At 71.7% G+C, this 55,574-nt stretch carries 54 protein-coding genes (2 of these 54 only partly in view); 32 read left to right on the plus strand and 22 right to left on the minus strand.

The window, feature by feature from the left end; translation table 11 throughout:
* The 4 genes in view from ACYVLT_RS22315 to ACYVLT_RS22330 are tightly spaced (at most 60 nt apart) and all read left to right on the plus strand, a layout consistent with a single transcriptional unit that may run on beyond the window.
* Positions 1–172: the final stretch of a hypothetical protein gene (locus ACYVLT_RS22315; RefSeq protein WP_461122102.1), read on the plus strand. Its footprint begins 1,448 nt before the window's first position; only the last 172 of its 1,620 coding nucleotides appear in the window; its start codon lies beyond the left edge, outside the window; it ends in the stop codon at positions 170–172.
* Between the two features lie 9 nt (positions 173–181).
* Positions 182–1,990, plus strand: a complete 1,809-nt coding sequence (gene recQ / locus ACYVLT_RS22320) for a DNA helicase RecQ (RefSeq protein WP_461122103.1) — start codon at positions 182–184, stop codon at positions 1,988–1,990.
* Complete coding sequence (locus ACYVLT_RS22325) at positions 1,987–2,784, plus strand: pentapeptide repeat-containing protein (protein WP_461122104.1); 798 nt, start codon at positions 1,987–1,989, stop codon at positions 2,782–2,784. Before recQ ends, ACYVLT_RS22325 begins: the two co-directional genes overlap by 4 nt.
* A 60-nt stretch (positions 2,785–2,844) precedes the next feature.
* Positions 2,845–3,285, plus strand: a complete 441-nt coding sequence (locus ACYVLT_RS22330) for a hypothetical protein (protein WP_461122105.1) — start codon at positions 2,845–2,847, stop codon at positions 3,283–3,285.
* Here the strand turns inward: ACYVLT_RS22330 and ACYVLT_RS22335 are convergent.
* Complete coding sequence (locus ACYVLT_RS22335; RefSeq protein WP_461122106.1) at positions 3,254–5,254, minus strand: NACHT domain-containing protein; 2,001 nt, start codon at positions 5,252–5,254, stop codon at positions 3,254–3,256. The genes ACYVLT_RS22330 and ACYVLT_RS22335 overlap by 32 nt on opposite strands.
* Positions 5,255–5,445: 191 nt before the next feature.
* Complete coding sequence (locus ACYVLT_RS22340) at positions 5,446–6,246, minus strand: alpha/beta fold hydrolase (protein WP_461122107.1); 801 nt, start codon at positions 6,244–6,246, stop codon at positions 5,446–5,448.
* A gap of 92 nt (positions 6,247–6,338) precedes the next feature.
* Between ACYVLT_RS22340 and ACYVLT_RS22345 the strand changes: the two genes are divergently transcribed.
* Complete coding sequence (locus ACYVLT_RS22345) at positions 6,339–6,722, plus strand: RidA family protein (protein WP_461122108.1); 384 nt, start codon at positions 6,339–6,341, stop codon at positions 6,720–6,722.
* 19 nt (positions 6,723–6,741) lie between these two features.
* Here ACYVLT_RS22345 and ACYVLT_RS22350 read toward each other — a convergent pair whose 3' ends face one another.
* From ACYVLT_RS22350 to ACYVLT_RS22370, 5 genes are all read right to left on the minus strand, one after another.
* Positions 6,742–7,161 (minus strand): CoA-binding protein, encoded by a 420-nt coding sequence (locus tag ACYVLT_RS22350; protein ID WP_461122109.1) that lies wholly within the window; start codon positions 7,159–7,161, stop codon positions 6,742–6,744.
* Positions 7,158–8,033, minus strand: a complete 876-nt coding sequence (locus ACYVLT_RS22355) for a S1 family peptidase (RefSeq protein WP_461122110.1) — start codon at positions 8,031–8,033, stop codon at positions 7,158–7,160. The genes ACYVLT_RS22350 and ACYVLT_RS22355 overlap by 4 nt, the downstream gene beginning before the upstream one ends.
* 183 nt (positions 8,034–8,216) lie before the next feature.
* On the minus strand, positions 8,217–9,716 hold the full coding sequence (locus tag ACYVLT_RS22360; protein ID WP_461122111.1) for an aldehyde dehydrogenase family protein: 1,500 nt from the start codon (positions 9,714–9,716) through the stop codon (positions 8,217–8,219).
* A 113-nt stretch (positions 9,717–9,829) separates the two neighbouring features.
* Complete coding sequence (locus tag ACYVLT_RS22365) at positions 9,830–10,348, minus strand: DinB family protein (RefSeq protein ID WP_461122112.1); 519 nt, start codon at positions 10,346–10,348, stop codon at positions 9,830–9,832.
* Between the two features lies 1 nt (position 10,349).
* Entirely contained in the window at positions 10,350–11,942 is a 1,593-nt protein-coding gene (locus tag ACYVLT_RS22370) for a thiamine pyrophosphate-binding protein (RefSeq protein ID WP_461122113.1), read from the minus strand.
* 313 nt (positions 11,943–12,255) lie between these two features.
* On the opposite strand from ACYVLT_RS22370, the gene ACYVLT_RS22375 reads away from it, so the two are divergent.
* From ACYVLT_RS22375 to ACYVLT_RS22405, 7 genes are all read left to right on the plus strand, one after another.
* The gene (locus ACYVLT_RS22375; protein ID WP_461122114.1) at positions 12,256–13,218 is read left to right on the plus strand and encodes a hypothetical protein; all 963 of its coding nucleotides are present in this window, start codon (positions 12,256–12,258) and stop codon (positions 13,216–13,218) included.
* Between the two features lie 252 nt (positions 13,219–13,470).
* Positions 13,471–14,076, plus strand: coding sequence for an ANTAR domain-containing response regulator (locus ACYVLT_RS22380; RefSeq protein ID WP_053718528.1), 606 nt, complete (start codon positions 13,471–13,473; stop codon positions 14,074–14,076).
* A 278-nt stretch (positions 14,077–14,354) separates the two neighbouring features.
* Entirely contained in the window at positions 14,355–15,530 is a 1,176-nt protein-coding gene (locus ACYVLT_RS22385) for a branched-chain amino acid ABC transporter substrate-binding protein (protein ID WP_461122115.1), read from the plus strand.
* A 126-nt stretch (positions 15,531–15,656) separates the two neighbouring features.
* Positions 15,657–16,619 carry a branched-chain amino acid ABC transporter permease gene (locus tag ACYVLT_RS22390; protein WP_461122116.1) on the plus strand — a complete coding sequence of 321 codons (963 nt, stop codon included), beginning with the start codon at positions 15,657–15,659 and terminating at the stop codon, positions 16,617–16,619.
* Positions 16,616–17,782 carry a branched-chain amino acid ABC transporter permease gene (locus ACYVLT_RS22395; RefSeq protein ID WP_461122117.1) on the plus strand — a complete coding sequence of 389 codons (1,167 nt, stop codon included), beginning with the start codon at positions 16,616–16,618 and terminating at the stop codon, positions 17,780–17,782. Before ACYVLT_RS22390 ends, ACYVLT_RS22395 begins: the two co-directional genes overlap by 4 nt.
* Positions 17,783–17,814: 32 nt before the next feature.
* Positions 17,815–18,555 carry an ABC transporter ATP-binding protein gene (locus ACYVLT_RS22400; RefSeq protein WP_461122270.1) on the plus strand — a complete coding sequence of 247 codons (741 nt, stop codon included), beginning with the start codon at positions 17,815–17,817 and terminating at the stop codon, positions 18,553–18,555.
* The gene (locus ACYVLT_RS22405; RefSeq protein WP_360457282.1) at positions 18,545–19,249 is read left to right on the plus strand and encodes an ABC transporter ATP-binding protein; all 705 of its coding nucleotides are present in this window, start codon (positions 18,545–18,547) and stop codon (positions 19,247–19,249) included. The genes ACYVLT_RS22400 and ACYVLT_RS22405 overlap by 11 nt, the downstream gene beginning before the upstream one ends.
* A 28-nt stretch (positions 19,250–19,277) precedes the next feature.
* Here ACYVLT_RS22405 and ACYVLT_RS22410 read toward each other — a convergent pair whose 3' ends face one another.
* Positions 19,278–19,832 (minus strand): DUF4352 domain-containing protein, encoded by a 555-nt coding sequence (locus ACYVLT_RS22410; RefSeq protein WP_461122118.1) that lies wholly within the window; start codon positions 19,830–19,832, stop codon positions 19,278–19,280.
* 76 nt (positions 19,833–19,908) lie between these two features.
* Positions 19,909–20,373 carry a hotdog fold thioesterase gene (locus ACYVLT_RS22415; RefSeq protein ID WP_461122119.1) on the minus strand — a complete coding sequence of 155 codons (465 nt, stop codon included), beginning with the start codon at positions 20,371–20,373 and terminating at the stop codon, positions 19,909–19,911.
* A 51-nt stretch (positions 20,374–20,424) separates the two neighbouring features.
* Between ACYVLT_RS22415 and polA the strand changes: the two genes are divergently transcribed.
* The gene (gene polA, locus ACYVLT_RS22420; protein WP_461122120.1) at positions 20,425–23,100 is read left to right on the plus strand and encodes a DNA polymerase I; all 2,676 of its coding nucleotides are present in this window, start codon (positions 20,425–20,427) and stop codon (positions 23,098–23,100) included.
* A 15-nt stretch (positions 23,101–23,115) separates the two neighbouring features.
* Here the strand turns inward: polA and ACYVLT_RS22425 are convergent, their stop codons facing one another.
* Positions 23,116–23,478, minus strand: coding sequence for a hypothetical protein (locus tag ACYVLT_RS22425; RefSeq protein ID WP_461122121.1), 363 nt, complete (start codon positions 23,476–23,478; stop codon positions 23,116–23,118).
* 280 nt (positions 23,479–23,758) lie between these two features.
* On the opposite strand from ACYVLT_RS22425, the gene ACYVLT_RS22430 reads away from it, so the two are divergent.
* Entirely contained in the window at positions 23,759–24,226 is a 468-nt protein-coding gene (locus ACYVLT_RS22430) for a hypothetical protein (protein WP_461122122.1), read from the plus strand.
* On the opposite strand, the gene ACYVLT_RS22435 is transcribed toward ACYVLT_RS22430, so the two are convergent.
* Entirely contained in the window at positions 24,215–24,670 is a 456-nt protein-coding gene (locus ACYVLT_RS22435) for a winged helix-turn-helix transcriptional regulator (protein ID WP_461122123.1), read from the minus strand. The genes ACYVLT_RS22430 and ACYVLT_RS22435 overlap by 12 nt on opposite strands.
* A 77-nt stretch (positions 24,671–24,747) precedes the next feature.
* On the opposite strand from ACYVLT_RS22435, the gene ACYVLT_RS22440 reads away from it, so the two are divergent.
* The 7 genes from ACYVLT_RS22440 (at position 24,748) to ACYVLT_RS22470 (ending at position 31,052) form a co-directional block, all read left to right on the plus strand.
* A complete protein-coding gene (locus tag ACYVLT_RS22440) occupies positions 24,748–25,251 on the plus strand; it encodes a GNAT family N-acetyltransferase (RefSeq protein ID WP_461122124.1) in 504 nt (167 codons plus the stop codon).
* Positions 25,252–25,265: 14 nt separating this feature from the next.
* Positions 25,266–26,558, plus strand: a complete 1,293-nt coding sequence (locus tag ACYVLT_RS22445) for a hypothetical protein (RefSeq protein ID WP_461122125.1) — start codon at positions 25,266–25,268, stop codon at positions 26,556–26,558.
* 114 nt (positions 26,559–26,672) lie between these two features.
* Positions 26,673–27,965, plus strand: a complete 1,293-nt coding sequence (locus ACYVLT_RS22450; RefSeq protein ID WP_461122126.1) for a Gfo/Idh/MocA family protein — start codon at positions 26,673–26,675, stop codon at positions 27,963–27,965.
* 9 nt (positions 27,966–27,974) lie between these two features.
* The gene (locus ACYVLT_RS22455; protein WP_461122127.1) at positions 27,975–28,571 is read left to right on the plus strand and encodes a P-loop NTPase family protein; all 597 of its coding nucleotides are present in this window, start codon (positions 27,975–27,977) and stop codon (positions 28,569–28,571) included.
* Positions 28,568–29,161: a Rossmann-fold NAD(P)-binding domain-containing protein gene (locus tag ACYVLT_RS22460; RefSeq protein WP_461122128.1), complete on the plus strand. Its 594-nt coding sequence runs from the start codon at positions 28,568–28,570 to the stop codon at positions 29,159–29,161. Before ACYVLT_RS22455 ends, ACYVLT_RS22460 begins: the two co-directional genes overlap by 4 nt.
* 89 nt (positions 29,162–29,250) lie before the next feature.
* Positions 29,251–30,243, plus strand: coding sequence for a hypothetical protein (locus ACYVLT_RS22465; protein WP_461122129.1), 993 nt, complete (start codon positions 29,251–29,253; stop codon positions 30,241–30,243).
* Complete coding sequence (locus tag ACYVLT_RS22470; RefSeq protein WP_461122130.1) at positions 30,240–31,052, plus strand: hypothetical protein; 813 nt, start codon at positions 30,240–30,242, stop codon at positions 31,050–31,052. The genes ACYVLT_RS22465 and ACYVLT_RS22470 overlap by 4 nt, the downstream gene beginning before the upstream one ends.
* 3 nt (positions 31,053–31,055) lie before the next feature.
* Here ACYVLT_RS22470 and ACYVLT_RS22475 read toward each other — a convergent pair whose 3' ends face one another.
* The 5 genes from ACYVLT_RS22475 to ACYVLT_RS22495 form a co-directional block, all read right to left on the minus strand.
* Entirely contained in the window at positions 31,056–31,649 is a 594-nt protein-coding gene (locus ACYVLT_RS22475; protein WP_461122131.1) for a TetR/AcrR family transcriptional regulator, read from the minus strand.
* A complete protein-coding gene (locus tag ACYVLT_RS22480) occupies positions 31,646–33,541 on the minus strand; it encodes a YhgE/Pip family protein (protein WP_461122132.1) in 1,896 nt (631 codons plus the stop codon). Before ACYVLT_RS22480 ends, ACYVLT_RS22475 begins: the two co-directional genes overlap by 4 nt.
* A complete protein-coding gene (locus tag ACYVLT_RS22485) occupies positions 33,538–34,155 on the minus strand; it encodes a P-loop NTPase family protein (RefSeq protein ID WP_461122133.1) in 618 nt (205 codons plus the stop codon). Before ACYVLT_RS22485 ends, ACYVLT_RS22480 begins: the two co-directional genes overlap by 4 nt.
* An 82-nt stretch (positions 34,156–34,237) precedes the next feature.
* Positions 34,238–35,161, minus strand: coding sequence for a GNAT family N-acetyltransferase (locus ACYVLT_RS22490; protein ID WP_461122134.1), 924 nt, complete (start codon positions 35,159–35,161; stop codon positions 34,238–34,240).
* 121 nt (positions 35,162–35,282) lie between these two features.
* Positions 35,283–36,122 (minus strand): class I SAM-dependent methyltransferase, encoded by an 840-nt coding sequence (locus tag ACYVLT_RS22495; RefSeq protein WP_461122135.1) that lies wholly within the window; start codon positions 36,120–36,122, stop codon positions 35,283–35,285.
* Positions 36,123–36,314: 192 nt separating this feature from the next.
* Here ACYVLT_RS22495 and rpsA point away from each other — a divergent pair, with 192 nt between their 5' ends.
* From rpsA to coaE, 3 genes are all read left to right on the plus strand, one after another.
* A complete protein-coding gene (gene rpsA / locus ACYVLT_RS22500; protein WP_360457325.1) occupies positions 36,315–37,814 on the plus strand; it encodes a 30S ribosomal protein S1 in 1,500 nt (499 codons plus the stop codon).
* Positions 37,815–37,953: 139 nt separating this feature from the next.
* Complete coding sequence (locus tag ACYVLT_RS22505; protein WP_461122136.1) at positions 37,954–38,562, plus strand: hypothetical protein; 609 nt, start codon at positions 37,954–37,956, stop codon at positions 38,560–38,562.
* 28 nt (positions 38,563–38,590) lie between these two features.
* Positions 38,591–39,766 carry a dephospho-CoA kinase gene (gene coaE, locus ACYVLT_RS22510; protein WP_461122137.1) on the plus strand — a complete coding sequence of 392 codons (1,176 nt, stop codon included), beginning with the start codon at positions 38,591–38,593 and terminating at the stop codon, positions 39,764–39,766.
* On the opposite strand, the gene ACYVLT_RS22515 is transcribed toward coaE, so the two are convergent.
* Together ACYVLT_RS22515 and ACYVLT_RS22520 are read right to left on the minus strand one after the other, a co-directional pair.
* Entirely contained in the window at positions 39,742–40,260 is a 519-nt protein-coding gene (locus ACYVLT_RS22515) for a ribonuclease FAU-1 family protein (protein ID WP_461122138.1), read from the minus strand. The genes coaE and ACYVLT_RS22515 overlap by 25 nt on opposite strands.
* 137 nt (positions 40,261–40,397) lie before the next feature.
* The gene (locus tag ACYVLT_RS22520) at positions 40,398–40,910 is read right to left on the minus strand and encodes a ribonuclease FAU-1 family protein (RefSeq protein ID WP_461122271.1); all 513 of its coding nucleotides are present in this window, start codon (positions 40,908–40,910) and stop codon (positions 40,398–40,400) included.
* Positions 40,911–41,018: 108 nt separating this feature from the next.
* Between ACYVLT_RS22520 and ACYVLT_RS22525 the strand changes: the two genes are divergently transcribed.
* Both ACYVLT_RS22525 and uvrB read left to right on the plus strand, forming a co-directional pair.
* Positions 41,019–42,293 carry a DUF5685 family protein gene (locus tag ACYVLT_RS22525; protein WP_461122139.1) on the plus strand — a complete coding sequence of 425 codons (1,275 nt, stop codon included), beginning with the start codon at positions 41,019–41,021 and terminating at the stop codon, positions 42,291–42,293.
* Between the two features lie 69 nt (positions 42,294–42,362).
* Positions 42,363–44,519, plus strand: a complete 2,157-nt coding sequence (uvrB, locus tag ACYVLT_RS22530; protein ID WP_461122140.1) for an excinuclease ABC subunit UvrB — start codon at positions 42,363–42,365, stop codon at positions 44,517–44,519.
* Positions 44,520–44,870: 351 nt separating this feature from the next.
* On the opposite strand, the gene ACYVLT_RS22535 is transcribed toward uvrB, so the two are convergent.
* The gene (locus tag ACYVLT_RS22535) at positions 44,871–45,263 is read right to left on the minus strand and encodes a tellurite resistance TerB family protein (protein ID WP_461122141.1); all 393 of its coding nucleotides are present in this window, start codon (positions 45,261–45,263) and stop codon (positions 44,871–44,873) included.
* Between the two features lie 45 nt (positions 45,264–45,308).
* Between ACYVLT_RS22535 and ACYVLT_RS22540 the strand changes: the two genes are divergently transcribed.
* Complete coding sequence (locus tag ACYVLT_RS22540; RefSeq protein WP_461122142.1) at positions 45,309–45,689, plus strand: MmcQ/YjbR family DNA-binding protein; 381 nt, start codon at positions 45,309–45,311, stop codon at positions 45,687–45,689.
* 96 nt (positions 45,690–45,785) lie between these two features.
* On the opposite strand, the gene ACYVLT_RS22545 is transcribed toward ACYVLT_RS22540, so the two are convergent.
* Both ACYVLT_RS22545 and ACYVLT_RS22550 read right to left on the minus strand, forming a co-directional pair.
* Entirely contained in the window at positions 45,786–46,712 is a 927-nt protein-coding gene (locus ACYVLT_RS22545; RefSeq protein ID WP_461122143.1) for an ABC transporter permease, read from the minus strand.
* The gene (locus ACYVLT_RS22550) at positions 46,712–49,606 is read right to left on the minus strand and encodes an alpha/beta fold hydrolase (protein WP_461122144.1); all 2,895 of its coding nucleotides are present in this window, start codon (positions 49,604–49,606) and stop codon (positions 46,712–46,714) included. Before ACYVLT_RS22550 ends, ACYVLT_RS22545 begins: the two co-directional genes overlap by 1 nt.
* A 340-nt stretch (positions 49,607–49,946) precedes the next feature.
* Between ACYVLT_RS22550 and ACYVLT_RS22555 the strand changes: the two genes are divergently transcribed.
* From ACYVLT_RS22555 to ACYVLT_RS22575, 5 genes are all read left to right on the plus strand, one after another.
* Positions 49,947–50,966, plus strand: a complete 1,020-nt coding sequence (locus ACYVLT_RS22555; protein WP_461122145.1) for a TerC family protein — start codon at positions 49,947–49,949, stop codon at positions 50,964–50,966.
* A gap of 53 nt (positions 50,967–51,019) precedes the next feature.
* The gene (locus tag ACYVLT_RS22560; protein WP_461122146.1) at positions 51,020–52,930 is read left to right on the plus strand and encodes a S9 family peptidase; all 1,911 of its coding nucleotides are present in this window, start codon (positions 51,020–51,022) and stop codon (positions 52,928–52,930) included.
* A 74-nt stretch (positions 52,931–53,004) separates the two neighbouring features.
* Positions 53,005–53,688, plus strand: a complete 684-nt coding sequence (locus tag ACYVLT_RS22565; RefSeq protein ID WP_461122147.1) for a Crp/Fnr family transcriptional regulator — start codon at positions 53,005–53,007, stop codon at positions 53,686–53,688.
* Positions 53,689–53,748: 60 nt separating this feature from the next.
* Positions 53,749–54,342 carry a hypothetical protein gene (locus ACYVLT_RS22570; RefSeq protein ID WP_461122148.1) on the plus strand — a complete coding sequence of 198 codons (594 nt, stop codon included), beginning with the start codon at positions 53,749–53,751 and terminating at the stop codon, positions 54,340–54,342.
* A gap of 57 nt (positions 54,343–54,399) precedes the next feature.
* Positions 54,400–54,963, plus strand: coding sequence for a GNAT family N-acetyltransferase (locus ACYVLT_RS22575; protein ID WP_461122149.1), 564 nt, complete (start codon positions 54,400–54,402; stop codon positions 54,961–54,963).
* On the opposite strand, the gene ACYVLT_RS22580 is transcribed toward ACYVLT_RS22575, so the two are convergent.
* Positions 54,945–55,574 carry the 3' portion of an RES family NAD+ phosphorylase gene (locus ACYVLT_RS22580; protein WP_461122150.1) on the minus strand. It continues 27 nt past the right edge of the window, so only the last 630 of its 657 coding nucleotides appear in the window; the start codon falls outside the window, past its right edge; it ends in the stop codon at positions 54,945–54,947. The genes ACYVLT_RS22575 and ACYVLT_RS22580 overlap by 19 nt on opposite strands.

Raw genomic sequence — 55,574 nt, forward strand, 5'->3', positions numbered from 1 at the left:
GGACGGCACGGTGGTCACCGCTGATGGTGGTGGGCTGCTCGGGCCGCACCTAGCGCGGTTGCGGGGGCGGGTGGTGGAGGTGTTCCACGAGCGGTCGGCGGGATACTTCCGGTGGCATCGGCGCAACGTGTTCAAGGGTCGGACCGACGGGGGTGTCGGAGGGGTCGGTTAGGATTGCGCGATGGCTTCGCAAGAGGTGCTGCGAAGGGTCTTCGGGTACGAGTCCTTTCGCGGGGAGCAGCAGGACATCGTCGACCACGTCGTCTCCGGCGGCGATGCGTTGGTGCTCATGCCGACCGGCGGCGGGAAGTCGTTGTGCTACCAGATCCCGTCGCTGGTGCGCGAGGGCACCGGTGTCGTCGTCTCGCCGTTGATCGCGTTGATGCAGGACCAGGTGGACGCGCTGCGCGACCTCGGCGTCCGCGCCGGCTTCCTCAACTCCAGCCAGTTCCCCGACGAGCGCGCCATGGTCGAGGCCGAGTTCCTGGCCGGCGACCTGGACCTGCTCTACCTCGCCCCGGAACGCCTGCGCACCGAGCAGACCACCCGGCTGCTGGAGCGCGGCAAGATCGCCCTGTTCGCCATCGACGAGGCGCACTGCGTCTCCCAGTGGGGCCACGACTTCCGGCCCGAGTACCTGGCGCTGTCGCACCTGCACGAGCGGTGGCCGCAGGTGCCGCGCATCGCGCTCACCGCGACCGCCACCCCGGCCACGCACGCCGAGATCGCCGAGCGGCTCAACCTCGGTGACGCCAAGCACTTCGTCGCCAGCTTCGACCGCCCGAACATCCAGTACCGCATCGTGCCCAAGAACGAGCCGAAGAAGCAGCTGCTGGAACTGCTGCGCACCGAGCACAAGGGCGACGCGGGCATCGTCTACTGCCTGTCGCGCAACTCGGTGGACAAGACCGCCGAGTTCCTCACCCAGAACGGCATCCCCGCCCTGCCCTACCACGCGGGCCTGGACGGGGGCACCCGCGCGCGCAACCAGTCCCGGTTCCTGCGCGAGGACGGCCTGGTGATGGTCGCCACCATCGCGTTCGGCATGGGCATCGACAAGCCGGACGTCCGGTTCGTCGCGCACCTGGACCTGCCGAAGTCCGTCGAGGGCTACTACCAGGAGACGGGCCGCGCGGGCCGCGACGGGTTGCCGTCCACCGCGTGGCTGGCCTACGGCCTGCAGGACGTCGTCCAGCAGCGCAAGATGATCGACGACTCCGAGGGCGACCAGCAGCACCGCCGCAAGCTCATGGCGCACCTCGACGCGATGCTGGCGCTGTGCGAGACGGTCGAGTGCCGCCGCGTGCGCCTGCTCGACTACTTCGGCCAGTCCGGCACGCCGTGCGGCAACTGCGACACGTGCCTCGCCCCGCCGGAGACGTGGGACGGCACGGTGGCCGCGCAGAAGGCGCTGTCCACCGTCGTGCGGCTGCGCAACGAGCGGCGGCAGAAGTTCGGCGCGGGCCAGACGATCGACATCCTGCTCGGCCGCAAGACCGCGAAGGTCATCCAGCACGACCACGACCAGCTGAAGGTCTTCGGCATCGGCACGGAGCTCAACGAGAGCGGCTGGCGCGGCGTGATCCGGCAGCTGCTGGCCCAGGGCCTGCTCGCGGTGGAGGGCGAGTACTCCACGCTGGTCACCACGCCCGGCAGCGACGAGGTGCTGTTCCAGGGCCGCAAGGTGGCGATGCGGCGCGAGCCGGAGCGCCTGGCCAAGGTCAAGACCGCCAAGCCGGCCAAGGGCGCGGCGGCGCAGGTGGAGCTGACCGCCGAGGCCGTGCCGGTGTTCGAGAAGCTGCGGACGTGGCGGACCGCGCAGGCCAGGGAGCAGGGCGTGCCGCCCTACATCATCTTCAACGACGCCACGCTGCGGCAGATCGCCACGTCCACGCCGACGACGTTGGACGAGCTGAGCGCGATCAGCGGCGTCGGCGAGAACAAGCTGGCCAAGTACGGTCAGGAGATCCTGGACACGTTGAGCGCATGAACGAGCTCCGCGCCGACTGCACGCGCTGCTTCGCCCTGTGCTGCGTGGTGCCGGCGTTCGCCAAGTCGGTCGACTTCGCCCTCGACAAGCCCGCCCGCACACCGTGCCCGAACCTGCGCGAGGACTTCCGCTGCGGCGTCCACGCGGAGCTGCGGGACACCGGTTTCACCGGCTGCACGGTGTACGACTGCTTCGGCGCGGGCCAGCAGGTGGCGCAGGTGACGTTCGGCGGCACGAGCTGGCGGGCCGACCCGGCGTCGGCCGCGACCATGTTCGACGTCTTCCCGGTGATGCGGCAGCTGCACGAGCTGCTCTGGTACCTGACCGAGGCGCTGGACCTGGAGCCCGCCCGCGCCCTGCACCCGGCGGCACGGGAGCTGAGCGCGGAGATCGAGGAGCTCACCGCGGGCACACCCGAAGAGCTGGTCGAGCTGGACGTGGGCCCGTACTGGGAGCGGGCGAACGCCCTGCTGCTGCGGGCCAGCGAGCTGACCCGCGGCAAGGGCCGGAACCGGCGCGGCGCGGACCTGATCGGCAAGGACCTCAAGGGCGCGAACCTGCGCGCGTCCACCCTGCGCGGCGCGTACCTGATCGGCGCCGACCTGACGGACGCCGACCTGCGGCTGGTCGACTTCATCGGCGCGGACCTGCGCGGCGCCGAGCTGTCCGGCGCGGACCTGACCGGCAGCCTGTTCCTCACCCAGGCCCAGGTGGACGCGGCCAGGGGCGACGGCCGCACCGTGCTGCCGAAGTCCCTGACCCGCCCGGCGCACTGGGTACGTCGGCAGGCGTAGGCGCGCGAGCCGCCGCCGGGCCGACGCGGTGACGAGGTCGTCCCGGCCACGCTGTGGGCCATGAAGCCGAGAGCACGCAAGTCGTGGCTGTTGCTGCACGTCATCTCGTCCGTCGGCTGGCTCGGCGTCACGATCGGGATGCTCGTGCTGGCGATCGCGGCGTTCGACGCGCCGCAGCTCTACCAGGCGATGTCGCTGCTGGGCGACCTCGTCGTGCTACCGCTGGCGTTGGGTGCGCTGGTCACCGGCTTGGTGCTGTCGCTCGGCACGAAGTGGGGCCTGGTGAAGCACCGGTGGGTGCTGGTGAAGTTCGTGCTGACCGTCATCGCCGTGGTGGCCACGACGTTCTCGCTGCGCTCGGGCCTGCACGAGGCGGCGGACGGCGTCGTGGGCACGGCGGGCGGTGACGTCCTGGCGGCGTCGTGCGTGTCGTTGGCGTTCTACACGGTCAACACGGTGCTGTCGGTGTTCAAGCCCTGGGGTCGGACCCGGTGGGGCTGAGCTCGGCGCGCCTGCGCTCGACGGTCGCGGCCAGCTCCGCCGGGTCGCACTCGGCGAGGTGGTCGCGGACCAGGTCGTGCGGGAACCGGTGGGCGTCCACCAGCAGCACCCGGTCCCGCGCGGACTGCAGGATCGCCTTGCGGCGCAACGGGAACTCGTCCAGCGCGAGCGGTCGGGCGAGCAGCTCGGCCAGCGGGTGCCACGGCCGGTTCGTGATCGGCGTGACGGCGAGGCCGACCAGCAGGCCGGTCACCGCGCCCCACGCCGACGGGCGGACGTCCGCGCCCGCGAGCGCCGCGAGACCCACCCCGACCGCGCCCGCGGCGGGCAACCAGCGCAGGCCGGCGGCGGGCCGGACCCGCACCCCCGACCACACCTCGCGCAGACCACCGATGAACGCGCCGACGAGCGCGCCCGACCCGAGCCCGATGCCCACCGCGGCCACCAGGTCCGGCGAGGGCCCGGTCAGCACCATCACCCCGGCGGGCACGAGCGCGCACACCACCGCCCAGTACCGGTCGTGGGTGTTGCCGTACGCGACGACCAACGTGACCACGACGACCAGCCCGTAGGCGACCGCCGCGGGCCACCGCGCGGCCTGCGTCCCGAGCACCCCGCCGAGCGCGGCCAGCCCGCCGACCGCGAGCGCGCCGGCGACGAAACCCGTTGCCGCCCAGAGGTTCCCGCGCCGCGGATCACCACGCGTCACGCGGAAGGCGCTGTGCGGCACGGCGACCGTGATGACGGCGGCGACCACGCCCGTCACCAGACCGAGCCGCACGCCGATCACGAAGCACATCGCCGTCGCCGCGCCCGCCAACGCGCCCGGCGCGGCCCGCCGGAACATCCGCCACACCACCGCCGAGCCGACGAAGTCCAGCCACACGTGCCGCGCGGGCAGCCGGGACCGCGCCACGAGGTCGCGCTTGCGCCGGGCGATGCGGGCCAGGAACCGCAACGCCCGCACCGTCCGCTCCGGACGGTGCGGGCCACGTGCCGCCGACTCGACCACGTAGGTGTCCAGCACACCCCGGTACTCCGCGCGCCCGGCCCGGTAGGCCAGCGCCAGCAGGGCGAACGCGAGCGGCGTGCGCACGTCGTCCCACAGGTCGGGGTTCTTCTCCAGCTCGTCGTGCAGGCCGTCCAGGCGCGGCGCGCACGCGGCGATCAGCTCCAGCACCGCGTTGCGCGACAACGGTTCCACCTGGACGACGTCGTAGCGCGGCAGGTGCTCGTGCTCGTCGCCCGCGGTGCACAGCACCACCTGCGACACGTTCAACGCGGTGATCCAGGCCAGGCACTCGACCCGGTCGGCCGGCGCCAGCTCGTCCAGCCCGTCGAACAGCAGCACGAGGTTGCGCTCCCGCAGCCACGCGCGGCCGACCCGCGGCGCGATCCGGTAGCGGTCGGCGAGCACGCGCAGCAGCCACTCGCCGAAGTCGTCGTCGCGCCGCCACCCGCCCAGGTCCACGACCACCGGTATCGGCTGGATCGGGTCGTGCACGGCCCGCGTGAGCAGCGCTTGGGCCAGCTCCAGCAGCAACGTCGTCTTGCCCGCGCCCGGCTCGCCCACCACGACCAGCGGGTGGCGGACCCGCGTCGGCAGGCGCGGCCCGACCTCGGGCACGACACCGAGCTTGAGCCGCAACTGCTCCGTCAACGACCCGTCCACCCGCGCCCGCACGAACCGCTCCACCCGGTCCAGCGCCGCCCGCCGGTTGGTCGGGTGCGCGGGACGCCGTCGCCGCAGCAGCGCGCCCAGCGGTTCCCAGGCCGCGAGGAAGGCGGTGACGGCGGACAGCGCGCCCAGCGCCGGCCACAGCCACTGCGCGTACGGGCCGAGCACCCGCGGCGCGGACCCGCCGGTGGCGGCGTTGATCGCGACGGGGACGAGCACGAGGAACGTCACCCCGCCGACCGCGATCAGGGCGACCAGGCGGGTGGTGCGGCCGAGCCGTCGCACGTCCATGTGTCCCTCCCACCAGGTCGCGATCGACGGTAACGGCGTTCGCGGCGCGGTGGTAGGAGAGTCTCCGTGGTCGATCGGTCACCGTCGGTGGTCACGTGAACGACAACGGCGCCCGCGCGTGGGTGGTTCAGTCCCGGACGCGGCTCAGGGGTTCGGTCGTGGGGCCGGTCCCCGGGGGTCGGCCCCGGGGTTCAGCCCCGGAGGAAGTCGACCAGCAGCCGGTTCACCGCGGCCGGCTGTTCGAGGAAGCCGAAGTGGCCCGCGTCGGCCACCTCCTCGTACCGCGCGCCCGGGATGGCCGCGGCCACCTCGCGGGCCAGGTGGGCGGGCAGCACCCGGTCGTCGGCGAAGCCCACCACCATGCACGGCACGGTGATGGCGCGGTAGGCGTCGAGCCGGTCGTCGAACTCGTTCATCTCCATCTGGGCCCGCACGCCCTTGCTCACCGCCGACCCGGTGTACTCGAACACGTCCAGCCAGTCCCGCACACCCACCGGGTCGCGCAGCGTCGCGGGGGAGAGGTTCAGCACCGCGTTCACCGCCGCGAAGTACCGCGCGGGCAGGGTGATCCCCTGGTCGTGCAGCTCCCGCTCGCCCCGCGACAACGCGGTCTGCACGGCGTCGTTGCGGCCCGCCGTCGCCAGCAGCACCGCCTTCGACACCAGGTCCGGTCGGGCCAGCGCGAGTTCCTGCGTCACCCGCGCGCCCATGGAGGTGCCGACCACGTGGGCCCGCCCGCCCAGCGACTCGACCAACGCCGCGACGTCGCCGACCAGGTCCTCGATCACCATCCCGGACGCGCACTCGTCGGTCGGCGGGATGCCCCGGTTGTCGACCGTCGCCACCCGGAACCCGGCCGCCCGCAGCGCGGGCACCTGGTGCGCGTGCCACACCCGGCCCGGGCTGCCGGTGCCCATCACCATGACGACGAGGTCGCCCTCGCCCTCCACCTGGTAGCTGAGGTTGATCCCGTTGAGCGCGACGACCGGCATGGCGGGCAGGTTACCCACCGCCTCCATACGCCTGCTATCGCCGCGCGGAAACCGCTGCGAGGTCGGCGCGCGCGGCACTTAGGGTGCACCCCATGAGACGAGCCATCCTGTCCGGTTCCACCTTCGAAGAGCAGATCGGCTACGCGCGGGCCGTCGTCGACGGCGACTGGGTGCACGTCTCGGGCACGACCGGTTTCGACTACGCCGCGATGACCATCTCCGACGACGTGGTGGCGCAGGCCGAGCAGTGCCTGGCCAACATCGGTGCGGCGCTGGCCGAGGCGGGGTCCGGCTTCGCCGACGTGGTGCGCGTGACCTACTACCTGCCCGACGCCGCGGACTTCGAGCCGTGCTGGCCCGTGCTGCGGGCGGTGTTCGGCGACGTGCGCCCGGCCGCCACGATGCTGGAGTGCGGCCTGGCCGACCCGAGGATGCGCATCGAGATCGAGGTCACCGCCCGGCGCCAGGCCGGCTGAGCGGGCGGTGCGGCGGCGATCAGCGCGGTCCGTGCGCGGGCCACTCGATGGCGGGGCACCGGTCCATGACCACGTCCAGCCCGGCCGCCGTGGCCCGCTCGTACGCGGCCTCGTCGAGCACGTCGAGCTGGAACCACACCGCCTTCGCGCCGATCTCCACCGCCTCGTCGGCGAATTGGCCCGCGGCCTCGGACCTGCGGAACACGTCGACCACGTCGACCGGGAACGGGATGTCGGCCAGCGTCGCGTAGCCCTGCTCGCCGTGCACGGTCGGCGCGTCCGGGTGCACGGGCACGATCCGCTTGCCGCGCTGCTGGAGGAACCTGGCCACGCCGTAGGCGGCGCGGTTCGGGTGGTCGGCCAGCCCGACGACGGCCCACGTCTTGCCGTCGGCAAGGACGCGGCGGATCTTGTCGGTGTCACCCCACGGTTCGGTCATGGCTCCAGGGTAGAACGGGCCGGCCCGCGGACGTCCGGCGAGCGGTGCCAGCCCGCCTGCGGGCGCGGCAGCCCGCAGCCCGGGGCGCTCAGGTCCACCCGGCCGCCCCCGGTCAGGCACGGCACGATCTGGTGGGTCTGCTGGGCGTACCCGATGCCCTGGCGCACGGTGATCTCGCCGTTGGCGTCGACCTCGCACGGGTTGTTGACCGTGCACCGCTCGCCGTCCTCGTTGCCGGTGTTGTTCACCGCGACCACCTTGCCGGTGGCGGCGTCCACCACCGGCGAGCCCGACGTGCCGCCCCTCGTGCGGCACGCCTCGGTGTAGCGCATGGAGTCCTGCCAGCTCCACCGGCCCTCGCGCAACTCGTGCACGTAGCCGTCGGCCTGGCAGGAGTAGATGCGCTGCCAGTAGCCGGACACCACGCGGATCTCGATGCCGGCGGCCGGGCGCTCCGGCGAGAGCTCCAGCGCCCGCGCGCCCAGCGCCTCGACCTCGCCGTAGGTGGCGGTGAGCCGGTAGAGCGCGACATCGGTGGTGGTCATCGTCGCGTAGACCAGGCCGGTCGCGCGCAGCGTGCCCAGCGAGCCCTCGCCGTCCCGGTCGAGCAGGGTGAACTTCCGGTCCGCCGGCTGGTCGACGGTGACCTCGCCGGGGTCCATGAACCGCACGCAGTGCCCGTTCGTCAGGACCAGGGCCGGGTCGGACGGCCGGTGGTCGGGCGGCCGGACCACCGAGCCGGAGCAGCCGTTCATCGACACGGCGCCGGTGAAGTCGACGTCCGCCCGCGCGGGCGCCGACGGCGCGGCGGACGCGGTCGCGGCGGGCAGGGACAGCACGAGCGCGGCGAGCACCGCTACCAGATGGCGCATGGGCGTTGATCCAATCAGCCGCCGCCGGACGGCGCACGCCCGTTCACCCGCTAGCGGTACCACCGAGTGCGGGCGGCGGTGTCCGGTCAGGTCGGCGGACCGCCACCGACACCCGCCCGAAGTCCGCGATGACCGCCTCGGCCCACGTCACCCCGTCCGCGCACCGACGCCGCCGATCCCCGGTCAGGCCAGCCGGAAGTCGAGGTCCGCCTCGACCGCGAGCGTGTCCATCTGCGCCTTCTGCAACGACCCCGAGTGGTCCCAGTTCATCGACTGCCAGCGGGTGAACTGGTCGAGCACCCACACCCCGGACTGCCGGGAACCGTTGCCCGACTTGCCGTTCCCGCCGAACGGCAGGTGCGCCTCCGCGCCGGAGGTCGAGTTGTTGACGCTCACCATGCCCGCGCCGATGCCGGCCCGGAACGCGAACGCCTTCGCCGGGTCCGTGGTGTAGATCGCGCACGACAGGCCGTAGCCGGGCAGGTTGCCCAGTTCGATCGCCTCGTCCAGCGCGCGGTAGGAGGTGACGCCCACGATCGGCCCGAACGTCTCGTGCCGGAACACGTCGTCGTCCGGGCGGACGCCGGCCACCACGACCGGGTGGTAGAACAGGCCGCGGTCCGGGTCGCCGCGGAAACCCTTGCGGGGGTTGGCTCCCGTGATCCTGCCGAGGCCCGTGGAGCCGTGCGTGACGTGGTGGTCGCGGATCCAGCCCAGGTGCTCCTCGAAGCCCTGCGCGAACTTCCGGTCCATCATCGGCCCGTACAGCACGTCGTCGAACGGGTCGCCGACGACGGCGGCCTCGGTGGCGGCGGCGAACCGGCGCACGAACTCGTCGTGCACCCCTTCGTGCACGATCACCGTGCCCAACGACGTGCACCGCTGCCCGCCGGTGCCGAACCCGGAGAACAACGCGCCCCGCGCCGCCAGGTCGAGGTCGGCGTCCTCGGTGACGACCATCGGGTTCTTGCCGCCCAGTTCGAGGCACGGCGTCTGGAGGTGCCGCCCGCACAGCTCGCCGATCCGCGACCCCACCGCGGACGAGCCGGTGAACGCGACCTTGTGCACGGACCGCTCACCGAGCGCCAGTTCCAGGCCGCGGAAGGTCTCCTCGCCGTCGGCGAAGACGATCTCGAACAGCCCGGCGGGCACGCCGGCGCGCGTCACGAGGTCGTGGAAGGCCCGCGCGCAGGCGGCCGAGTACTCGGCGGGCTTCCACACCACCGAGTTGCCGCACAGCAGCGCGGGCACGATGCTCCACGACGGCACGGCCACCGGGAAGTTGCCCGCGGTGACGACCGCCGCCACCCCGACCGGTTCGCGGAACGTGAACAACTGCTTGTCCGGCATCTCCGAGGGCACGGTCTGCCCGTAGAGCCGGCGCCCCTCGCCCGAGAAGAACGTGCAGGTGTCCACCACCTCCTGCACCTCCCCGCGCGCCTCGGGCAGGGGTTTGCCGATCTCCCTGGCCACGATCCGGGCCAGCGCCTCGGCGTTCGCCTCGACCAGCCGCCCGACGTTCGCCACCACCTGCCCGCGCACCGGCGCGGGCACCCGCGCCCACTCCCGCTGGGCCTGGTGCGCCCGACGCGCGGCGGCGGCGAACTCCTCCGCGCCGACCAGGTCGACGCGCGTGACGACATCGGACAGGTCGGCGGGGTTCGTGGACACGTAGGTCGGCATGTGCCCAGCGTCGTCCGCGGGCGGCCGGGTGCCAAGGGGGCGATCGGCCGGAACGCGGGCCCGCCTCGACGGCGGCTCCGGCGCCGCGCGGGCGGCGGGCGATCCCGGCGGCGCTACTCGCCCTTCCCGCCGTCCGCCAGCTCGCGCAGGAAGTCCAGGTGGCCGACGTGCCGGCCGGTCTCCTGCACCAGGTGGGCCAGCACCCAGCGCACCGTGCGGCCGTTGCCGTCGTGGTCGCCGCGCGTGCGGTCGGCCGGCCCCAGCCCTTCCAGCGCACGGGCCGACCGCTCCCACTCGGCGCGGTACTCGGCGATCACCGACTCCACCGTGTCGCCCTCGTGCAACCGCCACGACGCGTCCGCGTCCTCGCCCCACAGCGACGGCAGCTCCACCCCGCCCACCTCGATCGACAGCCACCACCGCTCCACCGCCGTCAGGTGCCGCAGCACGCCGAGCGCGCTCACCACCGGCGACGTCGGTATCGGCGTGGCGGAGGCGTCGGCCCAGCTCAGGCCCTCCACCTTGGCCACCGCCGTCAGCCGCAGGAAGGTCAGGAAGTCGGTCAGCAACCGCAGCTCGTCGTCGGCGTCCGCCGCGGGCCACACGCGTTCGTTCGAACTCATGTTCGACACCTTAGGTCACGCCGTTCTTCCGGTACCAACGCGGCGAGGTGGTGACCGGTGGCTTCAGCGCCGCCGTCCGCACGACCAGGACGTTCGGCCCCGGCCGGGCCGCGTACTCGTCCAGCCGCTCGCGGAACGCCGCGCCGAAACCGTCCACAAGGGAGGCCTCGATGCCGAAGCTGCCCGCCAGCGCGACGAAGTCCGGCGACCGCAGGTCCACCCCGAACGGCTCGTGCCCGGCCCGCACCTGGTCGTGCCGCAGCATCCCGTACCCGTCGTCGTCTACCAGCACCACGGTCACCGGCAGCCGCTCCTGCGCGGCGGTGGCCAGGTCGCCGCACGCGAACAGGAACCCGCCGTCGCCGCAGACCGCGACCACCCGACCGGTCAACGCCGCGCCCAGCGCCGCCGGGAAGCCGAACCCCAGCGTGCCCCACCCCACCGGGTACGCCAGCCCGCGCGGCCGGGTGATCCGGCCGAACCCGCCGACCCAGTACCCGGCCACGCACATGTCGGCCACCACCCGGCGCCCTTCCAGCGCCTCCAGCAGGGGCACCGCCCGCGGCTCGTCCGCCTCCACCGCCTTGCGCACCAGGTCGTTCAGCTCGGCCACCCGCTCGGCGACGCCGGTGTCGGCACGCGCGGGCACCGCCTCGGCCAGCGCCGACACCACCATCCGCGCGTCACCGCGCAGCGTCACGTCGGGCCGGTAGTTGCGGATGGCCTCCACGTTGATGTTCAGCAGCCCGGGCGGCGCGGGCTGTGACCAGTTCTGGGTCATCATCCCGTCGAAGTCGCTGCCGACCCCGATGACCAGGTCCGCGTCGTCCCACAGGGCGCCGACCTCGGGCAGCTGCACCGGCCCGTGGACCACGTGCGGGTGGTCGACGAACCCCCGCGCGCCGTACGTGGTGACGATCGGGGCGCCGATCCGCTCGGCCAACCCGGCGACCGCCTCGCCCGCGCCCGACCGCGCGGCACCGCCACCGGCCCAGATCAGCGGGCGCTCGGCGGCCGCCACCAACGCCACCCCCGCGCTCACGTCCGGCACGGCCGGCGCACGGGTCGGGATCCGGCTCCACCCGCCGGCGTCCGCGGTGAGGAAGTCGGTCGGCACGCCCAGGTACACCGGCCCGTGCGGTGCGGTGGTGGCCAGCAGCGCGGCGCTGTCGGCGTAGGTGCCGATCGACTCGGCCGCCCGCAGCGTCCACCCGCCCTTGACCACCGGCAGGAACATCGCCCGCTGGTCACGCGTCTCGTGCAGGGTGCCCCGGTACTCGCCGGGGCGGCGCAGCGTCGACGGGATGTCGGTGGCGATGACCAGCACCGGCGACCCGGAGGCGTAGGCCTCGCCGGTCGCGCCGAGGCAGTTGGCCGCGCCCGGACCGGTGGTCACCAGCGCGACGCCCAGCCGACCGGTCGCCCTGGCGTAGCCATCGGCCGCGTACACCGCGGTCTGCTCGTGCCGGACGCCGACCAGCCGGATGCCGGAGGTCCGCAGCGCCTCCCACACGGGCAGGTTGTGCACACCGGGCAGCCCGAACACGACTTCGACGCCGTGCGCGGCCAGCACACCCAGCAACCGCTCCGCCCCGCTCACCATGAGCCTGACGCTAGGGACGCCAGGCCTTCCCGGCAACGCCACCGGCGATGTCACCACGCGCCGCCGAGCCGCAGGTGCGGGAGTGCCGGACGTACTGGAGTGCCGGGCGGACCTGGGCCGCGTGCGCCTTTTGCTATCGTCGGTGACGGCGTGTGTGAGCAGACGTGAGGCTGGAGCCACTCCCCGGCAACCGGGTGGCGTGATCCGCCGCGGGGTGAGGGCACCCCTGCTCATGGAGGACCACCGAAGACCGTTGAACGACGCGTGACGCGTCCTTGTTGCGCCGAGCCGGGCGGCGGGAGCGAGGACTGCCATGGCGCGATCGTCGTTGACCGAGCAGCTGGTCGACCTACGCCGGAGCTACACCGGCGAGAACCTCACCCAGGCCGTGCCCGCGGTGAAGGCGGTGCTGCACGACCTGCCCGGCGACGTCCGCGAACGCGTGGTCGACGCGTTGCGCGGCAAGGCCGACGTGCGCGGCCTGTTCCTGCCCGACGCGGAGGGCGACGACCAGCGGGTGCTCGAATGCGTGGTGCTGAAAGCGGGTCTGGACGCCGCCGGGCACCTCCAGCTGCGCCCGCCGGCCAGCATGTTGCGCCCGGCGCACGCGTTCCGCACCGTGGAGCCGACCGGGCGACCGCGCGTGCACCTCACCGAGCACGCCCTGGGTCCGCTGCTGTACGAGCTGCTGCCGCGCCGCGACGAGTCGTGGGTGGCGGGCGTGGCCGGCCTGCGCGTCACCCACCACCCGCGGTCGGTGGAGCTGCGGCTGGTCGGGCTCGACGCCGCGGTGCACCTCGCGGGCGTGGACGAGCGGGCGTGGGCCGACGGGCTGAAGTACGTGCACAACCTGCTCGAAGGCCGTGGCATGGGCGGCGTGTTCCTCGACGGCCCGCTCACCGCGGTCGAGCGCGACCACCTGGACGAGACGCCGTACCCGACGGGCGTGGGCAGCGCGGTGCTGCGCCGCTACCGCCTGTTCGGCGCCGCGCCGTGGGTGCGCGCGTTGGCGCGGGGCGACCAGTGGTGGGTGGAGTGGCCCGCGGGCCTGGGCGTGCCGAAGATCGCCGACCGGCTGCTGCACCCCGTGTTCGGCCTGCCCGGTTCTGTGGAAGTTCCCAGTGCCGGCGGTGGCCTCGGCATCTCCACCGGGTGGTACGACCTGTTCCTGCGCGAGGTCGACGGCCCGGACCCCGAGCACGAGTCCGCGCTGGCCGCGGTCGAGTGGCCGCAGGGCGTCACCGGCTGGTGGGAACCGCCGCAAGCGGTGCGGTGAGTGCGGTACCGCCGGCCCGGCGGGACCCGCCGCGAGCGGTGCGGTGAGTCGGACACCCTTGGCGGGGACGCCCGCCAAGGGTGGTGCCGACCCGTGGCGTTCGGCGCAGCGGATCCGTCCGAGCCGACCAAGTCGGCGCCGGTGGCCGTGATCACGGCCCAACCGAGCGGGCGGAGCCGGGCACGCCGGTAGACTGCGGTTTCGCCCGACGCGACCGCGTCGAGCCGCCGTCAGAGTGTCAGGAGGACCCCGGTGACCCATCAGGCTGCCGAGGCCCAGCCCGAGGTCGCGCCCCGGCGCGTGCTCGTGGCCGAGGACGAAGCCCTCATCCGCCTCGACCTGGTCGAGATGCTGCGCGAAGAGGGGTACGAGGTGGCCGGTCAGGCCGCCGACGGCGACGAGGCGGTCACGCTGGCCACCGAGTTGCGGCCCGACCTGGTCATCATGGACGTGAAGATGCCGAAGGTCGACGGCATCGAGGCCGCGTCGGTGATCGCGGGCAAGCGCATCGCGCCGGTCGTCATCCTCACCGCGTTCAGCCAGCGCGACCTGGTGGAGCGCGCGCGGGACGCGGGCGCGATGGCGTACCTGGTCAAGCCGTTCGCCAAGCGCGACCTGGTGCCCGCCATCGAGCTGGCGATGAGCCGGTTCGCGGAGTTGCAGGCGCTGGAGAACGAGGTCGCGGGGCTGACCGAGCGGCTGGAGACGCGCAAGGTCGTCGAACGCGCCAAGGGATTGCTGATGACCAAGCAGGGTCTGTCGGAGCCCGAGGCATTCCGCTGGGTGCAGCGCACCGCGATGGACCGGCGCACGACCATGAAGGCCGTGGCCGAAGCCGTCATCGAAAACTTCGGGTGAGTATCCCCGCGAGTGATACACGTTCGAGTATCGGACAGTCGGCCGGGTCATTCTCGGTTACTGCCCGCATTGGTGTTGTGACCTGCGGCGATTTGAGCTGGATTTAACCTTCTTAACCGTAGGGCATTTCCCGGTGACTACCGTCACGATGTGGACACAGAGCAGTAAGACCACCTGTTCAGCGAACTCAACTGAAGCTACGTTCCTGCCCTAACCCACGCCCTCGTGTGAGGGCTCCGCCTACCGGCGGGATGGTTGGTGTCATGGGAGGTATTCCGGTGTCAGGAGCACGACTCGGCCGAGTTCTGGTGCTGGCGGCGGCTTCGTCGCTGGTGCTCGCGGCTTGCGCTGGAGGCGGCGGCGGTGGCGACGCGGGTGGCGAAGTCACGTCGGTCAAGATCGGGTTCATGGGTGACCTCACCGGTGAGAACTCGGCGATCGTGATCCCGCCCCGGAACGGGGCCGTGATGGCGGTCGAGGAGCACAACGCCAAGAACCCCAAGGTCAAGATCGAGCTGGTCCAGTACGACAGCCAGGGCAAGCCGGACCAGGCGACCTCGCTGATCACGAAGGCGGTCACCCAGGACAAGATCGTCGGCCTGATCGGCCCGGCCTTCTCCGGTGAGTCCAAGGCCATCGGCGGCCAGCTGGAGGAGGGCAAGATCCCCAGCGTCTCGCCGTCCGCCACGAACCCCGGTCTGGCCAAGAACAACTGGACCTACTGGCACCGCGTCGTGGCCAACGACGACGACCAGGGCCCCGGCATCGCCGACTTCCTGGTCAAGGCGAAGAGCCCGAAGAAGGCGTTCGTCCTGTCCGACGACCAGGAGTACAGCGTCGGCCTGGCCGACGCCGTCGCCAAGTCGTTCGAGGGCTCGGGCGTCGCGGTCGAGCGCGACAAGTTCGCCAAGGACGCGTCGGACTACTCGTCCACCGTCACGAAGGTCGCCGCGTCCAACCCGGACGTGATCGTCTTCGGTGGCTACTACGCGCAGGCCGGCCGCCTGCTCAAGCAGCTGCGCGACGGTGGCGTGAAGGCCACGTTCGCCTCCGGTGACGGCTCGCTCGACCAGCAGCTGGTGACCGGCGCTGGTACCGAGGCCGCCGAGGGCGCCGTCCTCGCCTGCCCGTGCAAGATCCCGTTCGGTGAGGCCACCGGCGAGCTGAAGACGTTCGCGGACAACTACAAGAAGAGCGCCAACACCGACCCGGCGATCTACGCGACCGAGGGTTACGACGCTGCCACCGCCTTCATCAAGGCCGTCGAGGCGGGCAACACCACCGGCGAGAAGATCAACGCGTACCTGAAGACAGTCGAGTTCGAGGGCATCTCCAAGCCGATCAAGTTCAAGGCGAACGGCGAGCCGGAGAACAACGCGATCTTCGTCTACCAGGTCAAGGGCGGGGTTCTCAAGCTGCTCGGTCCGGCGGAGGAAGCGAAGCTGGAGGGCTGATCCGCCGAGGATCAGGCAAGCAAGCTAGCGCGCTGGGGAGCGGGAGCGTCGTGGGAACGACTGCTCCCGCTCCCCACCACTATGGCGAAGTTTCTCTCCCCGCCCGTCTCGTGAGGCAAACCTGTCATGCTTGATGATTTCCTCAACCAGTTCCTACCCAGCACGGTGGGCGGACTGGTGTTCGGCTCCATCTACGCGCTCGTCGCCCTCGGCTACACGATGGTCTACGGCGTGCTGCGTCTGATCAACTTCGCGCACTCCGAGATCTTCATGATCGGCACGTTCACGTCGCTCGTGGTGATCACCGCGATCGCGCCCGCGTCGCCGCTGACCGGGATCGCGCTGTTCGGCGTGATGCTGTTGATCATCGTGCTCTCCGCCGCGATCTCCGGCGGCGCCGCGGTCCTGCTGGAGCTGGTGGCCTACCGGCCGCTGCGCAGGAAGGGGGCCACCCGGCTCACCGCGCTGATCTCCGCGATCGGCGCGTCGCTGTTCCTGCAAGAGCTGTTCGCGCTGGTCATCATCCCCTGGTTGACCGGCAAGCCCGGGCGCAACCAGCAGTCCTCGCCCCGCCTCGTGGACCGCGACACGGTGTTCACCGTCGGCAACGCGGCCATCCGCACCGACCACATCATCGTGGTGGTCGCCGCGGTCATCATGATGATCGCGCTGGACCGCCTGGTGAACAAGACCAAGATCGGCCGCGGCATCCGCGCCACCGCCCAGGACCCCGAGGCCGCCGTCCTGATGGGCGTCAGCATCGACAACATCGTGCGGATCACGTTCCTGCTCGGCGGCGCGATGGCGGGCGTCGCCGGCGCGCTGTACCTGATGGAGTTCGAGAACACAGTTTTCAACGTCGGTTTCGTGCTCGGCATCAAGGCGTTCACCGCCGCCGTGCTCGGCGGTATCGGCAACCTTCGCGGCGCCCTCCTCGGCGGTATCGTGCTCGGTCTCATCGAGAACTGGGGCGCGATCTTCCTGGGGTCGGAGTGGAAGGACGTGATCGCGTTCACCGTGCTGGTGGTCGTGCTGATGTTCCGGCCCACCGGCATCCTGGGCGAATCCCTGCAGAAGGCCCGCGCATGAAAGGCAACGGAGTGACTGGCAACGCGAATCCGTTGAGGCGCGTGGGCGCCCTGTTCGACGGCGCCCGCGACTGGTGGGAACACGCCAAGGTGTGGCAGCGGTACCTCGTGTACCTCGGCGCGATCGTGTTCGCGCTGATCCTGCCCGCGCCGGTGATCGGCGAGTTCATGTCGCCCGGTTCGGACTGGACGACCGTGCTGATCTACCCGATCGGCACCTACATGCTGCTGGCCATCGGCCTGAACGTGGTGGTCGGCCAGGCGGGTCTGCTCGACCTCGGTTTCGTCGCGTTCTTCGCGATCGGCGGCTACTCGGTGGCCTACTTCGCCACCCAGTACGGCTGGAACTACTGGGCGACCGTGGTGTTCGGCATCCTGCTGGCCGCCGTCTCCGGCGTCATCCTCGGCGCGCCGACGCTGCGCCTGCGCGGCGACTACCTGGCGATCGTCACGCTCGGCTTCGGTGAGATCGTCCGCATCACCGCGAACAACACCGACGAGATCGGCGGCGCGCGCGGCATCACCAACGTGCCGCACCCGCCGGACATCCCCGGCGTGGTCGAGTTCGCGCTCCTGCCCGCGCCGTACTACTACCTGATGCTGATCGCCATCGTGCTGGTCATCATCTTCTCGGTGCGGTTGCAGAAGAGCCGGGTCGGCCGTGCGTGGGCGGCGATCCGCGAGGACGAGGACGCGGCCGAGCTGATGGGCGTGCCGACGTTCAAGTTCAAGCTGCTCGCGTTCGCCATCGGCGCCATGATCGGCGGCCTGGCCGGCGGCATCTACGCGGGCAAGGCCGTGTTCATCGAGCCGAACACGTTCCCGTTCATCCTGTCCGCGACCATCCTCGCCGCGGTCGTGCTCGGCGGCTCGGGCAACCTGCCCGGCGTGATGCTGGGCGCGTTCGTCATCGCCTGGCTGCCCGAGCGGTTCCGCGAGGTCGACTGGCTCAAGGCCGCGCTCGGCGGCAAGGACCCGGCCGAGTACCGCATCCTGCTGTTCGGCGGCGTGCTGGTGCTGATGATGGCGCTGCGGCCGGAGGGCCTGCTGCCCTCCCGGCGGCGCAAGGCCGAGTTGCACGAGGGCACCGGCGGCATGGGCACCATGGGCGCCGAGGTCGCGGGTCCGGACACCGATGTCTCGACGACGGAGGCGGCCAAGTGAGCACTCCCGTCCTTCAGCTGGACAACGTGACCATGCGCTTCGGCGGCGTGGTCGCCCTGCGCGAGGCGAAGCTCAGCATCGCCCAGGGCGAGATCTTCGCCCTGATCGGCCCCAACGGCGCGGGCAAGACCACGGTGTTCAACGTGGTCACCGGCGTCTACCAGCCCACCGAGGGCCAAGTGCTGTTCAACGGCGCGCGGATCGACGGCGACAAGCGGTTCAAGATCACCAAGCTGGGCATCGCCCGCACGTTCCAGAACATCCGGCTGTTCCACAACATGTCGGCGCTGGAGAACGTGATGGTCGGCGCGGACGCGCACCACAAGACCGGTGCGATCGGCGCCACGCTCAACCTGCCCTGGCACCGCAAGGAGGAGAGGCGCGGCCGCGAGCTGGCCCGGGAGCTGCTGGACTTCGTCGGCATCCCCGGCCGGATGAGCGAGACCGCGAAGAACCTGCCCTACGGCGACCAGCGGCGGCTGGAGATCGCCCGCGCGCTGGCCACGGACCCGAAGCTGCTGCTCCTCGACGAGCCCGCGGCGGGCATGAACCCGGCCGAGAAGGAGTCGTTGCAGGCGCTCATCCGCAAGATCCGCGACAGCGGCCGGACCGTCCTGCTGATCGAGCACGACATGAGCCTGGTCATGGGCGTCAGCGACCGGGTGGCGGTGCTGGACTTCGGCCAGCTGATCGCAGAAGGGCTCCCGCAAGAGGTGCAGAACAACCCGAAGGTCATCGAGGCGTACCTGGGGGTGTCCGAAGATGCTTCTTGAGATCAAGGACATCCACGTCCACTACGGCAAGATCGCCGCGATCAAGGGCATCAGCCTCCAGGTGGAGGACGGTGAGATCGTCTCGCTCATCGGCGCCAACGGCGCGGGCAAGACGACCACGCTGAAGACCATCTCCGGCCTGCGCCCGCTGACCAGCGGGCAGGTGCTGTTCAACGGCGAGGACATCTCCAAGATGCCCGGCCACAAGCGGGTCATGGCGGGCATCGGCCAGTCACCGGAAGGCCGCGGCGTGTTCCCCGGCATGACGGTGCAGGAGAACCTGCTGATGGGCGCCTACACCCGCAAGGACGCGCTGGACGCCGACCTGGCCGAGGTCTACGAGCTGTTCCCGCGGCTGGCGGAGCGCAAGAACCAGTTCGGCGGCACCATGTCCGGCGGCGAGCAGCAGATGATCGCCATCGGCCGGGCGTTGATGACCAAGCCGAAGGTGCTCCTGCTGGACGAGCCGTCGATGGGCCTCGCGCCCATGCTCATCGCGCAGATCTTCGAGATCATCAAGGAGATCAACAAGCGTGGCACGACCGTGCTGCTGGTCGAGCAGAACGCGCAGCAGGCGCTGAAGCTCTCCCACCGCGCGTACGTGCTGGAGACGGGCCGGGTCGTGAAGAGCGCGCCCGGACCGGAGCTGCTGGACGACCCCCAGGTGCGCGCGGCGTACCTCGGCGGTCACTGACCGCCCACCCGGGATCCCGCCGGCCCGGCTACGGCTGGGCCAGCGGGATCTCGGTGCTCGACTCGTCCTTCAGGTCGGTCAGCGTCGGCCCGCCGTACACCCGCAGGGCCAGCGGCTTGGCGTCCTTGGGCAGGTCGTAGTAGACGTCGTACTCCAGACGCACGTTCGCGCCGAGGTCGATCGTCTCCGGCTGCCGCTTGATCGTCATGGCCTGGCTGTCCGTCGTGTGCTCGACCTCGCGGTCGTCCACCAGCACGTGCCGGCGCGCGGCGAACGACACGCTGCTGCGGCCGTTGTTGATCACGCTCATCCGGATCCGCACGAACTGGCCCTTGGCGTGGAACTCGGCGTGGCTGCCGATCAGCGTCGGGATCTCCGTGGTGAGCCCGACCAGCGTGAACGCCGTGTCGCCGTCCGCGGTGGTGGGTATCTTGAGCGGCTTCTCGTCCGGCCGCACGGTCTGCGGCGGCACCGGGTAGGTCGCCGCCGGCGACCCCGTCGTCTCGGGACCGGCCACCACCGGCGCGTCACCGCACCCGGCCGCCACCAGCACCGCGGCCGTCACCGCCACCAGACGCCGCACGCCCACCTCCGCCTCGTCGGTTCTCCCCTGGATCGCACACCCTGAATTGCACACCCGGCACGACCGGACCGCACGTTCACGCCTTCGGTGGGTCCTCGGCCGGGGCGTCGTCCTTCCGGTCGTCCTTCCGGACGTCCTTGAGGAAGCAGGTCAGCCGGGCGGTGCAGGCGCGCCGCCCGTGCTCGTCGGTGATCACGATCTCGTAGGTGGCGGTGCTGCGACCGCGGTGGATCGGCGTGCACACCCCCGTGACCACGCCTTCCGTGACGCCCCGGTGGTGCGTGCAGGACAGCTCCAGCCCCACGGCCAGCCGCTCCGGCGCCGCGTGCATGGCCGCCGCGACCGAGCCGAGCGTCTCGGCCAGCACCGCGTTCGCACCGCCGTGCAGCAGCCCGTACGGCTGCCGGTTGCCCTTGACCGGCATCGTGCCGACCAGCCGATCGGCATCCCATCGGGTGATCTCGATGCCGAGCTTCGAGGTCAGCTGTTCGTGCGCGACGGCCTGGTCGGCGCCTGGGATGTCCTCGGGTGCTGGCGTCACGGTTGCTCCAGTCGGTGCAGAACTGTCGGACCCCCACCCTAGACTCGGCGCGTGAGCACTTCAGAAGCCTCCCGCCTGCTGCTGGTCGACGGCCACTCCATGGCCTACCGCGCCTTCTTCGCGCTGCCCAAGGAGAACTTCCAGACGGGCACGGGACAGACCACCAACGCGGTCTACGGCTTCACGTCGATGCTCATCAACCTGCTGCGCGACGAGAAGCCCACGCACGTCGCGGTGGCGTTCGACGTCTCGCGCAAGACCTTCCGCACCGAGGCCTACGCTGCGTACAAGGCCGGTCGCAGCGAGACGCCGGACGAGTTCCGCGGCCAGGTCAGCCTCATCGAGGACGTGCTGGGCACGCTGTCCATCCCCACCCTGTCCAAGGCGAACTACGAGGCTGACGACCTGATCGCCACCCTCACCACGCAGGCCACGGCGCTGGGCTTCGAGGTGCTGATCTGCACCGGCGACCGCGACGCGTTGCAGCTGGTCACCGACAAGGTGACGGTGCTGTACCCGGTCAAGGGCGTGTCCGAGATGGCCCGCTACACCCCTGAGCTGGTGCTGGAGAAGCAGGGCGTGCCGCCCGAGCTGTACGCCGACTACGCGGCGGTGCGCGGCGACTCGTCGGACAACCTGCCCAACACCCCCGGCGTCGGCCCGAAGACGATCGTGAAGCTGCTCACCCAGTTCGGCTCGCTGAACGGGCTCATCGACCACGTCGACGAGGTGCCGGGCAAGGTGGGCGACGCGCTGCGGGCCAACCTGGCCAACATCATGCTGAACCGGCAGCTCACCGAGCTGGTGCGGGACGTGGAGCTGCCCGTGGGCCCGGCGGAGCTGGAGGCCAGGCCGTGGGACCGCGACGCGGTGCACCGGCTGTTCGACGAGCTGGAGTTCCGGGTGCTGCGGGACCGACTGTTCTCCACCCTGACCACCGCCGAGCCGGAGGCCGAGGAGGGCTTCACGGTCAGCGGCGGCGCGGTGGCGGTCGGCCAGGTGGCGTCGTGGCTCGACGCGCACGCGCGCTCCGGCCGGGTCGGCATCGCGTTCCGCACCTCCGGTGAGGACCTGGAGGGCCTGGCGCTGGCCGCGGTCGGCGGCGAGGGCGGGTACGTCGAGGTCGCCTCCCTGACCGAGGCCGACGAGAACGCGCTGGCCGCGTGGCTGGCCGACGAGTCGGTGACCAAGGCGGCGCACGACCTGAAGCTGCCGCTGCGCCGGTTGCGGGCGCGTGGCTGGCGGCTGCGCGGCGTGAACAGCGACACGGCGCTGGCCGCCTACCTGGTGCGGCCCGGCCAGCGCTCGTTCGCGCTGGACGACCTGGCGCTGCGCTACCTCAAGCGCGAGCTGCGGGCCGAGGAGCCCGACGACGGGCAGCTGTCGCTGCTGGCCGACGAGGACGAGGAGCGGCAGAAGACCGCGCAGGCGGCGATCGTGCGTGCGTTCGCGGTGGCGGAGCTGGCCGACGCGCTGGACGCGGAGCTGGTCGCCACGGGCCAGGAGTCGCTGCTGGCGACCCTGGAGCTGCCGTTGATGCTGGTGCTGGACGAGGTGGAGGCGGTCGGCATCGCGATCGACGCCGAGCACCTGGCGGCGCTGGAGGCGCACTTCGCGGCGGGCGTGAAGCAGGCCGCGCAGGACGCGTACTCGGTGATCGGCAAGGAGATCAACCTCGGCTCGCCCAAGCAGCTGCAGACGGTGCTGTTCGACGAGCTGCAGATGCCGAAGACGAAGAAGACCAAGACCGGGTACACCACCGACGCGGACGCGTTGCAGAACCTGTTCGAGTCGACCCAGCACCCGTTCCTGCAGCACCTGCTCGCGCACCGGGACGTGACCAGGCTGAAGTCGACCGTCGACGGGCTGCTCAAGTCGGTCGCCGACGACGGCCGGATCCACACCACGTTCCACCAGACGATCGCGGCGACCGGGCGGCTGTCGTCCACCGACCCGAACCTCCAGAACATCCCGATCCGCACCGACGAGGGCAGGCGGATCCGCGAGGCGTTCGTGGTCGGGCCGGGCTACGCCGAGCTGATGACCGCGGACTACAGCCAGATCGAGATGCGGATCATGGCGCACCTGTCCGAGGACGCGGGCCTGATCGAGGCGTTCCGCAGCGGCGAGGACCTGCACACGTTCGTCGCGTCGCGGGCGTTCTCCGTGCCGACCTCGGAGGTCACCGGCGAGCAGCGCCGCCGGGTGAAGGCCATGTCCTACGGGTTGGCCTACGGGCTGTCCGAGTACGGGCTGGCGCAGCAGCTGCGGATCTCGGCGGCCGAGGCGCGGGAGCAGAAGGAGGCGTACTTCGCCCGGTTCGGCGGGGTGCGCGACTACCTGCACGCCGTGGTCGAGGACGCGCGGAAGAAGGGCTACACCGAGACGATCCTCGGTCGCCGGCGCTACCTGCCCGACCTCACCAGCGACAACCGGCAGCGCCGGGAGATGGCCGAGCGGATGGCGTTGAACGCGCCGATCCAGGGCAGCGCGGCGGACATCATCAAGGTCGCGATGCTCGGCGTGTTCCGGGCGCTGGAGGAGTCGGGCCTGCGGTCGCGGATGCTCCTGCAGGTGCACGACGAACTGGTGCTGGAAATCGCCGAGGGCGAGCGGGAGCAGGTTGAGGCCCTGGTGCGCGCGCAAATGGGCGGTGCGTACGAATTGTCGGTGGCGATGGAGGTCTCAGTGGGCGTCGGCCGTTCCTGGGACGCCGCCGCCCACTGAGAATCCCTTTGTTCGTCAGTCGAGGTAGCAGTACCAGCTGTACTCGTCGGCCTCGTCCCAGTAAGCGGGCTTCGCCCATTGTTTGTTGTACTGCCACTGACAGGCGGCGTACATGTTGATGTCCTCCAGGCTGCCGTCCTGCCGGACGCAGTACCAGGACCAGACGTTGTGCGGGGGCTGGTTGGTGACGTCGCGGTGACCCAGCTTGCGGCAGAACTCCCAGAGGTTCACGCCGCCGAGGACCTGCTGCCGCGGGGACTCCGAGGCGGTGACCACGGCGTCCGGCGTGGCGGGTGCGGCGAACGCGCCGACCGCCGGGCCGAACGCGAGCGCGATCCCGAGTGCCGTCACCGCCAGCACCTTGGCCATTCTCATCATCGGATTTTCTCCTCACGGGATGTCGGCTATTCCGCCGAGTCGTTCCGAATATAGGAGTCCCATTTCCGTGTCGGCAATGCCCGGTTAGAGTGTCACTCTTGTTGTCCGGCGGTACGCGATAATCACCGGAAAGAGGTGGGATATGACCGTAACGCACACGAGTGGTGACGCTTTTCCGGTCCGTTACCCACTGCGGGCGTCCCCGCCGGGGGCGGTCGGCCGTCGTCGCGGCTGCGGATACCCGTACTTCTCTCCCGTCGCCGCTGAGTGAGGATTCCTCGTGACGGAGGGGGCGACGATGGTCGGCAGACCGGTGTTGGACGGCGGGGCCGCGTGGTCGCGGATGTTCCTCCCGATCGGCGTGTTCCTCGCCCTGTTCGGCGTGCTGAACTTCGCCGAGCTCCCCTTGGGCTGGAAGGACCGCCAGCAGCAGGTCGGCCGGTACCTGGACGCCACCCTGGAGCTCGGTGCCGACTGGGTCATGCCGGTGATCTGGCTGGCCAAGCTGGTCGAGCTGGCGCTGGGCCTGGTCGCCGCCGCCGCCGTGGTGCGGCGGAGCACCCGGTGGCTCGCCGCGGCCGTGGTCGGCTGGCTGGCGTGGTTCACCCTGTTCACCGCCATGGACGTGTGGGCGGCCGACCGGGTCGAGCTCCAGGAGCACACCGTCTACTTCGTCATGTTCGCGGTGCTGCTCGCGTTGATCTTCGTGGTCTCGGCGGTGGAGCGGTTCCTGAGCTCACGCGGGTGAGTCGCGCAGCGGCGTGACGCGCACGTCCCGCGCGGTCAGCGCGGCGCCGCACCCCTCGCACGCCACGTGCACCCCGATGTCACCGCCGCAGGTGCGGTGGTGCAGGTCGAACGACGGGCCCTCGTCGGGGGACATCCAGCGATCGCCCCACTTGCGCAGGGCGACCAGCACCGGGTAGAGGTCCAGTCCCTTCTCGGTCAGCCGGTACTCGTACCGCGTCCGCACGTCCTTGTAGGCCTCGCGGCGGAGGATGCCCTCCTCGACCAGCGTGCCCAGGCGCTCGGTCAGCACGCTGCGCGAGATGTCCATCGCGGTCTGGAAGTCCTCGAACCGCCGCGTGCCCAGGAACGCCTGCCGCAGCAGCAGCAACGTCCACCGCTCACCCAGCAGGGCGGCGGGCAGCGACACGGTGCACAGCTCGTCGGCAACCTTCACGTGGGCCATGCCCACTGATGATACCCCTTGCGTTCGAAAATCGGATCCAGCTAGGGTTCGGAATCCGAACCCAAGGGGCGTCCGCCATGAGAGTCCGCGAACTGCACGCCGCCGAGGCGGGCAACGCCGTCGACACCGTCTTCCACGGCCTGTCCCCGCGCAGCCGCTACCTGCGCTTCCACGCGCCCGTGCCGCGCCTCACCGCGGCGATGCGCCGCCGCCTCATCGACCTCGACGGCGACCGCAAGGCCGCCGTCGTGGCCGAGTGCCACCGCAAGCCGGTCGGCATCGCCCGCCTGATCGCCACCGGCGAGGACACCGCGGAGATCGCGCTCGCCGTGGTCGACCCGTGGCAGCGCAAGGGCGTCGGCACCAAGCTCATGGCCGCACTCGGCCGGCTCGCCACCGACCTGCGCTACACCGAGCTGCACGGCGACGTCCTGGGGGAGAACCAGCCGATGCTGCGCCTGGTCGCCCGCGTCTTCCCCGGCGCGCGGCTGACCCGCGACGAGGACGACGTCATCCGGGTGAGCTACCCGTTGACCTTCGAGTTGACCCACGAGGAGCTGGTGGCGGACCTCCGGTGGTGACCAGAATGGGCGACATGCGACGGATCTTCGGGTTGGCGCTCGTCCTGGTCCTGCTGGCACCACCGGCCGTGGCGGCCACACCGCCCGGTGACCGGCCGCTGCCCGGGTACACCATCGACAACCCACCGCTGCCACCCGCCCGGGTGGGCGGCGAACCGTCGCGGGTGCTCCAGGGCGTGCACGAGCACGCCGCCTACATCATCGAAGTCCCGCCGCGCTGGAACGGCCGCCTCGCCATGTGGGCGCACGGCTACCGCGGCGCGACCACCGTGCTCACCGTCGACCCGCCCGCCTACGGCCTGCGCCAGAAGCTCCTCGACCAGGGCTTCGCCTGGGCCGCGTCCAGCTACTACGCCAACGCCTACGACGTGAAGGCGGGCGTGCTCGGGACGCACGGCCTGGCGAAGCACTTCCACCGGCTCGTCGGCAAGCCCCGGGACACCTTCATCGTCGGCATCTCCATGGGCGGCCACGTCATCGGCCGGTCGCTGGAGCAGTTCCCCGGCTTCTACCGGGGCGCCCTGCCGCTGTGCGGCGTGCTCGGCGACCAGGAGCTGTTCGACTTCTTCGTCGACTACAACCTCGCCGCGCAGGCCCTCAGCGGCATCCGCGCCTGGCCCGCGCCGGACGACTACCTGACCGCCGTCGTGCCGCGCATCAAGGCGGAGCTCGGCCTGACCGGCGTCCCGAACGAGCGCGGCGCGCAGTTCGCCGCCATCGTCACCCACCGCAGCGGCGGCCCGCGGCCCGGCGCGGCGCCCGCGTTCGCGTTCTGGAAGGACTTCCTGTTCGACCTCGCGGCGCCGCCGTCCGGCGACGGCCTGGCCGCCGACCCGGGCCAGGTCGCCACCAACGCCCTGACCCGGTACGAGCCGAACGCGCCGGTCGACGTCAACCGCGCGGTCCAGCGCGTGCTGCCGGAGAACCTGAGGGCCCGCGTCACGCCGAAGCTGACCGAGGTGCCGCGCATCGCCGGCCGCCCGACCAGGCCGGTGCTGTCGCTGCACGGCCTGGGCGACCTGTTCGTGCCGTTCTCGATGGAGCAGGTCTACCACCGGGACGTCCGGCGCAACGGCCGGGGCGACCTGCTCGTGCAGCGGGCGATCCGCGCGGTCGACCACTGCGAGTTCAGCCCGAACGAGGTCGGCGCCGCCTGGGACGACCTGGTGGCCTGGGTCGACACCGGCCGCCGGCCCGCCGGGGACTCGGTGGACGACCCGGCGGTGGTGGCCGCGCCGGCCTACGGCTGCCGGTTCAGCGACCCCACCGCGCCCAACGGCACCCGCCGCCTCTTCCCGGCCTGCTGAGCGGCGGTCTCGCCGCCGATCCAGGCGTCGTCGCCCACCGGCTGGGAACCGTCCTTGACGGTGTGCGGTCGTGCCGGGTTAGCGTGTGGAAAACGCTTACCAGGAGGGCGTGGCATGGCACGCAGGCGTTACGCGGTCGTCGGCACCGGCGCGCGGGCGGAGTTGCACGTCGACGCGATCGTCGGGCACGCCGACCAGGGTGAGCTGGTGGCGTTCTGCGACGTCAACCCCACCCGCATGGCCGTGCACAACGAGCGCCTCGACCGGCCCGTCCCGACCTACGCCGCCGAGGACTTCCTCCGCATGATCTCCGTCGAGCGGGTCGACGTGGTCGTGGTCTGCACGGTCGACCGCCACCACGACACCTACATCGTGCGGGCGCTGGACGCGGGCTGCGACGTCATCACCGAGAAGCCGATGACGGTCGACCCCGCCGGTGTCGGCAGGGTCTTCGACGCGGTGGAGCGCAACGACGGCCGGGTGGCCGTCACGTTCAACTACCGGTACAACCCGGTGCACGAGAAGGTCCGCGAGCTGCTGGTCGGCGGCGCGGTCGGCGAGATCGGCTCGGTGCACTTCGAGTGGCTGCTCGACGTCCGCCACGGCGCCGACTACTTCCGCCGCTGGCACCGCGACAAGGTCAATTCCGGCGGCCTCCTGGTGCACAAGGCCACCCACCACTTCGACCTGCTGAACTGGTGGGTCGACTCGGTGCCCGAGGTCGTCTACGCGCACGACCGGCTGTTCTTCTACGGCGACGAGAACGGCAAGCGCCACGGCCACCACCGACCCTACGACCGGGTGCACGGCTCGCCGCAGGCGCGGGACGACCCGTTCGCGCTGCACCTGGAGCGCGACGACTGGCTGCGCCGGCTCTACCTCGACGCCGAGCACGAGGACGGCTACCACCGCGACCGCAACCCGTTCGCGCCCGGTGTGTCCATTCAGGACGATATGTCGGTGCTCGTGCGCTACGCCAACGGTGCGAACCTGACCTACCACCTCACGGCCTACTCGCCGTGGGAGGGCTACCGGCTGATGGTCAACGGCAGCCGCGGCCGGTTGGAGCTGGAGGTCGTGGAGAACGGCTGGGTCAGCGGGCAGCAGCCCGCGGTGCACGGCAAGGAGGCCAACCCCGAGGAGGGCGGGGTCCGGCTGACCGTGCAACCGCTGTTCGGTCGTGCCGCGGAGATCCCGGTGGAGTCCGGTGGCGAAGGGCATGGTGGGGCCGATCGGCGGATGACCGACGTGCTCTACGGCGCGCCCGGCCAGGACGACCCGCTCGGGCGTCGGGCCACGCACCGCGACGGCGCGTTGTCGCTGCTCACGGGGTTCGCCGCGAACCGCAGCGCGGAGACCGGAGAACCGGTGCGCGTGGCGGAGTCGCCCGACCTCGGTTGGCGGTAGCCTGGCGCGGTGCCGCTCCTGGGACCAGCCGACGAGTTGCCGCACCCGCCGCGCCGGGTGCTCGTGGCCGGCACGTCCGGCTCCGGGAAATCGACCCTGGCCAGTCTCGTCGCACGGACGCTCGGCCTGTCCTATGTGGAGATGGACTCGCTGTTCCATGGTCCACAGTGGACGGTGAGGCCGGAGTTCGAGGCCGACGTGCGGCGGTTGGTCAAGGGTGGGGCGTGGGCCACGGAGTGGCAGTACAGCCTGGCGCGGCCGGTGCTGCTGGAGCACGCCGACACGCTGGTCTGGTTGGACCACCCGCGGCACGTGGTGATGCGCCGGGTGACGGTGCGCACCGCGGTGCGCCGGCTGCGCCGCCAGGAGCTGTGGAACGGCAACGTCGAACCGCCCCTGCACACGGTGTTCACCGATCCGGAGCACCTGTTGCGGTGGGCGTGGAAGTCGCACGCCCGCACCGGCGAGCGGGTCCGCGAGGTGCTCCGGGGTGAGCACGCCGATCGACTCGCGGTGGTGCGGCTGCGCGGGCAGCGTGAGGTCGACCAATGGCGGTCCGGCCCGTTGCGACGGGCGGCGGAGCGCGGTGAGGAGTCGGTGCGATGAGCGGGCGGACGGCGTTGGTGCTGGGCGGCACCGGGATGTTGAAGGGGTGCGCGGACGAGCTGCTGGCGCAGGGGTGGCAGGTGGTGCTGCCCAGTCGGCGGCCCGAGGGCGTGCTGGGCAGCGCGGCCAGGGCGGCCCTGCGCGGCCGCGGCCACGTGCCGCACCTGAGCGGCGTCGAGGGGTCGAAGGTCGCGGTGGCGGCGGACTGGGCCAGACCGGCGGAGCTGGCCGAACGGGTCCGCGAGGTGGTGGACCGGCCGGCCGACCTGCTCGTGGCGTGGGTGCACGCGAGCTACCGCGACGCCGTGCTGAGTGCCGTCGCGCCCCTGCTCGCGCCGCACGCCCCGGTGGTCGAGGTGCACGACAGCGGCGCGATCCACGCGGTGCGCGGCGTGCCGGACCCGGCCCTGGCGGGCCACCCGACGCAGCAGGTGGTGCTGGGCTTCGTCCGGCACGGCGCCGGCACCCGCTGGCTCAGCCACGAGGAGGCGTCGGTCGGGGTCCTCGAAGCCGTCCACCGCGCCCTGGACAACCGGCCGCCGTCGGTGCACCAGGTGGGCGAGATCGACACCTGGGTGATGCGGCACTAGCCGGCCCACCAACACGCCGCTCGGTGCGGGCTCACGGTTCGGGTTCGGTGCGATACTCAGCGTGCCGGAACGCTCACGGGGAGGCGCGCATGAAGCCTGGCACCTCGTCGAGCACGACGCCGGCGAAAGCCGACCGCGCGAGGCCGTCCCCCGCCGACGCGGTCGTCACCGCGATCGAGCAGGTCGTCATCGAGTGGCCCGACGACGACCCGCCGATCACGGTCGCCGTCACGGGGTGGGACACGGGCGGGCGTCCGGACATCGCCGACCTGCTCCGCAAGCGGCTGCCCGCGCGGTCCCACGTCGTCTGCTCGTTCGACGCGGCCGACTGGGAAGGGAACGCGCGACCACCGGACGCGCTGCTGGCACGCGGCGTCGCGCGCGCCGCCGGGCAGCGCCGGAACTGGGTGCGCCGGGCGTTCCAGCCGATCTCCGTCGAGATGAGCTCGCCGCGGACGCGGCGGTGGCGCAAGGTCCTCGCCGGTGTGGTGTCGGCGTTCATCGCGGCCGGCGTCGTCGCGCTGCCCGACGTGCGCGCCGCCGTCTTCAGCCTCGCGGGCAAGGGCGGCCCGATCGGCGAACTCGCGTCACAGGCCGTCCGCTCACCGGTGGTGGCCGCCGTGCTGCTCGCCCTGGTGTTCTGGGTCGTGCTGAACCGCGCGTGGACCGCCACGACCGCGATCGCCCGGTTCACCGCGAGCGTCCGCGACGAAGCCACGAAAGGCACGTTCGAGGAGGTCCGCGAGCAGTTGGCCAAGCTCATCCGGCAAGCGCTGCGCGTTCGTCGGCGCGCTCGGCCGAACGGGCGTCGGTTCGTGGTCGTCGTGCGGAACATCGACAGCTGTGGTGGCGACTTCGTGCTCGACCTGTGCGAGAAGGCCAAGAAGATCGTGCGGGCTCCCGGCGTCGTGCTGGTGTTCCTCGGCGACCTGAGGACGATGGAGGAGGCCGCGGTCCGCAAGACCGGGCTTCCGGTGGAGTCCGTGCACGCCCGCCGCTTGGGGCACCGGCACGTTCGGAAGCTGATCCCCAACGTCGTGGCGCTGCCGCACGCGACGAGCGACGAGGTGTGGGAACCGTGAGCCCGGAAATGACGCTGGACATCCTGTTGGCGGTCTCCCGTGACGGCAACGCCATCGCGCAGGACATCAGGAACTTCACGGCCCCCCTCGTGGCGGTCATCATCGGCGTCATCGGGATCAGGTACCTGTTCGGGGATCAGCGGAGCCTCGCCGGATTCGTCGGGTTCCTGTTCCTCGGCATGGTCGTCTTCTCGCTCATCAAGTGGGGCGAATTCCTCCTGGAGTCGCTGGGCGGGGTGTTCCGAGGCTGGGTCGCGGGCGACGACACGCCGACCGTCTCCTCGGTGCTCCTCGTCCTGGCGCTCTCCGTCGGGATCTTGGCGCTGATGTTCGCGGTTGCTTTCCACGTGGACCGGGGCTCCGGTCGGGCGGCGGAGGAGGGGACGTCGGTGGCGGTGGCCGACGAGCGGCCCGCCGAACCCGGGAAGCCGACGCGCGAGGATCGCACCCGGGCCGCGTGGGCGGCGTTGCAGGACTGCGCTCCGAGGCACGCCGACCCCGTCGACGTCGGCCGGTGGCGCAACCAGATCAGGCTCGCCGTGGTGGTGGCGGTCGAACGCGGGGTCTTCGATGCGGGCTCGCCCGTGACCCCGGCCCACCTCGCCAAGTGGGTGGTGCTGCGCGACCTCTGGCCGGACGTCGTGGACCGGCTGTGGATGGAAGAAGAGCTGTTGCGCGCGCTGGAGGAGTCGCCGCAGGTGATGGACGAGGACGACGAGGAACTCGTGCGGTTCCTGGGCACCGGGCCGCGGTTGCACCCGGTCGTGCGCAACCTGCTGCACATGGTCCCGACGGTCGACCCGAGGTAGGGCCTAGCCCGGCCGCAGGCCCCGGACCAGGGACAACACCGATTCACGCACCTCGGCGAGGCTGCGTTCGGGCTGGAAGACCTGCCAGTCCAGGGCGATCACCAGCAGCGTGCCGAACAACGCCGCCGACGCCGTGCCGACCTGCACGCCGTCGGGCAGCCGACCCGCGTCGGAGAGCCGCTGCATCTGGCCGCGCACGATCGACACGATGTCGTCGCGCAGCAGGCTCAACGTGTCGTGCCACTGGCCGGGCGTGCGCCACAGCTCCGACACCAGCAGCTGCCCGAACGCCGGGTACTCGGCGAAGAACCCGAGCATCCCGTCCACCAGCGACGCCATCGCCGAAGCCGTCTCGTCCTGCTCCTCGGCCGCCCTCAACCGCGCGGCCAGCAGGTCGACCCCGTGCCGCAGCAGCGCGTCGACCAGGGCGTCCTTGCTGGCGAAGTTGTAGTAGACGGTGCCCTTCGCGACGCCCGCCTCGGCGGCGATCTCGTCCACCGTCACGCTCGCCGCGCCCCGCTCGCCGACCAGTCGCAGCGCGGCGTCGAACAGCTTCTGCTTGGTCGCGGCGGTGCGGCCGGGGCGCGTGCCGCTCACAGCACCAGTTCTGGCTTCAGCCGGGTGGGAGTCCACACCCGCTGCTTGTACGCGGCGAGCGTCGCCAAGGCAAGGCCCGCGACCAGGTAGCCGACCAGGATCAGCGCGTCCCGGCCGACGCCGCCCAACGACCCGCCGTACATCAGGTGCCGCAGGCCGTCGACGGCGTAGCCCATGGGCAGCCCGTAGTGCAGCGGGTACAGCGGCACCGGGATGGTCTGCCACGGGAACGTGCCGCCCGCGCTGACCAGCTGCAGGATCAGCAGCACCAGGCCGATGAACTTGCCGACCGCGCCGAACAGGGCGTTCAACGCGTGCAGCACGGCCACGAACGTCGCCGACACCAGCAGCAGGAACGCCAGCGCGCCCAGCGGGTGCGACGGCCGGATGCCCACCACCAGCGTGACCGCCGCGTACATCACCACGACCTGCGCCGCGCCGAGCAGCGCACCGGGCAGCCAGCCGCCCAACGCCACCCGCAGCGGCGACCGGCCGGCCGCGAGCCCGCGCCGGGACAGCGGCTTGAGCAGCAGGAACAGCACGAACGCGCCGATCCAGGTGGCCAGCCCGAGGAAGAACGGCGCCAGGCCCGCGCCGTAGCTGCCCGCGGCGGTCTGGCTCACCCCGCGCACGTTCACCGGGTCGCCGATGGTCCGGGCGGTCGACTCGCGGGTCGGGTCGTCGGGGTTGGGGATCTGCGAGACGCCGGCGGCCAGCCCGTCGCGCAGCTGGTTCGCGCCGTCCACCAGCTGCGCCTCCCCGTCGCGCAACCGTCCCGCGCCGTCGCGCACCTGGGCCGCACCGGACGAGACCTGCGCCGCGCCGTCGTTCAACCGGGTGATGGCGTCGGTCAGCGCCGGTGTGCTCGCGGCCAGGCGCGCCGCGCCGTCGGAGACCTGCTTGGCGCCGTCCGCGAGCGTGCGCAGCTGCCCGGCCGTGCCCTGCACCTTGGTGTTGGCGTCGTCCACCGGTTTGCGGACCTCGCCCACGGCGCCGAGCACGCGCTGCACTTCCTCCTCGGAGAGCCCGAGGGCGCGCAGCCGGGTGGCCAGCTCGCCGTTCGCCGCGTTCAGCCGGTCGACCAGGCCCTGCGCCTTGGCGGCGTAGTCCTCGGCGGTCCGGGCGACGGTCTCGTTGCCGTCGGCCACCTGCTTGGCGCCGGACGCCAGCTGCTGCGACTGCGCCGGCAGGCCCGCGGTCGAGTCGCGCAGCCGGGTGAGGCCCGACGAGACCTGCGCCGCTCCGTCGGCCAGCGGCGCGGCACCGTCGGCGAGCTGCCGCGCGCCGGTGTAGGCGTCCTGCTGGCCGGTGGCGAGCTTGGTCGCGCCGTCGGCGGCCTCGGCGGTCTTCTGCCGGATCGTGGAGAAGCCGAGCAGCAACCGGTCCGCGGCCTCCGCGCCCACCCGCACCGACACCGACCGGCGCACCTCGGCCACGACCTGGTTGGCGATGGTGGAGCCGAGGTAGTTGTTCGCGTCGTTCGTGGTGAGCACGATGACGCCCTGCCTCGGCGTGAAGTCGCCGGTCGACAGCAGGGACCGGGAGAAGTCCTCGGGCAGGGTCAGCGCGAACGTGTAGGTCCCGTTGCGCACGCCCTGCTCGGCCTGGGCCGCGTCGACCCGGTGCCAGTCGAACTTGTCGCCGTCGACCAGCTCCTCGGCCACGTCGTGGCCCGCGTCCAGCCGCGTGCCGTCGCTCGCGGTCGCGCCCTTGTCCTCGACGACCAGCGCGGCGGGCACCTGGTTGAGGTGCGCGTACGGGTCTTTGTTGGCGTACAGGTACAGCGCCGCGTAGAGCAGCGGCACCAGCGTCAGCGCCAGCACCGCGAGCTTGGGCAGCGTGCCGGAGGTGATCCGGCGCAGCTCGTTGCGGGCCATCCGGAGGGCGGTCACTCGGACTCCTCGTTGTCCGCGCCGATCCGCGCGACGGGGACGTCGAGCACGGTGGCGCTGGTCGTGGTGCACAGTGCGATGACCGACCGGTCGGGCGTCACGTGCCGTCGGGCCAGCTCCACCCAGCCCTTCGGGTCGCCGTGGTAGCGGTCGGGGCTGTCCAGCACGAGCGCCGTCGCGCCGGGGCGGCCCGCGGCCAGCTCCAGCATCAGCGCGCACCGGGTGGCGGCGGGCACGTGCTCGAACCGGTGGTCCAGGTGCTCGTCCGCGCCACGTTCGACCAGCCAGTCGGCCACCGCCCGGCGGCCGCTGCGGGCGCCGTTGAGGGCCAGTTCCTCGCCCACCACGCCGGCCAGGGTCAGCGATCCCTCCGGCTCGCTGACGTCGGGTGAGTCGACCAGCACGACGTGCTCGCGCAGCTCGGCGGCCGCGGGGGAGACCTCGCCGGTGCTCGGGCGCATCCGGCCGGACAGCACCAGGCCCAGCGCGGTGTGCCCGGTGCCCGGATCACCCGCCACCAGCACCAGCTCACCCGGTCCGACCCGCAGCGACGTGGGCTTCAGCAGCGGGCCGTGCGGTCCGGAGACGCCGACGCGCCGGGCGTGGATCTGCACTGCGGACCTCCTTTTGAACTGACCGGTCAGTTCAAATAGTGGTCCGCGTTCGGCCGCCTCGCAACCCGGCGCGGTGTGACGCCTAGCGCAGCGCCCCGGCCGGCCGGACCTCCCACATCGTCCACAGTGGACGATAACCCTGGCGCGGCCAGAACACCGAGGAGAGCGGGTTCGGCGGGTTGTAGTACAGGTAGGTGCCGACCGTGCCCAGCCGGTGCAGCTCGCGGTGCGCGTGCGCCATCAGCCGGCGGCCCACGCCCGTGCCGCGGGCGCCCGGCAGCACCGACACGCAGTTCACGTAACCCCAGCGGCCGTGCGGCAGCCTGGTCGAGGTCCAGTTGCCCGGCTCCGACGTCACCACCGCGCACTCGGCCAGCGCGACCGCGATGCCGTCCCGCTCGGCCAGCCACGCCGGGCCGCCGGTGGCCAGCCGCTCGGCCAACGTCCGCCGCTTGAGCTCCGCCGCGTCCGGCCGGTGCACCGTCGAACCCACCATGGACGAGTAGCGCAGCTCGGCCAGCGCGAGGGCCAGCACCGTCTCCAGGTCCGCGGGCGTGGCCCGGCGGATCGTCAGCGCGCCCGTCACCGGCGGGGGAGGGGCCTGCCGCACGGCGATCACGGTCAGCGGCACCAGCCCGTGGTCGAGCATCGCCCTGGTCGCCTCCGCGTCCCGGCTCGGCCAGGTCAGCACGCACGCCGAGTCGCGCTCGGCCGGCGCCAGCAGGTCGAGCCGCTTGCGCCACGCGCGCAGCAGCGCGTCCATGCCCGCCGCGCCCGCGGCGCCCAGCAGCGGGGTCAGCTCCCACACCTCGGTGGCCGACCAGAGCCGGGCGGGCGAGCGCCGGTCGTGCACCTGGCGCTGGAGCACGCCCGCGACCCTGGTGCCGTCCGGCAGCGCGGCGGTGATGACGTCGCCGTCCGGCGGTGCGGCCACCGCGGGCAGCAGCGGGTCGACGCTCGCGAAGCGCGCGTTCTGCGCCTCCATCAGCCCTTGACCGACGGTCATGCCAGGCAGGCTACTCAGCTTCCCGGGTGATCCCGGCGGACGCGCGGGCGGCGTCCCGGTGATTGGCGATCTCGGGTGGTCGGGCAGGCGGTGCGGGCCGGCGCGGCGTCCGCCGGGTCGATCAGGGCCGCGGCGGCTTGCGGGTCCGGAAGATCGCGGTGCCGGGGAACAGCCGGCCGCGCAGCGGGCTCCACTGCCCCCACGTGCGGGTGTGCCCGGCGGGCCACTCCGGCTCCACCACGTCCAGCAGCTCCAGCCCCGCGCCCGCGAGCGCGCGCACGTAGTCACCGGTGGTGCGGTGGTGCTCCACGTACGTCGCCCGGCCGGTGTCGTCGACCTCCACGTACGGGGTGCGGTCGAAGTACGACTGCGTGACGGTCAGCCCGCCGGGACCCGGGTCGTCCGGGAAGATCCACCGGATCGGGTGAGTCACCGAGAAGACCCACGGCGCGCCCGGCCGCAGCACCCGCGCCACCTCGTCGAAGACCTCGCCCACGTCGGCCACGAACGGCACGCCGCCGAACGCCGAGCAGGCCGCGTCGAAGCTGCCCGAGGCGAACGGCAGCTGGTCGGCGCTGGCCTGCACCAGTGGCACGGCCACGCCGGTCGCCGCGTTCGCCGCCGCCGCGTGCCGCAGCATCCCGGCCGAGATGTCGAACGCCACCGCGTGCGCGCCGCGCGAGGTCAGCCACCGGGCGCACGGCGCGGAGCCGCAGCCGACCTCCAGCACCCGACGTCCGCGCACGTCACCGAGGTAACCGGCCTCCTGCTCGCGGACGCCCTCGGGGCACCACACGAAGTCCGCCGCGCCCAGGAAGTCGCCGTGCTCGGCGTGGTAGTCGTCGGCGTCGGCGTCCCACCACATCCGGTTGGCCGCGCGCGACTCGGCCGCGTCCACGCCCCGCTTGGCGATGCCGGTGGTGCCGAGCGCTCGTTCGGCGCTCGCGTGCTGGTCGGACACACTGCTCCATTCAAGGGTGCCGGTTTGCCCGGCGGACGTCGAGCCGCGTACGATATCGCCCGCGTAGTGGGTTCGCGCTGTCCTCGATCGCCTGATCTCCTGGTGAGTCGGTCTTCTCGGTGGGGCGTGCCCTCCGCGTAGCGTTGAACCCGCAGGCCACCAACCCCAATCCGTACCGGAGCCACCTACCTAATGTCCACCGACACCACCACTGTCCCGGTTGCCGCTGCGCCGAAGCAGGTCGCTATCAACGATATCGGGACGGAGGAGGACTTCCTCGCCGCCATCGACAAGACCATCAAGTACTTCAACGATGGCGATATCGTCGAAGGCACCATCGTCAAGGTCGACCGGGACGAGGTCCTGCTCGACATCGGCTACAAGACCGAGGGCGTCATCCCCTCGCGCGAGTTGTCGATCAAGCACGACGTCGACCCCAACGAGGTCGTCAAGGTTGGTGACGAGGTCGAGGCGCTTGTTCTCCAGAAGGAGGACAAGGAAGGTCGGCTGATCCTCTCCAAGAAGCGCGCTCAGTACGAGCGCGCCTGGGGCACCATCGAGGCGCTCAAGGAGAAGGACGAGCCCGTCAAGGGCACGGTCATCGAGGTCGTCAAGGGCGGCCTGATCCTGGACATCGGCCTGCGCGGCTTCCTCCCCGCCTCCCTGGTCGAGATGCGTCGCGTCCGCGACCTCCAGCCCTACGTCGGCCGCGAGCTCGAAGCGAAGATCATCGAGCTGGACAAGAACCGCAACAACGTGGTCCTGTCCCGCCGCGCGTGGCTGGAGCAGACCCAGTCCGAGGTCCGCAGCGAGTTCCTCAACCAGCTGCAGAAGGGCCAGGTCCGCAAGGGCGTCGTGTCCTCCATCGTCAACTTCGGTGCCTTCGTGGACCTGGGTGGCGTGGACGGCCTGGTGCACGTCTCGGAGCTGTCCTGGAAGCACATCGACCACCCGTCCGAGGTCGTCGAGGTCGGCCAGGAGGTCACGGTCGAGGTCCTGGACGTCGACATGGAGCGCGAGCGCGTGTCGCTGTCGCTCAAGGCGACGCAGGAAGACCCGTGGCGCCAGTTCGCCCGCACCCACGCGATCGGCCAGATCGTGCCGGGCAAGGTCACCAAGCTGGTTCCGTTCGGCGCGTTCGTCCGGGTGGACGAGGGCATCGAGGGCCTGGTCCACATCTCCGAGCTGGCCGAGCGCCACGTCGAGATCCCGGAGCAGGTCGTGCAGGTCGGCGACGACGTCATGGTCAAGGTCATCGACATCGACCTGGACCGCCGCCGCATCTCGCTGTCGCTCAAGCAGGCCAACGAGGGCTTCACGGTCGACTCCGAGTTCGACCCGACCCAGTACGGCATGGCCGCCGAGTACGACGACCAGGGGAACTACATCTACCCCGAGGGCTTCGACCCGGAGACCCAGGAGTGGCAGGAAGGCTTCGACAAGCAGCGCGAGGAGTGGGAGCGGCAGTACGCCGAGGCCCACACGCGCTACGAGGCCCACATGAAGCAGGTCGCCAAGGCCGCCGCGGCCGAGGAAGAGGCTGCCGGGGAGACGAACTACTCCTCCGGTGGCGAGGCCCCGGCCGCGACCGCGACGTCCAGCAGCACGGGCGCCCCGGCTCAGGCCGGCGGCACCCTGGCCAGCGACGAGCAGCTGGCCGCGCTGCGCGAGAAGCTGTCGGGCGGCGCCTGAGCAACACCCGTCGGCTGATCCTCGCCGGCTGATCGAACGACCGATCGCCCCTCGCCCACCTCGGGCGGGGGGCGATCGTCGTTCACTCCTTCGGGGGTTCGTAGGCGTTGTCGTGCGCTAAGTTGAGAATGCTATGAGCATGCGGACGACGGTGTTGGCGGCGATGGTGGTGCTCGTGTGCGCGGGCTGCGCCGCCGTGCAGCAGGGTCCGGTGGCGCAGCCGCCGATCCCGACGATCCTGCCGCCCACCACGATCACCCGCGTCCCGCAGATGGTGGACCGCCCGATCCCGGACGACTGCGAGCTGGTCGTCCCGGTCGAGGTGTTCCACCAGCGCCTCGGGCGCGAGCTGCCGGGTGAGCTGAAGACCATCATCGGCATCCCCGAGCCGTCGCTCGCCCGCACCGGCAAGATCGACTGCTACTACGGGGTGCCGGAGCGCCAGCCCATCGCCAACGCGCCCGTCATCATCGGGTTGGCTACCTACGCCGACGAGCCGACGGCCGCCGGTCGGGTCGCCGAGAGCGTGACCGCCGAACGCCAGGAGGGCGCGACGGTGGCCGAGGTCGACGTGGGCAAGAAGAAGGGCCAGCTCGTCACCACCAAGGACGAGCGGTTGGTCATGGGTTCGCTGGGCAAGACCACGTACGTGGCCCGCGCGAAGGCCGGCGTGCTGCCGGACGACGCGATCGGCGGCTTCCTCGCGGCACTCGCCCAGCAGTCGATGACCCCCATCGAGGGCGCCTGAAGATCCTTCGCGTGGGAGGCTGGTCGCCATGTTGCGCGTGGGCCTCTCCGGGGGAATCGGGTCGGGCAAGTCGACGGTGGCGGGCAGGCTCGCCGAACACGGCGCGGTGGTGGTCGACGCCGACCGGCTGGCCCGGGAGGTGGTCGAGCCCGGCACCGACGGCCTGCGCGAGGTCGTGGCGGCGTTCGGCGCGGAGGTCCTCGGTCCGGACGGGGCGCTGAACCGGCCCGCGCTCGCGGCGAAGGTGTTCGGCGACGAGCAGGCCCTGGCCACCCTCAACGGCATCACGCACCCCCGGATCGCGGCCCGCACGGGCGAGCTGATCGCCGCCGCGCCCGAGGACGCGATCGTCGTGCACGACGTCCCGCTGCTGGTGGAGAAGGACATGGCGCCGCTCTACCACCTGGTGGTGATCGTGCACGCGGAGCTCGACCAGCGCATCGCCCGGCTGCGCGACCGCGGCCTGGCGGAGGAGGACGCGCGCAGGCGCATCGCCGCGCAGGCCGACGACGAGCGCCGCCGCGCCGTCGCGGACGTGTGGCTGGACAACTCCGGCACGCCGGACCTGGTGCTGGCCGAGGTCGACGCGTTGTGGGCGGACCGGCTGGTGCGCTACGAGTCGAACGTCCGGCTGCGCCGCTACGCCTCCGGCGCCCCGATCGTGGTGCCGTACGACCCGACCTGGCCGGTGCAGGCCGAACGGATCGCGGCCCGCATCCGGCTCGCCGCCGGTGGTCGCCGGGTCGAGCACATCGGCTCCACGTCCGTGCCCGGTCTCGCCGCGAAGGACGTGCTGGACTTCCAGCTGGGCGTGAGGTCGCTGGAGGAGGCGGCGGAGCTGGAGGAGGCGTTGACGCAGGCGGGTTTCCCGGGCCTGGGTGTCGGCGAGGACAGCGTGCGGCACGAGGGCGACGCACCGGAGGACTGGCACAAGCGGCTGCACGCGGGCGCGGATCCGGGACGGCGGGTCAACCTGCACGTCCGGGTGGAGGGCGGTCCGGCGTGGGACTGGGCGATGAGGTTCCGCGACTGGCTGCGGGCGGACGCGGCGGCGCGGGACGAGTACGCGGCGCTGAAGCTGGAGCTGGCGCGCAAGCACCGGGGTGACGCGGAAGGTTTCGCCTACGGCGAGTCGAAGGAGCCGTGGATGGCCGCGGCGACCGCCCGGGTGGAGGCGTTCTACAGGGACGGCCAGCTGTCGTAGATGCCCCGGTGGGTCAGCCACGCGCCGAGGTCGTGGCGGTGGAGGCTGACCTCCTCCAGGGTGCGGTGCACGGTGCGCAACGCCTGGTCGGCGTCACCGGGTCCGAGGACGCGCCCGGCGACGGCGGCGGCGAACTCCTCGCAGCGCACGATCCGCGCGGTCGTGCCGCCCGGCACGGCGAGGCCGAGGAGCAGGTCGGTGGTGCGCCAGGAGCGGCCGTCGCGCTGCACGCGGACCGCGCTGAGCACGCTCGGGCCGCTGCGCGCGTGTCTGGACCGCGGGCGGTGGTGCGTCAACCGGAGTCCGAGGTCCGGCATCAACCAGGTGACCTCCGAATCGGAGAACGGGTCCTCCGGTGTGGGGCACTCCAGCCGCAGTCCCCAGTGCTCGACCCGACACGTCGACAGGCGCCGCGACATGCCGCTGGAGTAGCTGCGAACTGCGCTGATGGTGTCGACCACGTCGACGAGCTGAGGTGTGATGACCGCTCCCACGCGACCCGAGGGTAGCCGGAAGCGTGCTCCCGGTAACTAAGCGGGTCGATTCGTTACATCACGGTCTGTGTGGTAAGCGGTCTCTATCGGGTGACGGGACACGGATGGCGGTTGACCAGCGAGTGTGACGGTCTGTACTACCGCCGACGCCAGGTAGTGATCGTTCCCTGGGCCGCGAGCCAGCGCACCGCGTCGTGCCCGTGCGCGGCGATGCCGGCCACCGCCCGGTACGTCGTCTCCAGCGCCCACTGCGCCCGGTCGGCCTTGATGAGCCCCTGGTCCAGCGCGGTCAGCAGCTCGTCGGTGTCCAGCACGGTCACGCTGCGGCCGGTCCGCACCACCAGGTCCAGGTAGAGGTCGACGGTCTTCCACACCGACCCGCTGGAGCTGATCTCCACCACGTCCACGTACAGGTCGTAGTCGCGCTCGTGGCCGGGGTGCCAGGACTGCCGGGTGACGCGCAGGCCGTGCGCGGGCAGCAGCCACGACTCGAAGTGGGACAGCTGCGCGTGGCCGGGCACCGGCCGGAACATGTAGAGGCCGTGCCCGGTCAGCCGGTACTCCTCGACGCCGCGCAGGTGGCCCTTGGGGTCGGTGTTGCTCTTGGCGTCGAGGTCGAAGTACTCGATCTTCGGCGGGTGGATGTGCATGCGTGTCCCGGCGGCGCTCGACGTCACAGCGCCGACCTTAGATACCGACACCGGCAGAACACCCCTTCCTGTCACCCGAAAGTAGGATGATCGCTTACTCTTCCCGCCATGTTCGGCATCATCCGCCCCTGCCGCAACCGCCTGGGCCCCGAGCTGCGCGAGTCGTGGCTGGCGCACCTGTGCGGGCTGTGCCTGGCGTTGCGCGACGACCACGGCCACCTGGCCCGCGTGGTCACCAATTACGACGGCCTGGTCATCTCCGCGTTGGTGGAGGCGCAGGCGGGCCGGTCGCGGCGCTCCGCCGGGCCGTGCGCCCTGAGGGGCATGCAGTCGGCGGACGTCGCCGTGGGCACGGGCGCGCGCCTGGCCGCGTCGGTGTCCCTGGTGCTGGCGTCGGCGAAGGTCGGCGACCACGTGGCCGACGGAGACGGCGTGTTCGCGCGGGCGCCGATGCGCGGTGTGGGCAGGCAGGTGGCGCGGCGGTGGGCGGCGCAGGCGTCGGAGACGGGTCTCGACCTGGGCTTCGACACCGCCGTGCTGGTGGACGCCGTGCGGCGGCAGTCGGCGGCCGAGGCCTCGGCCGGGCCGGGCTCGTCGGTGCTGGCCGTGACGGAGCCGACCGAGACGGCGGCGGGCGAGGCCGTGGCGCAGACCGCGGTGTTGGCCGGGCGGCCGGGCAACGCGGGCCCGTTGCGGGAGGTCGGGCGGCTGTTCGGGCGGTTGGCGCACCTGCTGGACGCGGTGGAGGACCTGGCGGCCGACCACGCGTCCGGCGCGTGGAACCCGCTGGTGGCGACCGGCACGACGCTCGACGAGGCACGGCGGCTGTGCGACGACGCCGCGCTGGGCATGAAGCTCGCGATGAAGGACGTCGAGTTCGCCGACGACCGGCTCGTGCACGCGCTGCTCGTGCACGAGGTCCGGGAGTCGATCCGGCGGGCGTTCGGCGACCCCCACTCGCACGGCCCCCACTCGCACAACCCGCCGCCCCCACCGGGCTGGCAGCCCGCGCCTGGCATGTACCCGCCACCCGGCCCCTACGGCCACCCCGGCCAGGTACCGCCTCCCGGTCCCGTACCCCCGCCTTCGGCGCCCGGCCGCGGCGGACCACCCGTCCCGCCGACGGGCGGCCGGAAGGGCAGGCGGGGCGGCGAGCCACCCCGGCCCGGCAGCGGCCTGTGGTGCTGGCCGAAGCTGAAGGTCCCGCCGGTGACCCGCGGCGCGTTCCTGGGCTGCCTGGCCGTGCTCTACCAGTGCGGCACGTGCCAGTACTGCTGCCGCGACCCGTACCCCGGCCCGTTCAGCGGCAAGCCGCGCGAGGCGTGGTGCAACTGCGACTGCGGCCCCGGCTGCGACTGCAACGGCTGCGACTGCAACTGCTGACCCGGCCCGCGAGGGGTGTGACCTGGTCCGGATCGAAAATTGTCAGACCCACGGCGTACCGTCGTAGCCGTGGCATTCCCAACCGAGATCCCGGTCAAGGCGCACTCGTCGCACCGTCCCGTCGGTGACATCCCCCGCACCGAGGGGAAGTTCCGCGTGGTCAGCGACTACCAGCCGGCGGGCGACCAGCCGGCGGCGATCGCGGACCTCGAACGGCGCGTGCGCGCCGGGGAGAAGGACGTCGTGCTGCTCGGCGCGACCGGCACGGGCAAGTCGGCCACCACCGCGTGGCTGGTGGAGAAGGTGCAGCGGCCCACGCTGGTGATGGCGCCGAACAAGACGCTGGCCGCGCAGCTGGCGAACGAGCTGAAGGGGTTCTTCCCGGACAACGCGGTGGAGTACTTCGTCAGCTACTACGACTACTACCAGCCCGAGGCGTACATCCCGCAGACCGACACCTACATCGAGAAGGACTCCTCGATCAACGAGGACGTCGAGCGGCTGCGCCACTCGGCCACGATGAGCCTGCTCACCAGGCGTGACGTGATCGTGGTCGCGTCCGTGTCGTGCATCTACGGCCTCGGCACGCCGCAGTCGTACCTGGACCGGTCGATCAAGCTGGAGGTGGGCGTCGAGGTCGAGCGCGACCTGCTGCTGCGCGCCCTGGTCGACATCCAGTACACGCGCAACGACATCGCGTTCAACCGCGGCACGTTCCGCGTCCGCGGCGACACGGTGGAGATCATCCCGGCGTACGAGGAGCTGGCGCTGCGGGTCGAGTTCTTCGGCGACGAGATCGACAAGCTGTACTACCTGCACCCCCTCACCGGTGACGTGGTCAAGGAGGTGGAGGAGCTGCGCATCTTCCCGGCCACCCACTACGTGGCCGGACCCGATCGCATGGAGAAGGCGATCCGCAACATCGAGGTCGAGCTGGCCGACCGGCTGGCGACCCTCGAACGGCAGGGCAAGCTCCTGGAAGCCCAGCGGCTGCGCATGCGCACCTCCTACGACATCGAGATGATGCGCCAGGTCGGCTTCTGCAACGGCATCGAGAACTACTCGCGCCACATCGACGACCGCGGTCCCGGCACCGCGCCCGCGACCCTCATCGACTACTTCCCGGACGACTTCCTGCTGGTCGTGGACGAGTCGCACGTGACCGTGCCGCAGATCGGCGGCATGTACGAGGGTGACGCGTCGCGCAAGCGCAACCTGGTGGAGCACGGCTTCCGCCTGCCCAGCGCGTTGGACAACCGCCCGCTCACCTGGGAGGAGTTCGCCGACCGGATCGGCCAGACCGTCTACCTGTCGGCCACGCCCGGTCCGTACGAGATGGGCCAGACCGGCGGCGAGTTCGTCGAGCAGGTCATCCGCCCGACCGGGCTGATCGACCCGGAGGTCGTGGTCAAGCCGACCGAGGGCCAGATCGACGACCTGGTCCACGAGATCCGGGTGCGGGCCGAGAAGGACGAGCGGGTGCTGGTCACCACGCTGACCAAGAAGATGGCCGAGGACCTCACCGACTACCTGCTCGAACTGGGCATCCGCGTCCGCTACCTGCACTCCGAGGTCGACACCCTGCGCCGGGTGGAACTGCTCCGCCAACTCCGCCTGGGCGACTACGACGTGCTGATCGGCATCAACCTGCTCCGCGAGGGCCTGGACCTCCCCGAGGTGTCCCTGGTCTCGATCCTGGACGCGGACAAGGAGGGCTTCCTCCGCTCGGGCACCAGCCTGATCCAGACCATCGGCCGCGCGGCCCGCAACGTGTCCGGCCAGGTCCACATGTACGCCGACCGGATCACCGACTCGATGCGGCACGCGATCGACGAGACCAACCGCAGGCGGGCCAAGCAGGTCGCCTACAACGAGGAGCGGGGCCTCGACCCGCAGCCGTTGCGGAAGAAGATCACCGACATCCTGGAGCAGGTCTACGCCGAGGCCGAGGACGCCATCGCCCCCGGCGGCTCGGGCCGCAACACCTCACGCGGCAAGAAGCCGACCGGCGACCCCGGCGCAACCGGCCGCACCAGCTCGGGCGTCCTGGCCGACCGCGACACCGGCAACATGGCCCGCTCCGAACTGGCCGACCTGGTCCAACAACTAACGGACCAAATGATGAACGCGGCCCGCGAACTGCAATTCGAACTAGCCGCCCGCCTGCGCGACGAGATCCAGGACCTGAAGAAGGAACTACGCGGCATGGACGCCGCCTTCAAGTAACCCCCCCACCCCTACCCTCGGCGGCACAACTGGCCTCCCCCTCGGGGGCAGGTGGGCTTGATGGCTGGTGCCAGGGGCGTTGCGGGCGCGCTGGGGCGCGACGCACTCCCACCGAGGCGGCCACCGCCCCAAACTCCCCCGCAACGGACCCGCCGCCGACCCCCCGAGGCTCGATTTGACATGGGTTCGGGTGCCTTAGGCTGGACGAAGCCGGGCAGGCAGGGCGGGACGCTTTTCCCCGCCGTGCCTGCCCGGCTTTGGCCTGCCTGGGGTGCCCGTAAGGGCCCCATGTCAAATCGAGCCGGGCTGGACCACCGCAGCCGCCACCACCAACCGCCCTACCGACCCGCCCTACCGACCCGACAACGCCACCCGCACCTTCCCCACCACCACGCTCTCCGCCTCTCCCACCTGCCCATCCGCCGACGCAACCTCCGAGCAAACAGCCAACACAGCCGCCGGGAACGTCTCCGCCTCCTCCGGCGCCTTCACCGCCAGGATGTCGACCGAGCGCCGCAACGCGTCGAGCACACCGGCCTCCACGTCGGCCGTCGAGCCCTCAGGCAGTTCGGGACGCGCCGCACCGAGCACCTGCCGCAGTCCCGGCGAGAACGTCGCCAACGCCCGGATGCCCGCGTGGCTCTCCTCGTCCAACGCACCGGGCTCGGCCGTGGACACCAACACCATCGCGCCGAAGACGGCCGTGCGCAGGGTCCGGCTCTCCTCGTCCGTGTAGACAGTCACGTGATCACTCTAAATGCCGAAGATGCCGCGGGTTAGCGTGACGCCATGACGCGCGACGCCATTACGGACGCCATGACGTTGGACGACGTGATCGAGCACTGCCTCACCAAGCCCGGAGCCGAGGAGACCTACCCGTTCGGCGACGGCGAGCTGTGCTGCAAGGTCGGCGGCAAGATCTTCGCGTTCATCGGCCTGGACGGCGGCAGCGTCGGCGTGAAGTCGGGCGCCACCGCCGAGGAGGCCGCACCGTGGCGCGAGCGGTACCCGGACGACATCACCGTCAGCGCCTACATCGGCCGTTACGGGTGGAACCGGGTCCGACTCGACGGAGCCGTACCCGCCGACGAGCTGCTCGACCTGCTCGACCTCTCCTACGACTCCATCGTCGCCAAGCTGCCCAAGTCGAAGCGTCCGACTCCGTCCTAGCCCAGAACAACTCCCCAGGCCCAGAACACCCCGGGAACAGAACGAACGGCGCACCGGAGCAAACCCCGGTGCGCCGCTCTCACCCACGAAACGTCGTCAGCTGGTGATGTCCTTGCGCGCGAACTTCCGCGCCGCCAGCAGCGTGAAGAACGCCCCGTACGCCAACGCCGAGAACGTGCCCTTCGCCATCTGCGACCAGTCGACGTCCGACGACAGCAGGTCCGCCCACGCCAACGCGTAGTGCGTCGGCAGGTAGTCCCGCAGGCCTTCCAACGCGGTGATCTGGTCCAGGATCTGCGACACGATCGACGCCAGCACCGCGCCGCCCACCGCGCCGAGCGGCGCGTCCGTGGACACCGACAGGTACAGCGCCAGCCCGGCCACCCAGAACAGGTGGATCGAGATGTAGACGACGGCCAGCGCCACGCCGTAGACACCGGCGCCGAAGGACGCGGCCTCACCGGTCGGTGACACCGCCTCCCCGGCCCCGTACCAGACCACGCCCACGGCCAGCGCCACCGCCGGCAGCAGCGCCAGCGCGAACACCGACATCAACCCGGACGCCAACGCCTTGCGGCGCAGCAGCCGGTGCCGGGGGATCGGCGCGGCCAGCAGGTACTTCAACGACGACCACGACGCCTCGCTCGCGATCGTGTCGCCGAAGAACAGCGCCACGATCATCGGCAGCAGGAAGCTGCCGCTCACGAACAGCGTCAGGATCACGAAGTTCACGCCGCTGGCCGTGGCCAGGTCGACGAACCCGCCGGAACGCCGGTTCGGCGACGCCTGCCCCAGCTCGAAGGCCACCACCAGGATGAACGGCAGCAGCACCAGGAAACCCAGCACCAACTGCGTCCGCCTGCGGCGCAACTGCCGCACCAACTCCACCCGCACGGGCAACGTCCGCCCGGCCCGGTACCCGACCTTCGACCCGTCCGGGGCGACCGACGAGTGCTCGGCCTCCGCGGCGTCGGTCAGATCGGAGATCGCCGCCGGATCGGTGTGCACACCGTTCTCGCTCATCACTCGCCCACCAACTCCAGGAACGCGTCTTCCAACCGACGGCGCGGACCGGCCTGGTCCACCGCCACGCCCGCCGCCACCAGGGCTTGCAACGCCGACGCACGCGGTGTGCCGTTGAGGCTCGCGTGGACCTGCTCGCCGTCCACGTGCACGTCGTGCACGCCGGACATGCCGCGCAGCACGGTGGCCGCCTCGTCGGGCCGGTCGACCCGGAAGCTCGCCTCGCCGCTGCCCGTCGCGATCTCGTCGACCGGACCGGCCGCGACCAGCGAGCCCTTGTGCATCACGACCACGTGGGTGCACGTCTGCTCGACCTCGGCGAGCAGGTGGGACGACACCAGCACGGTCCGCCCGGCCGCCGCGTAGCGGCGCAGCACCTCGCGCATCTGGTGGATCTGGGGCGGGTCGAGCCCGTTGGTCGGCTCGTCCAGCACCAGCAGGTCCGGCAGGCCGAGCATCGCCTGGGCGATCGCCAACCGCTGCCGCATGCCCTGGCTGTAGGTCCGCACGCGCCGGTGCACGGCGTTGCCCAGACCCGCGATCTCCAGGGCCTCCTCGACGTGCGCCTGCTCCAGCGGCCGGCCGGTCGCCGCCCAGTACAGCCTCAGGTTCTCCGCGCCGGACAGGTGCGGGAGGAAGCCGGAGCCCTCGACGAACGACCCGATCCGCGACAGCACGGGCGCGCCGGGGCTCACCCGGTGCCCGAACACCCTGATCCCGCCCTCGGTGGGTCGGATCAGGCCCATCAGCATGCGCAACGTGGTGGTCTTGCCGGCGCCGTTGGGCCCGAGCAGGCCCAGCACCTGGCCGTGCTCCACCCGGAACGAGAGGTCCTTCACCGCGGTCAACCCGCCGGGGTAGGACTTGGTCAGCCCTTCGATCACCAGCGGCACCGACTCCAACGAGGGGTCGACGTCCGCGGTCAGCCTGCGGCGGAACCACGCGACGACGGCCGTGATGAGGCACACGGCGAGCACGATCGCGATGCCCCACAGCGCGGCGGTCGGCACCTCGCTGGTCGCGTTCGCGCCCGGCACCACCGGCACCGACAGCGCGGGCGAGGCCAGCGAGATCCGGTACGCGGCGGGCTCGGCGGCGTTCGAGTAGGCCATGTCGGTGGTCGACACGACCAGCTGGAGCCGGTGGTCGGCCTCGACCGGGCGCACCGCGCCGGGCAGCGTCACGGTGACCTCGACCGGCGTGCCGTCGGCGGGCAGGTTCGCCACCCGCACCGGCGCGACCGCCGAGCCGGGCAGCGTCCGCACGCCGCTCGCGTCCGCGTCGTACAGCTTCACGAACAGCACCGCGCCCTCGGCGGGCACCGGCTGCCCCGGCACGGCGGACACGCGCAGCCGCACGGTCGACGCGCCGGCCAGCAGGGTCTGCGCGGTCTGCGGCTCGCTCTGGAACACCGCCGCCTGACCCGGCAGGTCGATCGACAGCCGCGACGACAGCGAACTGGACCGCGACACCACCGACCCGAGCCCGGGCAGGCTGGACACCGCGGCCGGGTTGCCGCCCGCCGGGTTCACCACGACCTGCTCGCGGCCGGTCAGCGGCACGTCCTTGCGCTCGGTGGTGGCCGAGCCGTTCAGGCCGGGGTAGCTGGGCGCGACTACGTTGCGCAACGACGGCGCACCGCTGCTGCGGAACGCGCCGACCACCGTGTACTCGAAGCTCGTGCCGGGGTCGGCGCCCTCGCCCTCCAGGTGGAACGCCATCCAGTCGGCGATCTGGCCGCGCAGCTCGGGGCCGGGCGAGCCGCCGTCGTGGCCGCCCGCGTACCAGACGACCTTGACCTTGGCGCCGTTCGCGGCGATCTGGCGGGCGTTGGCGTCGGCCTGGTCGAGGCCGAACAGGGTGTCCTGCTCGCCCTGCACCAGCAGCGTCGGCTGGGTGATCTTGTTCGTGACCGAGGACGGCGACGCGCGGCGGAGCACCTCCAACGTCTGGGGCCCGGCCTTGCCGGTGGTCGCGACCTCGGTGTAGGCGGCGCACACGTCGGCCTGGAACCGGCCGCACGCGCCGTTGAGCGGCCCGGTGGGCCGGGGTTCGCCCTGCTGCTGCGGCGCGGTGATCGCCGCGGCGGCGCTGTCGACGGCCTGGCCGTCGTCGTCGTCCTGACCGGGCTCGGAGGCCTCCTGACCGGGGTTGGTGGCGTCCGCGCCGGACAGGCCGGCGGAGAAGAAGATGCCCGCCCACGAGCGCTTGAACACGCCGTCGTCGGCGAACGCGCCGGCCGCCGGGGTGGTGCCCCGCACGTCGTCCGCGCGCGCCGGGTCCGGCGACTCGGCGCGGGCCGCGTTGGGCAGCAGCGCCTGGGCCAGGTCGTTGTAGGTGATGACGGGGGCGATGGTGTCCACCCGCTGGTCGACGCCCGCGAGCGACAGCGCCAGCGCGCCGCCGTAGGAGCCGCCGGTCACACCGACCTTCGGGTCTCCGCCGCCATCGGTCACCACCTCCTCCCGGGTGGCCAGCCAGTCGAGCAGCTTTCGCGCGTCGCGCACCTCGTGGTTGAGCGAGTTCAGCGCGATCTGGCCGGTGCTGCGGCCGAAGCCGCGCGCCGAGTAGGCCAGCACGACGAATCCCCGCTGGGCCAGCTCGGTGGCCTGGGAGGCGACGCTCTCCTTGCTGCCGCCGAAGCCGTGCGGCAACAGGACGGCGGGCGCCGGAGTGCGTTCGGGCAGGTAAAGGGTGGTGTCGATCTGCACGGTGCGGTCGCTGTCCGGACTTTCCGGCACGTCGATCACCGCGTCGCGGGTGCTCACCGGGACTGGGTCGTCCCCCTGGCGCGTGAAGACCACGATGGCGCCCACGAGGGCGACCAACACGACTAGCGCGGGGAGCGACCACCTGCCGCGGAGGCGGTTGAGGGAGGCCACGGAGTTGACCATAGGCGTGATTACCTGAGAACGGGCTGTCAGCGCGGCGTCGTGCTCTCAGCGAAACCGGCCGGTCGCGAGCCCCGCTCACGGCGGCGCTCACGGCGGCGGTCGCAGCGGTGGTCACGGCGGCGGTCGCGAGACCCGTCGGGTGCCCCTGATCACCTCCACTGGCGCGAACCCGCATTCATGCGTGAGACTGTGGGATGCGTGGAGGGGAGTACTCCCTCGCGGCGGTGTCGTCAGCACGGAGCCTGGCGTGAGGTTCCCGGTGCCGCCGGTCGGTCGTTCCAAGCCGGCGGAGGAGACCTCCGGTCATTGGCGTGCGCGCGATGCACCGGAGGTTTACTAGATGTCTGTCCCTGTGTGGCTGTGGTTCGCCACGATCGCCGGCCTGCTGGTCTTGCTGGCCATCGACCTCTTCATCGTCGACCGCAAACCGCACGAGGTCACCATCGGTGAAGCGGCCCGGTGGGTGACCTTCTACGTGGGTGTGGCGATCCTGTTCGGGCTCGGCATCTGGTTGTGGTCGGGCGGGGTCTACGCGGGTGAGTTCTTCGCGGGGTACATCACCGAGTACTCGCTGAGCGTCGACAACCTGTTCATCTTCTTGATCATCATGACCACCTTCAAGGTGCCCGCGATCCACCAGCACAAGGTGCTGCTGATCGGCATCCTGATGGCGCTGGTCATGCGCGGCATCTTCATCGCCGTGGGCGCGGCGGTCATCGCGCAGTTCAGCTGGGTCTTCTACCTCTTCGGCGCGTTCCTCATCTACACCGGCTACAAGCTGGCGAGGACCGACCACAACGAGGAGGAAGAGGAGTACAAGGAGAACATCGCGCTGCGGGCGGTCCGCAAGGTCTACCCGGTGACCGACAGCTACCAGGGCTCGAAGTCGTTCGTGAAGATCGCCGGCAGGCGGTTCGTCACGCCGATGTTCATCGTCATCGTCGCCATCGGCACCACGGACCTGCTGTTCGCGCTCGACTCCATCCCGGCGATCTTCGGCCTGACCAAGGAGCCGTTCCTGGTCTTCACCGCCAACGCGTTCGCCCTGATGGGTCTGCGGCAGCTGTACTTCCTGCTCGGCGGCCTGCTGAACAAGCTGGTGTACCTGTCGATCGGCCTGTCGGTGATCCTGGGCTTCATCGGCGTGAAGCTGATCCTGGAGGCCCTGCACACCAACTCGCTGCCGTTCCTCAACGGCGGTGAGCCGCTGCACGTGCCGACCATCGGCATCGAGGTGTCGCTGTCGGTGATCATCGGCGTGCTGGCCATCACCACGATCGCCAGCCTGATCAAGGTGCGGCGCCACCCCGAGTCGGTCAAGCCGGTGCCCTCTCCGCCCGCTCCCAGTGACCATCTGTGAGCGTCAAAATCTCGTAAGCCTTGCTAATAATCGTTGGGGTAACGTGCTGAAGCGTGCGCCCCGATGACTTGCAGTCGTTGACCCAGCCCGGCTCCGTGACGGTGCGTGGGGACCTCGTCCTGGTGAACGTCGCCACCCCGGACGTCGCCGCGAACGCCTACCGGGGCGGGCTGCACCGCGTCGCCCTGGACGGCGGCGGGACGACGCGTTGGACGTGGGCGGAACGCGACCTGGCACCCCGGATCTCCCCGGACGGCCGCTGGGTCGCGTTCCTGCGCGTCACCGAGCGCGGCAAGCCGCCGCAGCTGCACGTGATGCCCGCCGACGGCGGCGAGGCGCGGGCGCTCACCGACCTCGCGCTCGGCGCGGGCGTGCCGGTGTGGGCGCCGGACTCGCGGCGGATCGCGTTCACCTCGCGGGTTCCCGAACCCGGTCGCTACGGCACGCCGCTCGTCGAGGGCGGGGAAGCCCCGACGCCGGACGCCGAGGCGCCGCGGCACATCACCCGGCTGGACTACCGGCTGGACGACGTCGGCTTCACCGCCGACCGGCACGCGCGGTTGTTCACCGCGGACGTGCAGGACCCCGAAGCCGAACCGGTGGAGCTGACCGACGGCACGTTCTCCGCCGCGGAGCCCGCCTGGACCGCCGACGGCGAGTCGGTGCTGTTCGTGGCCGAACGGGACCTCGGCGCGGTCGAGGTGTTCACCAACGACGTGTACTCCGTGCCCGCGTCCGGCGGCGCGCCCGAGCTGGTCGTGCAGACCCCCGGCTGGGCCTCGAACCCGGTCGCGCTGGCCGACGGCGGCGTGCTGTTCTACTCGCCCGAGCAGGCGCCGCACACGGCCGCCATCGCGCGGAACACGAGCCTGTGGCGGTTCGACGGCGAGCGGCTGACCCGGCTCACCGACATGGAGACGGTGGACTGCGAGAAGGCCGCGGGCACGCCGGTGGTGACCGACGCGGGCGTGCTCGTGGCGGTCCGGAACCGGGGCGCGGTCGAGCTGCGCCGGGTGCCGCTGGACGCCGACCAGGCCGTGCTGGCGGACCTGGAGCTGCTCGCGGGCGACCGGGCCGAGGTGAAGTCGTTCGCCGCCGACGGCGACCGGGTCGTGGCCGTGGTGTCGACGGCGGACAACACCGGCGAGGTCGAGCTGGTCGGCGGCGGCACGCTGACCGACTTCGGCTCGACCGTGCCGCTGCGTCCGTCGGTGGAGCTGACCGGCACGGCGCCGGACGGCTACCCGGTGCACGGCTGGGTGGTGCTGCCGGAGGGCGAGGGGCCGCACCCCGTGCTGCTGGCCGTGCACGGCGGCCCGTTCATGTACCACACGTGGGGCTTCTTCGACGAGGCGCAGGTGTACGCCGCCGCCGGTTACGCGGTCGTGCTGCCCAACCCCCGCGGGTCCGCGGGCTACGGCCAGGCGCACGGCCAGGCCGTGATCGGCGGCTTCGGCACGGTCGACGTGGACGACATCCTGGCCGTGCTCGACGTCGCGCTGGAGCGCCCGGACCTCGACGCCGACCGCGTCGGCGTGATGGGCGGCTCCTACGGCGGCTTCATGACCTCGTGGCTGGCCGCGCACCACGGCGAGCGGTTCCGCGCCGGGTGGAGCGAGCGCGCGGTCAACGCCTGGGACTCGTTCGCCGGGTCGTCGGACATCGGCTGGTTCTTCACCGACGCCTACTGCGGTCCCGGCCTGGAGACGCAGCGCGCGATGAGCCCGCTGACCTACGCCGAGAAGATCACCATGCCGTTCATGGTCGTGCACTCCGAGCACGACTGGCGCTGCCCCCTCGAACAGGCGCAGCGGATGTTCGTCGCCCTGCGCCGCAACGGCGTCGAGGCCGAGATGCTGGTGTTCCCCGGCGAGGGCCACGAGCTGACCCGCTCCGGCAAGCCGCGCCACCGCGCGCAGCGGTTCACCGCCGTCCTCGACTGGTGGGCCCGCCACTTGGGCTGAACCGGTCGCGATCGGCAGACCGCACCCCTGCGCGAGCGGCACACTGGTCCCTCGCGCGCAGGAGGTGTCACGAGATGGCGATCCCCTCGGGTTGGCCCACCGGCACGTACCTGGAGACGGTGTCCGCCGCCGGTCGTGAGGCCTTGTTGCGGCTCGGCGCGCCGAAGCTGTTCCGGCGCGGCGAGCCGCTGGTGCGCGAGTCCGAGCGGTCCGACCACGTGGTCGTGCTCCTGCAAGGGCTGGTCAAGGCGACCGTGACGCTGGAGAACGGTCGGGTCGCGCTGCTCAACGTCAAGGTCGGCGGTGACCTGGTCGGCGAGATGGCGTTCCTGACCGGCAAACCGCGCTCGGCGACCGTGACCGCGTGCGTCGACACCCGCACGAGGGTGGTCACCGCGGCGGAGTTCACCGACTTCCTCACCCGGTTCCCGGCCGCCCACTTCGACCTGGACCGGATGATCCTGCGCACGCTGGAGTGGGGCGAGCAGCGGCGCACGGACTTCACCGGCTACCCGGCGACCGTGCGGCTGGCCCGCGTCCTGGCCTACCTCACCGACGCCTACGGCAACCAGGGCGACGACGGGATCACGCTGAAGCTCAACCTCACCCAGGCGGAGATCGGGTCGCTCGTCGGCGTGGAGGAGGACACCGCGCGCCGGGAGTTCCGCGCGTTGCGCGACCGCGGGGTCATCACCATGGGGTACCGGGCCACCACGATCGTCGACCGCGACGTGCTGCGGGCGATCGCCGAACTCTGACACCCGGGAAACCCGGTGATCGCCCTACTTCCGCGCGCGGACCGGCGGGATGCTCCTGGTGTGACGCTGGAAATGGTGACGCCCCTCCGCGGCCTGGTCTACCGACTCGTGGTGGCCGTGGACGTCGAGGGCTACAGCAAGCTCGACGCGCTGGACCAGTCCCTGGTCCAGTCGCGGTTGAGCGACGTGCTGGACGCGGCCGCCCGCAACGCCGGGCTGGACCGCGGCCTGTGGTACCGGCAGGTGCGCGGTGACGGCGAGCTCGCCGTGCTGCCCACCGACGCCGACGCCGCGTGGGTGGTCGCCCACTTCACCGAGCAGCTCGCCGAGGCGTTGGCCCTCCTGCGCGCCGCGGGCACACCGCTGCGGATGCGCGTGGCCATGCACTGCGGTCCGCTCACCGCGGGCGCGTTCGGCCTGGTCGGCGACGCCCCGATCGTGACGTGCCGGCTGCTCGACGCCAAGGTGGTCCGCGACGCGCTGGCCGCCGCCGAGGACGACCTGGTGCTGGTGATCTCGCAACGGCTGCACGACGACGTCGTGCGCACCCGGTTCCACGACCTCGACCCGTCGCGCTTCAGGCCGACCCGCTTCCGGGTGAAGAGCCAGGTGTACTCGGGCTACCTGTGCCCCGGGCCGCCGCGGCGGGGCTGATGACGGGTTGACCCAATGGCTAGCGGACGGCGCGGTGCTTGCGGCACGCTCTCAAGGATGCAGTGGACCGTGCGGGCCGGACGGCCCGACGACGCGCCCGAGATCGCCAGGATCAACGTGGACGCCTGGCAGCACTCGTACCGCGGGATAGTGGACGACCCGGTGCTGGACCGGATGCTGCCCGAGAGCAGGCTCCCGGCGTGGGCCCGCGTGCTGCGGCTGCCCGAACCCAGTCGGGTGTTCGTCGCGGTCGACGAGGGCACCGGCCGGATCGGCGCCTACTGCGCGGTCGACGCGGTCCGCGAGTCCAAGGACGCGCACCCGGACCTGCACACCGGCGAGCTGGTGGCGATCTACGCCGACCCCCGCTACCACGGTCAGGGCGCGGGGCACGAGGTGCACGAGGCCGGGCTGCGCCACCTCATGGACCAGGGGTTCCGGTACGCGGTCCTGTGGGTGTTCCAGGACAACGCCCGCAGCCGGGGGTTCTACGAGTCGCACGGCTGGCGCCACGACGGGCTGGTGCACTGCTACGAGCTGGGCGACCAGGAGCTGCCCGAGGTGCGCTACGGCCGGTTCCTGCCCGCGCCGCGCCGGCGGGGTCAGCCGAGCAGGGTGTAGTTCAGCTCCTCGCACACCCGCGCCAGCGGCAGGTCCAGGCCGGGGTGCTCCAACGGCAGCAGCACGTCCGGCGAGGCGGGCAGGCCCGTGCCGCCCGGCGGGTCCCACAGGCACACCGCCGGGTCACCGGAGTCCATCGACGAGCGGTACCACAGCCCGTCCAGCTCCGGGTAGGCCGCGCGGATCGCCCGCGCCCACTGCTGCGTGAGCGCCTTGGGGCCGGAGCTGATCTCCTGCGACGCGCCCGCCCTGGTGGGCCACAGCCCGGTCAGGTCGAGCAGCCGCAGGGTCCGCCGCGGCCGCAGCACGACGAGGAACGGGCTGCGGGTCCGCCGGTCCACCACCGACGTCGCCTGGAAGACCTCGGCCACCGACGTCCGCACGGTCAGCCCGAAGTACAGCACCCCCTGGCCGTGGGCGTGCGTGGGCGAGCCGTCCGGGCCGGGCGGCTGGGTGTCGAAGCGCGCGTGCGCCAGCGGGCCGGTGTAGCGGAAGCTGTTCCACCGCTGCGGGTGCAGCCCTTTCGCGGCGAAGACGCGCACCAACCGGGTGGCCCGGTGCACCGCCACGACGTCCTCGGTGCGGCGCAGCGTCGCCTGGAGCACAGCGGG

It is taken from the genome of Saccharothrix stipae (assembly GCF_054781895.1).

What these genes read in the sequence shown, in the direction of transcription:
- recQ (WP_461122103.1), top strand. Translation starts at nt 182, where the DNA reads ATGGCTTCGCAAGAGGTGCTGCGAAGGGTCTTCGGGTACGAGTCCTTT.
- ACYVLT_RS22325 (WP_461122104.1), top strand. Translation starts at nt 1,987, where the DNA reads ATGAACGAGCTCCGCGCCGACTGCACGCGCTGCTTCGCCCTGTGCTGC.
- ACYVLT_RS22330 (WP_461122105.1), top strand. Translation starts at nt 2,845, where the DNA reads ATGAAGCCGAGAGCACGCAAGTCGTGGCTGTTGCTGCACGTCATCTCG.
- ACYVLT_RS22335 (WP_461122106.1), bottom strand. Translation starts at nt 5,254, where the DNA reads ATGGACGTGCGACGGCTCGGCCGCACCACCCGCCTGGTCGCCCTGATC.
- ACYVLT_RS22340 (WP_461122107.1), bottom strand. Translation starts at nt 6,246, where the DNA reads ATGCCGGTCGTCGCGCTCAACGGGATCAACCTCAGCTACCAGGTGGAG.
- ACYVLT_RS22345 (WP_461122108.1), top strand. Translation starts at nt 6,339, where the DNA reads ATGAGACGAGCCATCCTGTCCGGTTCCACCTTCGAAGAGCAGATCGGC.
- ACYVLT_RS22350 (WP_461122109.1), bottom strand. Translation starts at nt 7,161, where the DNA reads ATGACCGAACCGTGGGGTGACACCGACAAGATCCGCCGCGTCCTTGCC.
- ACYVLT_RS22355 (WP_461122110.1), bottom strand. Translation starts at nt 8,033, where the DNA reads ATGCGCCATCTGGTAGCGGTGCTCGCCGCGCTCGTGCTGTCCCTGCCC.
- ACYVLT_RS22360 (WP_461122111.1), bottom strand. Translation starts at nt 9,716, where the DNA reads ATGCCGACCTACGTGTCCACGAACCCCGCCGACCTGTCCGATGTCGTC.
- ACYVLT_RS22370 (WP_461122113.1), bottom strand. Translation starts at nt 11,942, where the DNA reads ATGGTGAGCGGGGCGGAGCGGTTGCTGGGTGTGCTGGCCGCGCACGGC.
- ACYVLT_RS22375 (WP_461122114.1), top strand. Translation starts at nt 12,256, where the DNA reads ATGGCGCGATCGTCGTTGACCGAGCAGCTGGTCGACCTACGCCGGAGC.
- ACYVLT_RS22390 (WP_461122116.1), top strand. Translation starts at nt 15,657, where the DNA reads ATGCTTGATGATTTCCTCAACCAGTTCCTACCCAGCACGGTGGGCGGA.
- ACYVLT_RS22395 (WP_461122117.1), top strand. Translation starts at nt 16,616, where the DNA reads ATGAAAGGCAACGGAGTGACTGGCAACGCGAATCCGTTGAGGCGCGTG.
- ACYVLT_RS22400 (WP_461122270.1), top strand. Translation starts at nt 17,815, where the DNA reads ATGCGCTTCGGCGGCGTGGTCGCCCTGCGCGAGGCGAAGCTCAGCATC.
- ACYVLT_RS22405 (WP_360457282.1), top strand. Translation starts at nt 18,545, where the DNA reads ATGCTTCTTGAGATCAAGGACATCCACGTCCACTACGGCAAGATCGCC.
- ACYVLT_RS22425 (WP_461122121.1), bottom strand. Translation starts at nt 23,478, where the DNA reads ATGATGAGAATGGCCAAGGTGCTGGCGGTGACGGCACTCGGGATCGCG.
- ACYVLT_RS22435 (WP_461122123.1), bottom strand. Translation starts at nt 24,670, where the DNA reads ATGGCCCACGTGAAGGTTGCCGACGAGCTGTGCACCGTGTCGCTGCCC.
- ACYVLT_RS22440 (WP_461122124.1), top strand. Translation starts at nt 24,748, where the DNA reads ATGAGAGTCCGCGAACTGCACGCCGCCGAGGCGGGCAACGCCGTCGAC.
- ACYVLT_RS22445 (WP_461122125.1), top strand. Translation starts at nt 25,266, where the DNA reads ATGCGACGGATCTTCGGGTTGGCGCTCGTCCTGGTCCTGCTGGCACCA.
- ACYVLT_RS22450 (WP_461122126.1), top strand. Translation starts at nt 26,673, where the DNA reads ATGGCACGCAGGCGTTACGCGGTCGTCGGCACCGGCGCGCGGGCGGAG.
- ACYVLT_RS22460 (WP_461122128.1), top strand. Translation starts at nt 28,568, where the DNA reads ATGAGCGGGCGGACGGCGTTGGTGCTGGGCGGCACCGGGATGTTGAAG.
- ACYVLT_RS22465 (WP_461122129.1), top strand. Translation starts at nt 29,251, where the DNA reads ATGAAGCCTGGCACCTCGTCGAGCACGACGCCGGCGAAAGCCGACCGC.
- ACYVLT_RS22490 (WP_461122134.1), bottom strand. Translation starts at nt 35,161, where the DNA reads ATGACCGTCGGTCAAGGGCTGATGGAGGCGCAGAACGCGCGCTTCGCG.
- rpsA (WP_360457325.1), top strand. Translation starts at nt 36,315, where the DNA reads ATGTCCACCGACACCACCACTGTCCCGGTTGCCGCTGCGCCGAAGCAG.
- ACYVLT_RS22505 (WP_461122136.1), top strand. Translation starts at nt 37,954, where the DNA reads ATGCGGACGACGGTGTTGGCGGCGATGGTGGTGCTCGTGTGCGCGGGC.
- coaE (WP_461122137.1), top strand. Translation starts at nt 38,591, where the DNA reads ATGTTGCGCGTGGGCCTCTCCGGGGGAATCGGGTCGGGCAAGTCGACG.
- ACYVLT_RS22520 (WP_461122271.1), bottom strand. Translation starts at nt 40,910, where the DNA reads ATGCACATCCACCCGCCGAAGATCGAGTACTTCGACCTCGACGCCAAG.
- ACYVLT_RS22525 (WP_461122139.1), top strand. Translation starts at nt 41,019, where the DNA reads ATGTTCGGCATCATCCGCCCCTGCCGCAACCGCCTGGGCCCCGAGCTG.
- ACYVLT_RS22540 (WP_461122142.1), top strand. Translation starts at nt 45,309, where the DNA reads ATGACGCGCGACGCCATTACGGACGCCATGACGTTGGACGACGTGATC.
- ACYVLT_RS22545 (WP_461122143.1), bottom strand. Translation starts at nt 46,712, where the DNA reads ATGAGCGAGAACGGTGTGCACACCGATCCGGCGGCGATCTCCGATCTG.
- ACYVLT_RS22550 (WP_461122144.1), bottom strand. Translation starts at nt 49,606, where the DNA reads ATGGTCAACTCCGTGGCCTCCCTCAACCGCCTCCGCGGCAGGTGGTCG.
- ACYVLT_RS22555 (WP_461122145.1), top strand. Translation starts at nt 49,947, where the DNA reads ATGTCTGTCCCTGTGTGGCTGTGGTTCGCCACGATCGCCGGCCTGCTG.
- ACYVLT_RS22565 (WP_461122147.1), top strand. Translation starts at nt 53,005, where the DNA reads ATGGCGATCCCCTCGGGTTGGCCCACCGGCACGTACCTGGAGACGGTG.
- ACYVLT_RS22575 (WP_461122149.1), top strand. Translation starts at nt 54,400, where the DNA reads ATGCAGTGGACCGTGCGGGCCGGACGGCCCGACGACGCGCCCGAGATC.